53 protein-coding genes, 1 tRNA gene, 1 pseudogene and 1 other annotated feature (1 of these 56 running past the window's edge) are annotated in these 57,671 nt (G+C 38.3%); of the genes and pseudogenes, 10 read left to right on the top strand and 45 right to left on the bottom strand.

Going from position 1 to position 57,671, the window contains the following annotated elements; all coding sequences use genetic code 11:
- From tpiA to rpoN, 5 genes are all read right to left on the bottom strand, one after another.
- On the bottom strand, positions 1 to 200 hold the 5' portion of the coding sequence (tpiA, locus tag A5849_RS05380) for a triose-phosphate isomerase (RefSeq protein WP_002292815.1). 556 nt of this gene lie to the left of the window's left edge; 200 of the gene's 756 nt are visible here — the first part of the coding sequence; its start codon is at positions 198 to 200; its stop codon lies beyond the left edge, outside the window.
- Positions 201 to 303: 103 nt separating this feature from the next.
- Positions 304 to 1,494, bottom strand: coding sequence for a phosphoglycerate kinase (gene pgk / locus A5849_RS05375; RefSeq protein ID WP_002292817.1), 1,191 nt, complete (start codon positions 1,492 to 1,494; stop codon positions 304 to 306).
- A gap of 109 nt (positions 1,495 to 1,603) precedes the next feature.
- Positions 1,604 to 2,605: a type I glyceraldehyde-3-phosphate dehydrogenase gene (gap, locus tag A5849_RS05370; protein WP_002292818.1), complete on the bottom strand. Its 1,002-nt coding sequence runs from the start codon at positions 2,603 to 2,605 to the stop codon at positions 1,604 to 1,606.
- A 40-nt stretch (positions 2,606 to 2,645) separates the two neighbouring features.
- Positions 2,646 to 3,737 (bottom strand): sugar-binding transcriptional regulator, encoded by a 1,092-nt coding sequence (locus tag A5849_RS05365; RefSeq protein ID WP_002316430.1) that lies wholly within the window; start codon positions 3,735 to 3,737, stop codon positions 2,646 to 2,648.
- 149 nt (positions 3,738 to 3,886) lie between these two features.
- Positions 3,887 to 5,218, bottom strand: coding sequence for an RNA polymerase factor sigma-54 (rpoN, locus tag A5849_RS05360; RefSeq protein WP_002346069.1), 1,332 nt, complete (start codon positions 5,216 to 5,218; stop codon positions 3,887 to 3,889).
- A gap of 59 nt (positions 5,219 to 5,277) precedes the next feature.
- Here rpoN and A5849_RS05355 point away from each other — a divergent pair.
- From A5849_RS05355 to A5849_RS15045, 4 genes and pseudogenes are all read left to right on the top strand, one after another.
- Positions 5,278 to 5,349: transfer RNA gene (locus tag A5849_RS05355), tRNA-Arg, on the top strand.
- Between the two features lie 708 nt (positions 5,350 to 6,057).
- Complete coding sequence (locus A5849_RS05345) at positions 6,058 to 6,984, top strand: ABC transporter ATP-binding protein (RefSeq protein WP_002347791.1); 927 nt, start codon at positions 6,058 to 6,060, stop codon at positions 6,982 to 6,984.
- Positions 6,974 to 7,747 (top strand): annotated as a pseudogene (locus tag A5849_RS05340) (ABC transporter permease). Before A5849_RS05345 ends, A5849_RS05340 begins: the two are co-directional and overlap by 11 nt.
- 5 nt (positions 7,748 to 7,752) lie before the next feature.
- On the top strand, positions 7,753 to 7,956 hold the full coding sequence (locus A5849_RS15045; protein WP_230309694.1) for a hypothetical protein: 204 nt from the start codon (positions 7,753 to 7,755) through the stop codon (positions 7,954 to 7,956).
- 159 nt (positions 7,957 to 8,115) lie between these two features.
- Here the strand turns inward: A5849_RS15045 and A5849_RS15150 are convergent, their stop codons facing one another.
- From A5849_RS15150 to A5849_RS05295, 8 genes are all read right to left on the bottom strand, one after another.
- Positions 8,116 to 8,742: a sensor histidine kinase gene (locus tag A5849_RS15150; RefSeq protein WP_230309693.1), complete on the bottom strand. Its 627-nt coding sequence runs from the start codon at positions 8,740 to 8,742 to the stop codon at positions 8,116 to 8,118.
- Positions 8,743 to 9,288: 546 nt separating this feature from the next.
- Positions 9,289 to 9,498: a LytTR family transcriptional regulator DNA-binding domain-containing protein gene (locus A5849_RS15145; protein WP_230078816.1), complete on the bottom strand. Its 210-nt coding sequence runs from the start codon at positions 9,496 to 9,498 to the stop codon at positions 9,289 to 9,291.
- Positions 9,499 to 9,564: 66 nt separating this feature from the next.
- Complete coding sequence (locus A5849_RS15140; RefSeq protein WP_002347787.1) at positions 9,565 to 9,987, bottom strand: LytTR family DNA-binding domain-containing protein; 423 nt, start codon at positions 9,985 to 9,987, stop codon at positions 9,565 to 9,567.
- A 188-nt stretch (positions 9,988 to 10,175) separates the two neighbouring features.
- A complete protein-coding gene (locus tag A5849_RS05320) occupies positions 10,176 to 11,066 on the bottom strand; it encodes a polysaccharide deacetylase family protein (RefSeq protein ID WP_025478027.1) in 891 nt (296 codons plus the stop codon).
- Positions 11,067 to 11,148: 82 nt separating this feature from the next.
- Entirely contained in the window at positions 11,149 to 12,048 is a 900-nt protein-coding gene (locus tag A5849_RS05315) for an RsiV family protein (protein ID WP_002308550.1), read from the bottom strand.
- Between the two features lie 16 nt (positions 12,049 to 12,064).
- Positions 12,065 to 12,571, bottom strand: a complete 507-nt coding sequence (locus A5849_RS05310) for an RNA polymerase sigma factor (protein ID WP_002292824.1) — start codon at positions 12,569 to 12,571, stop codon at positions 12,065 to 12,067.
- Between the two features lie 265 nt (positions 12,572 to 12,836).
- Positions 12,837 to 13,451, bottom strand: coding sequence for a DNA-directed RNA polymerase subunit delta (gene rpoE, locus A5849_RS05300; RefSeq protein WP_002347785.1), 615 nt, complete (start codon positions 13,449 to 13,451; stop codon positions 12,837 to 12,839).
- Positions 13,452 to 13,526: 75 nt separating this feature from the next.
- Positions 13,527 to 13,964, bottom strand: a complete 438-nt coding sequence (locus A5849_RS05295; protein ID WP_002292826.1) for a DUF1934 domain-containing protein — start codon at positions 13,962 to 13,964, stop codon at positions 13,527 to 13,529.
- Positions 13,965 to 14,126: 162 nt separating this feature from the next.
- On the opposite strand from A5849_RS05295, the gene A5849_RS05290 reads away from it, so the two are divergent.
- From A5849_RS05290 to yidA, 3 genes are read left to right on the top strand one after another with little or no spacing between them, the layout of a single operon-like run.
- The gene (locus A5849_RS05290) at positions 14,127 to 14,957 is read left to right on the top strand and encodes a lipoate--protein ligase family protein (protein WP_002313475.1); all 831 of its coding nucleotides are present in this window, start codon (positions 14,127 to 14,129) and stop codon (positions 14,955 to 14,957) included.
- The gene (locus A5849_RS05285; protein ID WP_002308544.1) at positions 14,941 to 16,308 is read left to right on the top strand and encodes an HD domain-containing protein; all 1,368 of its coding nucleotides are present in this window, start codon (positions 14,941 to 14,943) and stop codon (positions 16,306 to 16,308) included. The genes A5849_RS05290 and A5849_RS05285 overlap by 17 nt, the downstream gene beginning before the upstream one ends.
- 18 nt (positions 16,309 to 16,326) lie before the next feature.
- Entirely contained in the window at positions 16,327 to 17,136 is an 810-nt protein-coding gene (yidA, locus tag A5849_RS05280) for a sugar-phosphatase (protein WP_002292832.1), read from the top strand.
- Between the two features lie 48 nt (positions 17,137 to 17,184).
- Here the strand turns inward: yidA and A5849_RS05275 are convergent, their stop codons facing one another.
- Positions 17,185 to 17,628 carry an NUDIX hydrolase gene (locus tag A5849_RS05275; protein WP_002308540.1) on the bottom strand — a complete coding sequence of 148 codons (444 nt, stop codon included), beginning with the start codon at positions 17,626 to 17,628 and terminating at the stop codon, positions 17,185 to 17,187.
- Between the two features lie 133 nt (positions 17,629 to 17,761).
- Between A5849_RS05275 and A5849_RS05270 the strand changes: the two genes are divergently transcribed.
- Entirely contained in the window at positions 17,762 to 18,133 is a 372-nt protein-coding gene (locus tag A5849_RS05270; protein WP_002308538.1) for a VOC family protein, read from the top strand.
- 188 nt (positions 18,134 to 18,321) lie between these two features.
- On the opposite strand, the gene A5849_RS05265 is transcribed toward A5849_RS05270, so the two are convergent.
- Genes A5849_RS05265 through A5849_RS05220 form a run of 10 tightly spaced genes read right to left on the bottom strand, consistent with a single transcriptional unit; the run spans position 18,322 to position 28,239 of the window.
- Complete coding sequence (locus A5849_RS05265) at positions 18,322 to 19,677, bottom strand: TrkH family potassium uptake protein (protein ID WP_002308536.1); 1,356 nt, start codon at positions 19,675 to 19,677, stop codon at positions 18,322 to 18,324.
- Positions 19,678 to 19,706: 29 nt separating this feature from the next.
- A complete protein-coding gene (locus A5849_RS05260) occupies positions 19,707 to 20,342 on the bottom strand; it encodes a V-type ATP synthase subunit D (protein WP_002308534.1) in 636 nt (211 codons plus the stop codon).
- 6 nt (positions 20,343 to 20,348) lie between these two features.
- The gene (locus A5849_RS05255) at positions 20,349 to 21,725 is read right to left on the bottom strand and encodes a V-type ATP synthase subunit B (protein WP_002308533.1); all 1,377 of its coding nucleotides are present in this window, start codon (positions 21,723 to 21,725) and stop codon (positions 20,349 to 20,351) included.
- Positions 21,718 to 23,499 carry a V-type ATP synthase subunit A gene (locus tag A5849_RS05250; protein ID WP_002313472.1) on the bottom strand — a complete coding sequence of 594 codons (1,782 nt, stop codon included), beginning with the start codon at positions 23,497 to 23,499 and terminating at the stop codon, positions 21,718 to 21,720. Before A5849_RS05250 ends, A5849_RS05255 begins: the two co-directional genes overlap by 8 nt.
- A 21-nt stretch (positions 23,500 to 23,520) precedes the next feature.
- Positions 23,521 to 23,832, bottom strand: coding sequence for a V-type ATP synthase subunit F (locus tag A5849_RS05245; protein WP_002292844.1), 312 nt, complete (start codon positions 23,830 to 23,832; stop codon positions 23,521 to 23,523).
- On the bottom strand, positions 23,822 to 24,808 hold the full coding sequence (locus A5849_RS05240) for a V-type ATPase subunit (RefSeq protein ID WP_002308529.1): 987 nt from the start codon (positions 24,806 to 24,808) through the stop codon (positions 23,822 to 23,824). Before A5849_RS05240 ends, A5849_RS05245 begins: the two co-directional genes overlap by 11 nt.
- 14 nt (positions 24,809 to 24,822) lie before the next feature.
- Positions 24,823 to 25,407: a V-type ATP synthase subunit E gene (locus A5849_RS05235; protein WP_002308528.1), complete on the bottom strand. Its 585-nt coding sequence runs from the start codon at positions 25,405 to 25,407 to the stop codon at positions 24,823 to 24,825.
- 20 nt (positions 25,408 to 25,427) lie between these two features.
- The gene (locus tag A5849_RS05230; RefSeq protein ID WP_002292848.1) at positions 25,428 to 25,898 is read right to left on the bottom strand and encodes a V-type ATP synthase subunit K; all 471 of its coding nucleotides are present in this window, start codon (positions 25,896 to 25,898) and stop codon (positions 25,428 to 25,430) included.
- An 18-nt stretch (positions 25,899 to 25,916) separates the two neighbouring features.
- Positions 25,917 to 27,920, bottom strand: coding sequence for a V-type ATP synthase subunit I (locus A5849_RS05225; RefSeq protein ID WP_002347782.1), 2,004 nt, complete (start codon positions 27,918 to 27,920; stop codon positions 25,917 to 25,919).
- Positions 27,907 to 28,239: a hypothetical protein gene (locus A5849_RS05220; RefSeq protein WP_002312205.1), complete on the bottom strand. Its 333-nt coding sequence runs from the start codon at positions 28,237 to 28,239 to the stop codon at positions 27,907 to 27,909. Before A5849_RS05220 ends, A5849_RS05225 begins: the two co-directional genes overlap by 14 nt.
- Before the next feature lie 99 nt (positions 28,240 to 28,338).
- Positions 28,339 to 28,386, bottom strand: a sequence feature (sodium ion sensor (DUF1646 type); this cis-regulatory element may regulate processes involved in with the transportation of sodium ions).
- Between the two features lie 189 nt (positions 28,387 to 28,575).
- Between A5849_RS05220 and A5849_RS05215 the strand changes: the two genes are divergently transcribed.
- Positions 28,576 to 29,295 carry a gamma-glutamyl-gamma-aminobutyrate hydrolase family protein gene (locus A5849_RS05215; protein WP_002308521.1) on the top strand — a complete coding sequence of 240 codons (720 nt, stop codon included), beginning with the start codon at positions 28,576 to 28,578 and terminating at the stop codon, positions 29,293 to 29,295.
- 298 nt (positions 29,296 to 29,593) lie between these two features.
- On the opposite strand, the gene A5849_RS05210 is transcribed toward A5849_RS05215, so the two are convergent.
- The 8 genes from A5849_RS05210 to zapA form a co-directional block, all read right to left on the bottom strand.
- Positions 29,594 to 31,492 carry a fructose-bisphosphatase class III gene (locus A5849_RS05210; RefSeq protein ID WP_002316434.1) on the bottom strand — a complete coding sequence of 633 codons (1,899 nt, stop codon included), beginning with the start codon at positions 31,490 to 31,492 and terminating at the stop codon, positions 29,594 to 29,596.
- A 160-nt stretch (positions 31,493 to 31,652) separates the two neighbouring features.
- Entirely contained in the window at positions 31,653 to 32,915 is a 1,263-nt protein-coding gene (locus A5849_RS05205; protein WP_002308517.1) for an ABC transporter permease, read from the bottom strand.
- On the bottom strand, positions 32,908 to 33,807 hold the full coding sequence (locus tag A5849_RS05200) for an ABC transporter ATP-binding protein (protein WP_002347781.1): 900 nt from the start codon (positions 33,805 to 33,807) through the stop codon (positions 32,908 to 32,910). The genes A5849_RS05205 and A5849_RS05200 overlap by 8 nt, the downstream gene beginning before the upstream one ends.
- A gap of 143 nt (positions 33,808 to 33,950) precedes the next feature.
- Positions 33,951 to 35,729 carry an excinuclease ABC subunit UvrC gene (gene uvrC, locus A5849_RS05195; protein ID WP_002313469.1) on the bottom strand — a complete coding sequence of 593 codons (1,779 nt, stop codon included), beginning with the start codon at positions 35,727 to 35,729 and terminating at the stop codon, positions 33,951 to 33,953.
- A gap of 181 nt (positions 35,730 to 35,910) precedes the next feature.
- On the bottom strand, positions 35,911 to 36,225 hold the full coding sequence (gene trxA / locus A5849_RS05190; protein ID WP_002290803.1) for a thioredoxin: 315 nt from the start codon (positions 36,223 to 36,225) through the stop codon (positions 35,911 to 35,913).
- 86 nt (positions 36,226 to 36,311) lie between these two features.
- Complete coding sequence (locus A5849_RS05185; protein WP_002316435.1) at positions 36,312 to 38,672, bottom strand: endonuclease MutS2; 2,361 nt, start codon at positions 38,670 to 38,672, stop codon at positions 36,312 to 36,314.
- Positions 38,673 to 38,815: 143 nt separating this feature from the next.
- Positions 38,816 to 39,364 (bottom strand): CvpA family protein, encoded by a 549-nt coding sequence (locus tag A5849_RS05180; RefSeq protein ID WP_002313467.1) that lies wholly within the window; start codon positions 39,362 to 39,364, stop codon positions 38,816 to 38,818.
- 57 nt (positions 39,365 to 39,421) lie between these two features.
- Positions 39,422 to 39,859 (bottom strand): cell division protein ZapA, encoded by a 438-nt coding sequence (gene zapA, locus A5849_RS05175; RefSeq protein ID WP_002290800.1) that lies wholly within the window; start codon positions 39,857 to 39,859, stop codon positions 39,422 to 39,424.
- A gap of 201 nt (positions 39,860 to 40,060) precedes the next feature.
- Between zapA and rnhC the strand changes: the two genes are divergently transcribed.
- Positions 40,061 to 40,978 carry a ribonuclease HIII gene (rnhC, locus tag A5849_RS05170; protein ID WP_002308512.1) on the top strand — a complete coding sequence of 306 codons (918 nt, stop codon included), beginning with the start codon at positions 40,061 to 40,063 and terminating at the stop codon, positions 40,976 to 40,978.
- A gap of 375 nt (positions 40,979 to 41,353) precedes the next feature.
- On the opposite strand, the gene A5849_RS05160 is transcribed toward rnhC, so the two are convergent.
- From A5849_RS05160 to A5849_RS05095, 13 genes are all read right to left on the bottom strand, one after another.
- The gene (locus A5849_RS05160) at positions 41,354 to 42,268 is read right to left on the bottom strand and encodes an N-acetylmuramoyl-L-alanine amidase (RefSeq protein WP_002312200.1); all 915 of its coding nucleotides are present in this window, start codon (positions 42,266 to 42,268) and stop codon (positions 41,354 to 41,356) included.
- A gap of 122 nt (positions 42,269 to 42,390) precedes the next feature.
- The gene (locus A5849_RS05155; protein WP_002347779.1) at positions 42,391 to 44,682 is read right to left on the bottom strand and encodes a glycosyl hydrolase family 18 protein; all 2,292 of its coding nucleotides are present in this window, start codon (positions 44,680 to 44,682) and stop codon (positions 42,391 to 42,393) included.
- 432 nt (positions 44,683 to 45,114) lie between these two features.
- Positions 45,115 to 45,693: a TetR/AcrR family transcriptional regulator gene (locus A5849_RS05150; RefSeq protein ID WP_002347778.1), complete on the bottom strand. Its 579-nt coding sequence runs from the start codon at positions 45,691 to 45,693 to the stop codon at positions 45,115 to 45,117.
- Between the two features lie 19 nt (positions 45,694 to 45,712).
- Positions 45,713 to 46,381: an ABC transporter ATP-binding protein gene (locus A5849_RS05145; protein WP_002308499.1), complete on the bottom strand. Its 669-nt coding sequence runs from the start codon at positions 46,379 to 46,381 to the stop codon at positions 45,713 to 45,715.
- Between the two features lie 14 nt (positions 46,382 to 46,395).
- Positions 46,396 to 47,466 (bottom strand): ABC transporter permease, encoded by a 1,071-nt coding sequence (locus A5849_RS05140; protein WP_002308498.1) that lies wholly within the window; start codon positions 47,464 to 47,466, stop codon positions 46,396 to 46,398.
- Positions 47,467 to 47,662: 196 nt separating this feature from the next.
- On the bottom strand, positions 47,663 to 49,027 hold the full coding sequence (locus tag A5849_RS05135; RefSeq protein ID WP_002313464.1) for an NAD(P)/FAD-dependent oxidoreductase: 1,365 nt from the start codon (positions 49,025 to 49,027) through the stop codon (positions 47,663 to 47,665).
- The gene (locus tag A5849_RS05130) at positions 49,024 to 50,583 is read right to left on the bottom strand and encodes a helix-turn-helix domain-containing protein (protein WP_002308495.1); all 1,560 of its coding nucleotides are present in this window, start codon (positions 50,581 to 50,583) and stop codon (positions 49,024 to 49,026) included. The genes A5849_RS05135 and A5849_RS05130 overlap by 4 nt, the downstream gene beginning before the upstream one ends.
- A gap of 55 nt (positions 50,584 to 50,638) precedes the next feature.
- Positions 50,639 to 53,119: a WxL domain-containing protein gene (locus A5849_RS05125; protein ID WP_002308493.1), complete on the bottom strand. Its 2,481-nt coding sequence runs from the start codon at positions 53,117 to 53,119 to the stop codon at positions 50,639 to 50,641.
- A complete protein-coding gene (locus A5849_RS05120) occupies positions 53,103 to 53,438 on the bottom strand; it encodes a hypothetical protein (protein ID WP_002308491.1) in 336 nt (111 codons plus the stop codon). The genes A5849_RS05125 and A5849_RS05120 overlap by 17 nt, the downstream gene beginning before the upstream one ends.
- Before the next feature lie 10 nt (positions 53,439 to 53,448).
- A complete protein-coding gene (locus A5849_RS05115) occupies positions 53,449 to 54,486 on the bottom strand; it encodes a DUF916 and DUF3324 domain-containing protein (protein ID WP_002345284.1) in 1,038 nt (345 codons plus the stop codon).
- Between the two features lie 90 nt (positions 54,487 to 54,576).
- Positions 54,577 to 55,257 (bottom strand): WxL domain-containing protein, encoded by a 681-nt coding sequence (locus A5849_RS05110; protein WP_002347775.1) that lies wholly within the window; start codon positions 55,255 to 55,257, stop codon positions 54,577 to 54,579.
- A 283-nt stretch (positions 55,258 to 55,540) separates the two neighbouring features.
- Positions 55,541 to 56,644, bottom strand: coding sequence for an alpha-hydroxy-acid oxidizing protein (locus tag A5849_RS05100; RefSeq protein WP_002308487.1), 1,104 nt, complete (start codon positions 56,642 to 56,644; stop codon positions 55,541 to 55,543).
- A gap of 220 nt (positions 56,645 to 56,864) precedes the next feature.
- Positions 56,865 to 57,335 (bottom strand): DUF4809 family protein, encoded by a 471-nt coding sequence (locus A5849_RS05095; protein WP_002308485.1) that lies wholly within the window; start codon positions 57,333 to 57,335, stop codon positions 56,865 to 56,867.
- Positions 57,336 to 57,671 lie beyond the last annotated feature (336 nt).

Here is a 57,671-nt window from a genome sequence, read left to right as displayed (position 1 = left end):
TAGCAGTTTTGTGCTGAGATTTTTAGTTCTGTACCTTCAGCTGATGTCATTAATTCTTGTAAGAATAATGCAGGAGATCCGATGACTGAATCAACCTTGTCATTTGAAGGGATTTTGTTTTTTACTGCTTCAGCAAATTCTTTTGCTTCGGATGCAGTTTTGTTCATTTTCCAGTTACCTGCGATAATAGGTTTACGCATTGAGGAACACACTCCTTAATTTATTGAAAAATGGCTAGGGAGTCATGAAAACTCCCTTCACCTTTTGATCGATTACTCGTCAGAATAGAGCAAAATTGGCTGTTTATTTATCGTTGATTGCTGCTAGTCCTGGTAATTCTTTACCTTCAAGCAATTCCAAGCTTGCGCCGCCACCTGTTGAGATGTGTGTGAATTTGTCAGCAAAACCTAATTGTTCTGCTGCTGCAGCTGAGTCTCCTCCGCCGATGATTGTTGTTGCGCCTTCTAAGTTAGCGATTGCTTCACAAACACCGATTGTACCTTTAGCAAAGTTACTCATTTCAAATACACCCATAGGTCCGTTCCAAACAACTGTTTTTGCACCTTGTAATGTATCAGCAAATAATTTTACTGATGCTGGGCCGATGTCTAAAGCCATCAAACCGTCAGGAATGTCTCCTTCGATTACTTGTGTTTCTACATCATTTGAAAATTCTGGTGCACAGACATTGTCGATTGGCAAGACAAGTTTGTCGCCTGCTTTTTCGATCAATTCTTTTGCTAGTTCTACTTTGTCAGCTTCTACTAGAGAGTTACCGATCTTGATTCCTTTTGCTTCGTAGAATGTGTAAGTCATTCCGCCACCAATCAAGATTTTGTCTGCTTTAGGAATCAAGTTTTCGATTACGCCGATTTTATCAGAAACTTTTGCGCCACCAAGGATTGCGATCATTGGGCGTTTTGGTTCTTCTACTGCTTCACCGATGAACTTGATTTCTTTTTCCATCAAGAATCCAGCAACTGTTGGGATACCAGTTGAAGCGATACCTACGTTAGAAGCATGCGCACGGTGAGCTGTGCCGAAAGCATCGTTAACAAATACATCACCTAATGAAGCCCAGTATTTACCTAGCTCTGTATCGTTTTTGCTTTCTTTTTTACCATCAACATCTTCAAAACGTGTGTTTTCAAATACGACAACGTCGCCATCTTTCATGTTGCGGATTGCTTCTTCTAATTGTTCTCCGCGAGTTTCAGGTACGAATGTTACTTCTTTACCTAATAATTCGCCTAGACGTTTTGCAACTGGAGCTAAAGATTTTCCTTCTTTATCTTCTTCTGTTTTTACACGTCCAAGGTGAGAGAAAAGGATTGCTTTTCCGCCTTGTTCTAAAACGTAGTTGATTGTTGGCAATGCTGCTTTGATACGAGTGTCGTCAGTGATCACGCCGTCTTTCAAAGGAACATTGAAGTCAACACGGACAAGAACTTTTTTGTCTTTTAAATCGATATCTTTCACTGTTTTCTTAGCCATTTTATTTCCTCCTGAATAAACTTATTATCAAAAAAAGCGGAAGAAGCGCGATTGCTTCCCCGCTTTTAAATGTACATGTCTATCATTTACACTTGTACGTTTGTCTATCTTATAAGTTAGCGAAGTATTCTAAAGTACGTACTAATTGTGCAGTGTATGACATTTCGTTGTCGTACCAAGCAACAGTTTTAACTAATTGTTTGTCGCCAACTGTCATTACTTTAGTTTGTGTAGCATCAAATAATGAACCGTAAGTCATACCAACGATATCTGAAGAAACGATTTCGTCTGTGTTGTATCCGTAAGATTCGTTTGAAGCTTCTTTCATTGCTGCGTTGATTTCGTCAACAGTTACTTCTTTTTCAAGAACTGTTACTAATTCTGTTAATGAACCTGTTGGTACAGGAACACGTTGAGCAGCTCCGTCTAATTTACCGTTCAATTCAGGGATTACTAAACCGATAGCTTTAGCAGCACCTGTTGAGTTAGGAACGATGTTTGCAGCAGCAGCGCGTGCACGGCGGAAGTCACCTTTAGGATGAGGTCCGTCTAGAGTCATTTGGTCACCTGTGTAAGCGTGGATAGTTGTCATTAATCCTTCAACAACACCAAATTTGTCGTTCAATGTTTTAGCCATAGGAGCTAAACAGTTAGTTGTACATGAAGCACCTGAGATAACTGTTTCTTTACCAGTTAATGTTTCGTGGTTTGTGTTATAAACGATTGTTGGAACATCGTTTCCGCCAGGAGCAGAGATAACAACGCGTTTAGCACCAGCTGTCAAATGTTTTTCAGCTGCTGATTTAGAAGTGAAGAAACCAGTACATTCTAGAACGATATCTACGCCTAGTTCGCCCCATGGTAATTCTTCTGGGTTGCGGTTAGCTAATACTTTAACTTCTTTTCCGTTTACGTTGAATGAACCTTCATGAACTTCAACTGTTCCGTTGAAACGTCCTTGAGTTGTGTCGTATTTTAACAAGTGTGCCAACATTTTAGCATCTGTCAAGTCGTTGATTGCTACTACTTCGATTCCATCTACATCTTGGATACGACGGAATGCTAGACGTCCAATACGTCCAAAACCATTAATACCTACTTTAACTGTCATTTAAGATTTCCTCCTTATGAAAATCAAAAAAATATTTATTTTAAAGGGTTACCCCTTTTAAAATCTCGTTTGCAGCAGCTTCATCAGTGATGAGCCACGTTTGTTTTGGTGCATTTTTCATATAAGCTCGAATTGCTTTGGCTTTTGATTTTCCGCCCGCTATCGCCATGATGATTGGGACTTTCGCCAAATCTTGCAATTCTATGCCGATCCTAGGGACCTTATAAACAACTTCGCCTTTTTCATTGAAAAAGTAGCCAAAGGATTCCGCTACAGCATTTGCTTGTTTCAGCATGACTAATTCTTTTTCAGTCATCTTTCGACGTGCTGCCATGTGTAATGCACGCCCAATACTATGAATAACACAATTCGCCTCACTAATCAAGTTTAAGACTTCTTGGATAGATGGCTCATTGAGTAAAGAATTGTAAGTTGCCAGACTTAATTGCTCCGGAACATAAAGTGCACGGTGGTTTCCGTTTGCTTTGGCAGCCATTCTTGCACTGACAGAATTTGCCTGTACAGTTATCGCTTCACCGATCCCGCCTCTTGCAGGGACAAATAGGTTATGCCGTTTTTTATTTTCCAGATTAGACAACTGTTCTGCTACAACTGCCATGGTGGTTCCTCCCATCACAGCGATGATATTCTCGCCTTCCGGAAGCAGTCGGTCTAAGGCTTCACTCAGCGCTTCGCCGAATGCATCAGCCACTTTGGTTTGCTCTTCGCTGTTTCCTGAAACAACGATACAGCGCTGATTACCAAAATATTCTGCCAACTGTTGTTCGGTTTGATGCGTACCTAAAAGCTGATCCATGAAGTTTTCAAGACTTTGATAAACTTCTTCACCCTTAGTTGTCAGCGTCATACCGCTTTTTGAGGTATCGATCAAATTCAGATTTTTCAAAAGGTCTGTTTCTGTTCGCAATACTCGTTCTGTTATCCCCATACTTTCTGATAAACTTCGACGTCCAATCGGCTGCATCCAATAGATATTTCGTAAAATTTTATAGCGTTCTTGCAACACTTCGATAATATCTGGTGCAACAGATTCAATCATTTTTATTTCATCTAGCATAGCGATCTCCTTAGTTGGACACTTTGCGTCCAATGTAGACTTAAAACGACCCATATACGATAAAAAAAAGAAATTAACTTTTCGAATTTCACATCAATAAAGGGAAATCTCAACCTCACGACTGTTAGTCTAACAGTTTTGCTTTCGTTTTTCAACTAAAAAGATCAGAAAAAGTAAAATACTTTTTCTGATCTTTTGGATGATTAATTATCATAACGTTTTCTTTTTGATGAACTCGGGATTCCTAATAAATCACGGTATTTTGCTACTGTCCGTCTTGAGATCGCTATCTCATCTTTTTTCAGCAATTCAACCAATTTCTGGTCCGACAACGGCTTGCTTTTGTCTTCTTGATCAACTAATTCCTGCAACTTTTTCTTCGCAGTATCTGCCGAAAGATCTTCTGTCTGTTCTGCACCGTTAGTAGGGATTCTTGCAGTGAAAAATTTCTTTAACTCAAATACACCGAAATCTGTTTCCAAATATTTCCCGTTGACTGCTCGACTGACCGTAGATTCATGCACATTTATCTCGGTCGCAACTTCCTTTAACGTAAGAGGTTTGATGGGCCGCTCCTTGTCGATAAAGAAAGCTTTTTGCCGAGAAACAATGACTTGAGCAACCCGCAAAATTGTATCCCCGCGTTGGAGGATCGTTTTCTTCAACCATTCGAATTCCTGTTTCCGTTCTTTTAAATAATTTTCAGTTTCTTTATCTGCTTGTTGTGACATTTGCTTGAAGTAGGTCTCTTGAAATCGGATATTCGGCTGGTTTTTTCGGTTTGAGATGACTTGTACATTTCCATCGTCCACTAATACCCGGACATCAGGAATAATGTACAATTCGCTACTACGGTCGAAAATTCGTCCTGGACTTGGGCTCAATGTTTGCAAATAGTCGAATATTTGCTGAACAGCGTGTAAATCAACAGAAAAACGCTGCGCAATCTCTTTCCATTTTCGCTCCACCAATTGCTCAAAACATTCTTCTAGCACGATGTAGGCTAGTTCCGGCGCATAATCATCCCGTTCCGTTTGAAGCATGAGACATTCTTGCAAACTACGTGCACCTACTCCAGCTGGTTCTAATTGCTGGATTAGTGTCAACGCATCGAGCATTTGGATAGGCGTCGCTCCGATCTCTTTTCCAGCTTCCTCTAAACTAATCGTCAAAAATCCGTTCAAATCGATGTATTCTACAAGATAAAGAACGATTTTCCTTAAAAAAGTATCTCGGTAATTCAAGTGGACTTGTTCGATCAATGAATCAAATAAAGACCCTTTTGTATCAGGAATCTGATTTAGGTAATTTGTCTCTTCTCCTTCATAAGAAGATGAAGAAGCTTTTATGTAATCTGGCTGCCATTCCGGCTCAACAACTTCCACCAATGGGTTTTCCATTGCTTGGTTCTCAACGAATGCCAACAGCTCTTCACTGTTATATTGTAAAACTTGGATGGACTGCTGCAACTGTTGCGTCATGGCTAGTTTCTGTGTCTGCTGCTGTTTTTGTGAAAAATTTTGCTCAAATTTCATTTTTTTGTCCAATCCCCTTGTAATTTTTTATCTGTTTAGTTACAATTATCCCAGTGCTTGCGTCCTTAGTGTAGTGGATATCACGTAAGATTCCGGTTCTTGAGACGGGGGTTCGATTCCCTCAGGACGCGTTCTATTTTTTTATAGTAGGATTCACGACACTTTCTACCAGAGACGGAAAGTGTCTTTTTTTTGCTTTTCCTAAAATTTGCCTACCCATTAATTCCTACCCTCAACGTTACGCAAGTCACTTTTATTTTTGAAATGCTGATGTTTGAATGTCTTCCATAGCAACATGCTAAAGTAGATACGCACTTATTATACCTGTTCATCTAACCACTTATCAATCACATTTCGACTAAATCACCAGAATCTATTCACTCCAACATAAAATGTACATATAATTGACTTTTATCCCTTTTGTTTATGGACATATTCTAACACTTCTAATTTTTTATTGATTCATCTCTTTTGTATGAATAACTTTATTTTCAAGTTAAATCATCTTGTTTATACACTAAAGTTTGAATAAGGTTAAATATTACAGCTACTTGGTTAATTGTATCATTTAGATTGTTGAACGTATTTTTGTTTTATTATTAATTTATCGAATTTGATGATAAAACATTGATTCGGCGATCTTAATGCTTGGCAATTTCGAGTCTACAGTATAACTGACATACGTTTAACTTTAAACATGATTAGGGATGATCCTTTTTTGTTTGATAACAAGACTTGCCATTCGAAATTAATCCTTGCTCTAGGAATGGGTGCAGATATATTCATTCTTTTAGTGTGGTTAATACCAACAATCAACTACTTTAGGACGTGATTTTACTATGAACAATCATTTAAGTATCCATTCTCTTTCAAAAAAATATAAGAATAGTAGTAATTTTGCCAATAAAAATATAACTATCGTTTTTTCCCCTGGAGAAATTGTTGCTGTAACTGGACACAACGGTGCAGGAAAAACAACTTTCTTAAATCAAATCATAGGCGGAACAAAACCTACTTCCGGTAGTATTACTTTTCAAGGCCACTCTTTAGATAAAAACTGGAAAATGGCTAGGCAATTTGCAGCAATGATGCCCCAATTTCATGCACCATTAGATGGGGTTACCATGCAACAGTCTATTGAAGCTATTTTAAGGATACGAGGATTGAATAAATCTGATACCCAGACTCACGTTATAGAGATTATGCAAGAACTTAAAATTTCGAAATGGGCACATGTACAAGGGCAGAAACTATCAGGCGGATTGCAAAGGCTTACTTCATTTGCCATGTCTATTGTTGCCCCTCCACCAATCTTACTGCTTGATGAACCTACAAATAATGTTGATCCGATAAGAAGAAAAATCATTTGGAATTCCTTAAGAAAATTAGCTCAAAAAGGACACATTGTAATTGTGGTAACTCACAATTTACTCGAAGTAGATCAATATGCAGATAGATATCTACTCTTTGATAAGGGAACTTTAATTAAAGATGCGTATGTTCGCGAATCGTTAGAAAAAACGTTGATCCAAATGCACCTTGTACTATTCTCTGATAAGGAATTTGAAATGCAAGAATTACCTAGAAATATTGGCTGTATCTTACAAAAGGGTGAGTTACGTTACGATGTCACTTTGTCACAAGAACAAGTAGTTGATGCAATGATATGGATTAATGAAAAGATTTCATCAAGAGAAGTAACGAACTATAGCTTATCACCTCAAACATTAGAAAACACATACGGAGGATTAACGAATGAAAAATAAGCAAAGCTACGATTCCTATTCACGCCCTTCCGATAGTTGATTATTTCAATTATACGCTTTACTTAGATGGAGTCTAGTAAGATACAAGGTACTTTTGCCAGTCTTTACAGTGGCCCAACTGCTACTATCATTAGCAATTGTTTACGGACTCACTTTTTTAATTCCTACAATGGATGATACAACCGCTGTCTATTTATCCTCTGGTGCAATAGTACTTGGGATTATTGCTGTTGGGGGCGTCTTATCGGCACAGATAGTAAGCACTGCTAAGCAAAATGGGATCGTTTCTTATCAAAGAACACTGCCCGTTTCCCGATTCAATCTCCTATTGGCTGATTTTATTATCTGGGGATTCGCTTCTTTACCAGGAATCCTGATGTCTTTTCTTGCTTCATCCCTAAAATTTGGTCTAGCGATTCATTTTTCTGTCCTGTCTGTCGCTTTATTGATTTTAGCTCAAATGTCGATGATTTCTATCGGATTTTGTATTGCTTACTGGCTGCCCGCTAACGGAGTGTCTTTAATGACACAAATCATCATGATTGGCGGGTTACTTTTTTCACCGATTACTTATCCGGCCGATAGACTGCCTGAATGGACAAAAATAATATATGATTTCTTACCTTTTGTCCCAACAGCCAATTTGATTCGTACTTCTTTTTTTGGCTCTGGATTTATTCAACTAAAAAATATCCTAACAGTTAGTATTTGGTTAATCATCACCGGCGCATTGTCATTAAGAGCACTATCACGGAGGAATTGAAGATTTTGAGAAGAATTGAAATAGCTGAATTATATAAAACCACCTCTATCACTGCTGTTATAAACATTATAGGTGTTTCAAATATTGTCGTTTTAGGTGTATTGAATTACACAATATTAATATTTATACTGTCAGTTTTTATCGCTCTGATTATTGGAATGACACTAATCACCTTTACACAACGCATAGAAAAAACAGAAATACTTTAAATTCCAATAATGGAAAACTAGACAGACTAACTTTTAAATTCTGTAGTCTCTATTCATAAACGTCAAACAATACGATGCTTGCAAAGTATCTATCAGCTTCAGTCCAAGTATGATAGATTCCACCATTTTTCTCGACTAAAGATCTTATACTTTTTGTACCTATACCAGCACTCTGTCTTCCTTTCTTGTATATCTCTCATTGACTAAATAAGCATTATTTATCTCTATGAAAAGATCACTTTTAAACTGCTTAATAATCACGGTGATATCTTTGCCTTTTCCGTTATTTCGAGTGCATGCTTCGATTGCATTATCCATTAGGTTTCCCACAATGATTGCTATAATATCATAATCAATTTTTACATTTTCTGATATAAAAATCGATGTATTGACCTGAATTTCCGATTGTTCTGCTATAGTCAGTTTTTCATTTAAAATATAATTCAAGATAGGATCCGAAGTATAAAAGTCAGTAATCATTTCTTGTTGTTTCATCGTCTTCCTCAGATATTTCTTAGCTGAAGAAATATCTTCATTTTCTAACAGCCCCGATAGAACTAAAAAATGATTTCGCAAATCGTGTCTAATTTGTTTCAGATTCTCTTGGCTCTTTTTAATTTCCTCCACATATTTTATTTCTGATTCAAGCGCCTTCTTCTCTAGAGAGATTTGATTGATATGTGCTTGATGAAAAGAAATACTGTGATAAAGGTATAAAACACAAATATTCATGATTACAATTCCCATCGTTATAAAAATATCTATTATCCTTCTATTGATGGCCATGTTTACTTCTGACATAAGAAACCCGAAAGGTATGATACTTGAATAATCGGAATTAAACTCATTGTTAAGAGAGATATAGTATTAATTTGATTATGTAGCGTTTCTTTTCGTGAAAGGAATAGTCGCATGCCAAAGAAAAATAAAATTTCGATAAGTAACGTGAGACTAGTGCTAAATAGGATCGAATAATGAGTAATTGTATTTTCTACCTGATTCAAAATTATTAACTGAATCAACTTGACGGAAACCGATTCGCAGATGAAATTAACTGCTAGTAGAAACAACATCCAAAAGAAAATCTCACTATCTGATAAAAAATATTTCTTCGCAATACTCGCAATTACAAAAAGACTCAAGAAAATATTAATATAAGGTAAATATTCAAACGGTAAAAAAAGATTCGAAAGGAAATTGAATAAAATAATCGTACAAATAATTAAATTTATCAAGAAAGTCTTACTTTTTTTACTGCCACTCCAGAGAAAAAATAATCGAGCAAAAAAACGTACATTATTAGACTAATATTTCGAAGTAACTCATCTTCCATTAGAATAAATCTCTCTTTCGCATAAGTATCTTTGTTAGAGCGTCTGTTTTAAACTTTCTGCTTATAGGCAATTCAATGATATTTTCGCAATTGCTTAATCGAACATAGTTTTTTCCTATTTCTCTTATATGCTCCATGTTTATAATAAATGAAGTATGTGTTTGAACAAATGTTGATGTCAACTTAGCAATGATCTCCAAAGTTGACATATTTGTTTTGAGATGTCATATTGATGAATACTTGACGTCTATTTTTTTCAAAAAACAAAATGTCATTTAACGCGATTCGATAATCCGTTTTTCTATAGGAAAACTCAATTTATTATTTAAAACTCCTAAATGTTTGATAGCCCTTTCAATCACTTGAAAAAAATAGTTCTGTTCCAACGGTTTCAGAATATAATCAAACGTATGTAATTTAAAGACTTTTTCCATATATTCTCGATAACTCGTTAAAAAAATAATCGGAACATTGAAATCATTTTGCCGAATAAAATCTGCTACCTCCATTCCATTCTTTCCTGGAAATTCAATATCTAAAATATACATATCAAAATTTAATTGATCCATTTGTTTAATCAACTTTGACGGATCATAATATACATAAGGTTCAAATAAAACTGGGTCATAATTTTGCAACAAATTACCTACATAGTTAGTAATGCCAAGTTCATCATCGCAGATAGCAACCTTCAACATAATATCACTCCTATTGTATGCTGACATACCTTGAATGTGTACAACTATTAGGGTTCGATTCCCTCAGGACGCGTTCTATTGCCATTTTAGCATAACTTCCGAATGTTTGCTTCTTTACTTTTCAAGTGAAAACTGTCCACCAAAAAAATTAGCGGACAGTTTTTTTATTATAGTATACTTGTTTTCACTTACTGGACTGGCCGATGATCGTTTCTGCCATAATAATTCTCGACAGTCGTTGGATGTCCTAATAAATCCCCCACTGTCGTAATGCGGTACCCTTGCTCTTGCAGATAATCGATCACTTGAGGGACGGCACGAATCGTTTCAGGATAAATATCATGGAATAAAATAATTGCACCATCGTATACTGTTGCTTGGATCTTCTGCAAAATCAAATCAGGATTTCTTGTCTTCCAATCTTCTGAATCGACCGACCATTCGATGATTGGCCGCTGGATAACACTTGCTCCTACACTTGTGATCGAACCATAAGGCGGACGAACGAAAGTGGGGGTTTTACCAGTGGCTTTTTTTATCCCAGTGTCTGTTTTTGCCACTTCTTCTGTGATCGACTGGGCAGAAAGCACCTCCAGATCCTGATGATCATACGTGTGATTGCCGATCTCGTGTCCTGCTTCAGCTGTCTGCTTCACAATTTCAGGATGTTGCGCCGTATTTTCTCCTAAAACAAAAAAAGTGGCGTGTACGTTTTTTTCTTTAAGTATTTGCAACAGCTGTGGTGTCGTGGTCGCTCCTGGTCCATCATCAAAACTGATGGCAATACTTTTGACAGTTGGATCTTGGACAGCTTCTGTACTTTCTTGTGTTGGTTCTGGTTCAGTTGATTGACTTTGTGTTGATTTCACTGATTCTTGAGTGGATTCATTGACGCTAGCTGTTTCAGTCGACTTGTTTTTATTCGTTGATTGTTCTGATTGTTTGAAAGATTGTGATGAGCGTTCCGATGAAGTTACTTTTCCTTTCTCTTCGCTGATCAATGATGCGACCGAAGTGACTTCGAAAAATAAAAGCACGGATAAAGCAATGATACTGATAACTAAGTAATTTCTTTTCACTATATCTCTTCTTTCTCTTCTTAATTACTTACTTGAAAATAACTGTAAAAATTTGAAACTGCTAGTCGCAACTACTTCTCGCCTAATGATCCAAATAATTTTCCGATGCCAAAATCGTTTTTGTCACGGACTTGGGAATGACGAATTCTGGTGTTCCCATATAACCAGGAGCAATTTCATATTGAGAAAAAGTCAGAACTAATTGATGCTCTTTATTCAAATAAAAACTTCGTGTTGGTGTAACAAGTGTTGGTTTTTCTATCGTTCCTTCTTGAATATCTTGTTCAGTCCAATAGTACTTAGACGGATCTTCCTTGACTTGTTCGGCCATTTGCCGCTTGACTTCTTTTGTCAAAACAGATAGATAGGTGTCATCTTTGAATAACAGCGGAAGTGAGAGCTGGACACTGTTTTTCTTGTCGATCGTGTCGTATCTTTTTTCAACGTGGCTATCCGCTGCTGTTTGGGTAATCTGTCTTTCGATCACAAGAAACCGGTCATCGTCTACGATTTTCTGATAATCACCCAGAACTTGGTAATGATCCGTTTCAAGATTTCCATATTCTTTTTCAGCTTTTTTAAAATCTGCTTGTCCTTCGTGAAAGTATTTTTGGTTTAATCCATGAATCGTTTTGTTTTCTTTCTCATTTTGAGTATGGATCTTCGGTACTTGAATATCTATTTTTTCAGATTGATCAGTAAAACGTTCACCTAAGATCAATTCAATGACTGATCCTAAAATTGGCAAGTCTTCTGCAAAGCTTCGAACTTGACTATTAAAAAGGAGACTACTTGTTGTAATCATCACGATAGCCAAAGATACTACGAACCCTTGGAGGCGTCTTTTTCTCCGTCTTGCTTTTATGAATGATTGCTCTTCGATAAGAAAACGCTGGCGGATCTCCTCTTGAAGCCCTCTTGGAATTTCTTGTTCTTTATAAGTTTTCTTTAGTTTTTTTAACTTTTCTTTTTGAGAATACATAGCGGTCTTCTCTCCTTCATTCTAGGATTTGACGTAAAACATTCAGTGAACGATACATTTTTGTTTTAACTGTGTTTTCGTTCATATCTAAGATAGTCGCAATTTCTTTCAAACGAAATCCTTCAAAAAAGTAAAGGATCAGAATCTCTTTTTCCGGACTGTCTATTTTATCTAAAATCATATGAAGTTCTGCAACGGAAGTTTCTAAAGGTAATTGCTGCGGGATATCTTGAATTTCAAATAAGTCAACAGGTGTCCTTTTTTGTCTGCGCCAACTATCTAATGCCGTGCGGATCAATATCCGGTAAAACCATGCACTAAAATGCTCGATTTCTTTTTCTTTTTCAAAATACTTCAGTGCTTTATGGAAACTATCTTGCATCACATCTAAGGCCTCTTCTTTATCATGTACGTAATTCATCGTGATACGGAACATTTTTTGATAATCAGTTTCGATGAGTCCATTCAGCAGGTGACGGTATTTTTCAATCTGCCGTTTTTTCTTATATCCAGTAAAAATCATTCTCCACTCCTTTCCGCCTCACTTAATATGACGTACAAGGTACGCTAAAAGTTTCAATTATTTTATTTTTTATGTATTTACTTTGAATTTTTATATACAAAAAAGAAGGTGTGACAAAAATCATGTCACACCTTCTTATTCTGATAGCTTCAACGTCTCTGTTGCAACCTCTGATACACGGTGTTCTAGAAGTAGCTTCTTCGGAAATAAGTGGAAATTTCTTGAAGTTGACCACTTCCGTCACAGCCTCTACAGTAAATGATGTTTATTCTTTTTCAGAGTCAGAAAATTCTTCCTCTTCATAGTCTTCATCATCATCGTCTTCGTCTATGATACTTAAATCTTCTTCGATATTCCCAGGCAAGTCTTCTTCATCATCTGTTGGGTCATCTGCTCCAATTTCTTGCAAGTCAGAATTATAAGCAGCGATTTCTTCATCATCATCGTCATCAAACAGATCATCGTCGTCTTCTTCTGTCAGATCTGTATCTTCTGGGTCATCGTCATTGTAATCGATCGCGTCTTCATCATCATTGATAAAGGCGTTGACTTTCTTGCGTTTACGGCGACGCGGAGTATCTTCATCCTCTTCGTCCATTCCATGGTTTACTTCTTCATCGATCGAATCGATAGCATACCATGAACGCAAGCCCCAACGATTATCCCCTAATGAGATAAAGCTGCCGTCAATATTCAAGTCAGTATAAAATTGTGCGAGTGAATCACGAATTTCACTGTCTGATTTACCAAGATAGTTTTGGATTTGGTTGGCTAAATCAGAAAAATCCATGACATCGCCACGTTGTTCTAAGATCGCGTGTGCTACTTCGATCATTGATAATTCGCTTTTGTTTGCACCTTCAAATACACTAATTTCCAATCAGGACACGTCCTTTCACAGTCTACTCCTTATCATACAAAATCAGACACAAAAAATCAAACTTTTCTTTTATATTTACGCTGTAAAATCCAATGTCAAATAATATTCGCCGATTTTTTCTAGTCCCATGAACAAATCATAATCGATCCGAACCTTTCCTGCTGTGGGACGGTCTTTCAAACTTACATGCAGTTCTTTCGTAAAGGTAGCAATCTGAATCATACCGTATGGTGTTCGGTAGGCTGTTTCTAACCGTTCTTTATAACCAAATTTCAAACGCATTCGCATTTCTCCTGCACGAATCAGCTGTACATGACCATCTGGAACTAATTTGATCGTTACAGGGATTTCATCGCCTGTTTCCTCTTGCATCTCTTTATACCGTATGTACAGCGTATCGCCAATCGTCACCATTTGCCCTTTCAAATCAAAATAAAAATCTTGCACTTCCCCTTGTTGTTTCACTTTTGTACGCAATTTGATCGAAATCGGTGTTCCTTGTGATAATTCCATTCTTCATTCTCCTTTACTTCTCATAGCTACATTGTTCCTAGTTTCTTTTGTTTTGTCAACCAACTTGTCCATTTTTACAGAAAACCTTTTTTCCAAAACAACTCCTTGAATTTAGAGTATAATATTGTAGAAAATATGAATTTATAAAAAGGAGCCGGTTGAATGAACCCTGCGATTCGACTAGATCAGCACATTTATCAAAAAAACGACTTTTCCCCTTTCGCATTAACAGATATATTAACGGAATATTCCAAAGAACACCAGCAGATCTTTTTGCATTTCTGGCAATATGACTGCACCGTCATCTTAGGTATGAAAGATGTTCGGACACCTTTTCTTAGAGACGGGATCCAAACACTGAAAGATGCAGGTTATGCTCCGATAATCAGAAACTCAGGTGGATTAGGAATCGTATCAGACGAAGGGATTTTGAATATTTCTTTGATTTTCCCCCAGAATGACAAAAAAAAAATAACCATCGATGAAGCTTACGAGCAAATGCTTCGATTGACTAAATACGCCTTTCCTAAGGCACCGATTCAAGCATTCGAAATCACCCATTCTTATTGTCCTGGAACTTATGATTTAAGCATCCATGGCAAAAAATTTGCCGGCATCGCTCAGCGTCGCATCAAAAATGGGATTTCTGTTATGATGTACTTAAGTGTCAACGGTAATCAGGAAAAGCGCGGGCAAGTCATGAAACGATTTTATCAATCTGCTTTAAAAGAAGGCTTTGGTACAAATGGCTATCCTGCAGTTGATCCTGCCACAATGGCAACACTTGAAGAACTGCTTGACCATCCCCTTCTCGTAGAAGAAGTCAAAGAAGCATTTGCAAAAGCTTTTGAAAAGCTGTATTCTGCAAGTGATTTACTGGATTCTACCGACTGGCTAAAAAAAGAAATCCAGCTGGAGCAATGGAACAACCAAATCCAGAGAATGGAACAACGCAATAACATAAAGGAGCTACAATATGACAACCCCTTATAAATATCAAATGCTGCCTATGGAGAAAGTTTTTCGTGACCCAGTCCATAACTATATCCATGTCCAGCATCAAGTAATCTTAGATTTGATCAACTCGAAAGAAGTCCAACGTCTGCGACGAATCAAACAATTAGGCACTGCTTCTTTCACTTTTCACGGAGCAGAACATAGCCGTTTTACCCATTCATTAGGTGTTTATGAGATTTCAAGACGAATTTGCGATATCTTTTCTCGAAATTTTCCAAAAGAAAAGATAGGCAACGGAGGCTGGGATGATCAGGAACGGCTGGTAACTTTATGTGCGGCACTATTGCATGATGTCGGTCACGGTCCTTACTCTCATACATTCGAGCACATCTTCCATACGAATCACGAGGCTATCACTGTAGAGATCATCACTTCTCCAGAAACAGAGGTGTATCAGATCCTTAACCGAGTAGAAGAAGGTTTTCCTGAAAAAGTAGCGAGCGTGATCCAAAAAACCTACTCTAATCCGCAAGTTGTCCAAATGATTTCTAGCCAGATCGATGCAGATCGAATGGACTATTTGCTTCGGGATGCTTATTTCACCGGAACGGAGTATGGAACATTCGACCTTACCCGAATATTACGTGTGATTCGTCCATATGAAGGCGGGATCGCCTTTTCCATGAGCGGCATGCATGCAGTGGAAGATTATATCGTTAGCCGATATCAAATGTATGTGCAAGTGTACTTCCATCCTGTTTCCCGTGGTATGGAAGTGATCTTGGAGCATCTGCTTCATCGCGCGCACGAGTTGTATCAAGAAGATGCCAGCAGTTTTGAACTACACTCTCAACTACTCTTGCCATTTCTTGACGGAAGCTTTACTTTAGAAGAATACCTCAAACTTGATGATGGGGTCTTGGGTACTTACTTTACTCAATGGTCTGAATCTGCTGATCCTATTTTAAATGATTTAGCTAAACGTTTTTTGAATCGTAAACCACTGAAATCCGCCACTTTTTCTGGCAACCGAGATTCAAATTTGATTCAAAAACTCACTTTGTTAGTAGAAAAGGTCGGCTATAACCCTGTTTATTACACTGCTGTCAACTCTAGCTACGATCTGCCTTATGATTTTTATCGCCCAGAACAAGGCAGACATCGTACGCAAATCGAGATTTTGCGAAATGACGGAACTTTGATAGAATTATCACAGGTTAGTCAGCTTGTTGCCGCTTTAGCGGGACAAGAACAAGGAGATGAGCGATTTTTCTTTCCAAAAGAAATGGTTGACCCATCCTTGCGTGATCATTATGATTTATTTGATGAAACTTATCAAGAATTTGCCAGCCATATCCGTAATGGCGCATTGATTGAAATAAACTAAAATATATTGGAGGAAATTATGGCTATCAAACTAGTCGCTATCGACATCGATGGTACTTTATTAAATGAGAAAAGAGAAGTAACAAAAGAAGTAAAAGAAGCGATTGCCGCTGCTGTTGCAAAAGGGGTCTCAATCGTTTTATGTACTGGTCGCCCCTTACCAGGTGTCCAAGAACAGTTAAACGAGCTGGACCTTTTTCAAGATAATGATTACGTTATTACTTATAATGGGGCACTCGTACAACAAACAAAATCAGGTAAAATCATCGCCCGTCACGGTCTGACTCATGAAGATTTTCTAGAAATCGAAGTGATGGCACGCCGTGTTGGCAGTCATCTCCATTCGATTGATGACAAAGCAATCTACACACCTAATCGAGATATCAGCGCTTATACGATACACGAAGCAAGCTTAGTCAAGATGCCGCTAAAATATCGAACACCTGAAGAAATGACACCAGACATGAACATCGTCAAAATGATGATGATCGACGAACCAGAAATTTTAGACGCAGCAATTGCACGTTTACCGCAAACTTTCCGTGATAAATACACAACGGTCAAAAGTGCACCCTATTACTTCGAAGTACTAAATAAAGAAGCAAGTAAAGGTGCGGCAGTTGCGAATCTTGGACAACATCTTGGTATTGACCAAGATGAAATCATGGCTATAGGGGATAACGAGAACGACTTATCCATGATTGAATATGCTGGTCTAGGAGTAGCTATGGGAAATGCCGTTTCTCTTGTCAAAGAAGCAGCAAATGTCATCACTTCATCGAACGACGAACACGGTGTAGCTGAAGCAATCAAAAAATACGTTCTGTAATAAATAAAAAACTGAGAGAAAGCTGGTCTACTCGCTTTCTTTCAGTTTTTATTTATTATTTTTTTCGATCCATCTCTCGACTGCCCATCGATGGCTGCCACGTTTCAATTTATCAAGTGCTTCTCGAGGACTGACCCACCAGATTTTATTGGTCTTTTCTGTGGGTTCTCCTATACGCTTCCAAGAATCAGCAGCAAAGAAATATCCTGGATTATAGTAATAAGTTGCACGATAATTCGAGTAAAAGTACTCATCTGCTTCTCCCAGATAGAAAGCAATTTCTGCCGCAATCCCCATTTCTTCTATTAGCTCACGAACGATTGCTTCTTCTTTCGTCTCATCTCCTTCAATTTCCCCGCCAGGAAGAAAAAAAGCACCATTTGGAGCCTCGATTACTGCAATCTGCTGATCTTTTTCTATGACGATATATGCTGCATAACGGGTTTGATAATCAGCAAATTGCTTTTTTTCACCAAAAATTGGTTTATCCATGAATAGTTTCCACCTTAACAGTTTTATTTTCTATCCATTTTACATGAGAAATTTCTCATGAACAAGCACAAATCAACTATTTCCTTACTTCTTTTTGTTATGATTAAATAAAAGGAAAGGGAGAGATGAATCTATGAAAATGGCTCACACATGTGTTCGAGTGAAAGATCTTGAAGCATCAATCGAATTTTATCAAAAGGCATTTGGTTTTGAAGAAAGCCGCCGCCGTGATTTTCCAGAAAACAAATTTACACTTGTTTATTTGACACTTCCTGGGGATGACTATGAATTAGAGTTGACTTATAACTACGATCATGGTGCCTATGATTTAGGAAATGGTTATGGTCATATAGCTATTGCAGCTGATGATTTAGAAAAATTACATGAACAGCATAAAGCTGCAGGTCTTGAAATTACTGACTTAAAAGGATTACCTGGCACTGCGCCTTCTTACTACTTTGTCATTGACCCTGATGGTTATAAAATCGAAGTCATCCGAGGCTAATAAAAAGAAACTGTGACAAAAATCTTGTCACAGTTTCTTTTTTTCGAATAAACGATGTTCCAGAAGTAGCTTCTTCGGAAATAAGCCGAAATTTCACAAAAATTTGAGAAGTAATTTCCGTAAATTCCTTCTTATTTCTTGAAGCTGCCTCCTTCTGTCACAACCTCTATTTATGTTATCCGCATACTTTATCCAATCATGACACTTTCTTCTGGATACTTGTATTTTGATTGAGTTCTTTGTGCTTTTGTCATCAGAGAGAAGACCACAGTCAATACCCCAACTCGTCCAATGTACATAAGCGCTATAATGATCAATTTCCCTATTGCAGTCAAGTCTGGCGTCAATCCCATCGTAAGTCCTACTGTTCCAAATGCAGAAAAGACCTCAAAAGCAATATATTCGATGCCAGAAGTTTTAGGTATCGTTTCAGTCACTGATAAAATCATGATGGCGACTACACACAGAGTCAACGTGATAAAAAACAACGTGAGTGCTCGCAACACTGCGCCTTGACGGATTGTACGGCCAAATGCTTCCGCTCTCGTACGTCCTTTAAGCATCGAACGCATCTGGATCAGCAACACACCTAACGTAGTTGTTTTCAATCCGCCGGCAGTCGACCCAGATGTTCCGCCAATGTACATCAAAAACATCGTTAAGATCAGACCGGCATGACTCATATGGAGGTAATCAACTGAATAATATCCAGCCGTTCTAGGTGTTACACTCATAAAAAAAGTATTTGCCAATCGTTGAAACATATTCCCTTCCACTAACGTTGCCCCATTGTGTTCTGTGAAAAAGAACACAACGAAACCGCCTAATAAAAGGGTACCTGTAACGGTTAATGCGATTTTTGAATGAATCGTCATCTTCTTTTTCTGATGATATTCCAATAAGTCACGCCAAACGATAAAGCCTAATCCGCCAGAAATGATCAAAGCTGATACCACCATGATCAAATAGACATTTTGCTGGTGATTGGCTAAACTGTCTCCTAACAAATCAAACCCTGCATTACAAAAACTAGAGATTGCGTGAAACAAACTGTACCAGATCCCTTTCAGCCAGCCAAATTCAGGCACAAATACAAAAGATAAAGCAACCGTACCAATCAATTGAATCACAAAGGCCAATTTCAGGATGTAAAGCATGAGCTTCATCACACCTGATACTTCTTCTAGATTTAGCGCTTCTTTTAATATAATACGTGTGCTGAGACTGACTTTTTTCTTTATCAATGCAAAGCATAGAATCGGAACCATCATAAAACCAAGACCGCCGATCTCAATCAAAAGCATGATCAAAAACTGACCAGCACTGTTCCAATGTTCTGCTGTATTCAATGTCGTCAATCCCGTCACGCAGACGGCAGAAGTTGCAGTGAAAAGCGCATCGATAAAATTTGTCCCATGCCCACTATTACTAAAAAATGGCAGGGTAAGTAGGCCGCCGCCAACTAAAATCAGGAGAAAAAATCCTAATGCGAGAAGCTGAACGGCCGGCAAGCGTTTCTTTAATTGTTTGTTTTGTTTAATCATCGTTTTCCTCTTTTAAAAAAGGATACCACTTAGTCAGTGGTACCCATATTTTTTACTTTGATCAACCTTGTTACTTCTGCGCGCTCGTTTTCTTCTAGCTTCATACGAATATAATAGATCGTTTCTTCTAATTGAGGAATCGTCATATATTCTAATGCATTGACTCGTCGACGTGTCTTTTCGATTTCACTCGCCATCAGCTGACAAGTTTTTTCGATTTCTGTCAGTTCCAAAAGTTTTGGAAGCAAGGTAGTAAAGCGATCGATTGACCGATCCAGTTCGGCACTGGAATTCAAATACCCGTATTCCAAAGGGGAGTCTGTCAGCTGTTCATCATATTCAAAATTCATCACAGGTACTTTTACACTCATGATATTTTTGTCTACAATAGATAAAGCAACGTTTTCCGCCGGCAAAGCAAACAATTCTTCGATGAAAGGTTCCGTGATCGAAGCATTTGCCAATACAAAATCAGACATTGCTTCTGTCATAGACTCTTCCATTTCTTGACGCAGTTGGTTGTTCTTTCGAATCAACAGGATGAATTGACGCATCAGTTCATCTTGCTTATCTTTTAATAATTTATGCCCTCTTGTGGCAGTTGTCAACTGTTTTTTCAATCGGGTCAATTCCATGCGAGTCGGATTCACATTCAATCGTGCCATCAGAACTCACTTCCCTTCTGGCAGATATTTGTCCAGCATGTCGTCTTTGATTCGTTTTAATTCGGTTCTTGGCAACATCGATAGCAGTTCCCACCCTAGATCAAGTGTTTCAGTAATCGAACGGTTCGTGTGGAATCCTTGATTGACATATTCTTTTTCAAACCGCTCAGCAAACTTCGCATAGATCTTATCTACATCAGATAAAGCAGATTCTCCTAAAACTACGGCTAATTCTTTTGCCTGTTTTCCTTGTGCATAGGCTGCAAAAAGCTGATTCATCGTAGCCGCATGGTCTTCTCTTGTCTTTCCGGGTCCAGTTCCTTTATCTTTTAACCGCGAAAGAGACGGAAGTACATCAATTGGTGGTTGAATCCCACTCTTGTAAAGCTCTCTAGTCAAGATGATCTGACCTTCTGTAATATAACCGGTCAAGTCAGGGATCGGATGGGTCTTATCGTCTTCTGGCATTGTTAAAATCGGAATTTGAGTAACTGATCCTTTTAGTCCGCGGATCCTTCCTGCTCGTTCGAACAAAGTAGCTAAGTTCGTGTAAAGATACCCAGGATAGCCTCTTCTTCCTGGAACTTCTCGCCGTGCTGCAGAAATCTCTCGCAATGCCTCTGCATAGTTGGTCATGTCTGTCATGATAACCAATACATGCATTCCTTTTTCATAAGCAAGATATTCTGCAGCAGTCAAAGCCATACGAGGAGTAGCAATACGTTCGATTGCAGGGTCGTTTGCTAAATTCATGAACATGACAGAACGGTCGATTGCACCAGTTTGTCGAAAATCTTCCATGAAAAATTCTGCTTCTTCAAAAGTAATTCCAATAGCAGCAAAGACTACGGCGAAATCATCTGATGAATCAAGTACCGTTGCTTGTCGCGCAATCTGAGCAGCTAATTCTTTGTGAGGAAGACCAGAACCAGAAAATACTGGTAATTTTTGTCCACGAACTAATGTGTTCAAATGATCGATTGCAGAAATCCCTGTTTGGATAAACTCATCTGGGTAATCCCGAGCTACTGGATTGATTACTTCTCCGTTAATATCCAAATACTTTTCGGGCAGGATTTCTGGCCCGTTATCTTTTGGACGTCCCAAGCCATCGAATACTCGACCGATCATGTCTTCCGATACACCTAGTTCTAAAGGATGGCCTAAAAATCGTACAGAAGAGTCACGTAAATTGATACCACTTGTTCCTTCAAATATTTGGACCATTGCTTTATCTTCTTGGACTTCCAATACTTGTCCACGACGAATCTCGCCGTTTTGCATACGGACTTCGATTAATTCTTCATATTTGACACCAGCAACTTTTTCAACCGCCATCAATGGACCGACGACTTCACCGATCGTACGATATTCTTTAATCATTGCTCATGCCTCCTTCTGAAACGATTGTTTGCATCGTTTGCTTGATTTCACCGATAATTTGATCTAGTTTTTCTAATTCTGTTTCCGGGATATACTTGCTTCGTCCGATCCTTTCACGAATCGATACGGTACCGTCCATGATCTCACTTAAATAAGCACCTAAGGACAACGCACGCCGTCCTTCTTCACCAAAGGTCAAGATCATCTTCAACATTTTGAATTGTTTCTCTCTTGAAGTGAATGTATCGACATCATCAAAAGCATTTTGCTGCAAATAATCTTCACGAATGGATTTTGCCACTTCTAATGTCAGACGGTCATTATCTGAAAGGGAATCAATCCCTACCAAACGCACGATTTCATTCAGCTGCTGTTCTTCCTGCAAAATACGCATGCCCTCAGTGACCATGGATGCCCAGTCAGCTTGAAGGATATGATCCATGTACTTCCCTACTTCTGTTGAATAAAGAGAATAACTTTGGATCCAATCGATTGAAGGAAAATGTCTTTTTTGGGCTAAAGTCGAATCAAGTCCCCAGAATACTTTTACGACCCGCAATGTATTTTGTGTGACTGGTTCCGAAATATCCCCTCCAGAAGGCGATACAGCACTGATTGCGGTTATACTTCCTTCGCGACCTTCTGATCCTAAAGCAATGACTCTTCCAGATCGTTCATAGTATTCCGCAAGACGGGAACCAAGATAAGCTGGATAACCTTCATCACCAGGCATTTCTTCCAAACGTCCGCTCATCTCACGAAGTGCTTCTGCCCATCGTGAAGTGGAGTCAGCCATGATAGCAACGTCATAACCCATGTCACGGAAATATTCCGCAATCGTGATTCCCGTATAGATAGAAGCTTCTCGAGCCGCTACTGGCATGTTAGATGTATTGGCAATCAATACCGTACGTTCCATCAACGATTCTCCTGTATTAGGGTCAATCAATTCAGGGAATTCATTTAAAACATCCGTCATCTCATTTCCGCGTTCACCGCATCCCACATAAACGACCAGGTCCACATCGGCCCATTTTGCGATTTGATGCTGAACGACTGTTTTTCCTGCGCCAAATGGACCAGGAACAGCTGCTGCTCCCCCCTTTGTCACTGGGAAGAACGTATCGATCACTCGCTGTCCGGTGATCATCGGTGCATCAGGGTTTAATTTTTCTTTGATTGGCCGACTACGTCTGACTGGCCATTTTTGGAGCATCGTCAAGTTTTTGTCACCATTTTCAGTTTCAACGACACATACGGTTTCATCAATAGTGAACGATCCTTTTTCGATTGTTTTGATCGTACCTTTTATCCCATTTGGCACCATGATTTTGTGTTTGATAACTTTTGTTTCTTCTACGATTCCAATCACATCGCCAGCACTAACCGTTTCTCCGGCTTCTAATGTGGGTTCGAACCACCATTTTTTCTCATGATCCAATGCAGGCAATTGGACTCCCCGTCCTAAGAAATTACTTTGTGTGATTTCCATAAAGGTATCTAATGGCCGTTGGATTCCGTCAAACATTTGTGAAATGATCCCTGGTCCTAATTCAACAGATAAAGCTTCACCAGTAGAGCGAACCGGTTCGCCTGGACCAATTCCAGAAGTCTCTTCATATACTTGAATAGACGCCACATCGCCACGCATCTCAATAATTTCTCCGATAACTCCTAGATCTCCCACTAAACACATGTCCTGGATACTGGCATCAGACATGTTTTCAGCCATTACAAGAGGTCCGGAGACTTTTATGATTTTTCCAATTTGCAAAATTTCTATCTCCTTTTCATACTATAAGATATTTTGACCTACTGCTTTTTCTACGTTCTTTTGAATTTCTTCCAGCCCAATCCCTAATGATCCTTGATGGTTGGGAATCAATACGATAGCAGGTATCATTTGTTCCTTGTAACGTTCGATCGTTTCTGGGCTCAATGCTGCACATTGCTCTGTGACATAAATCACGCCATATTCATTCTTTGCCATTTCTTCAATTGCCTGGCGAACGGTCTGCTTGGTTGTACCGTAACGAACATCGAAGCCAAACAATTTGAATGGCAAAACAGAATCTTTGTCGCCAACTACACCGATCTTATGCGTCATAGACTTGTCTCACCCGCTTTCTGATTGTTTCTGGTTCGAAATGGCTTCTTTTGCCGATAACCAGTAAACGAAGGTTTTTGCTTTCTACCTCTTTTGCGTTCAAAAAGGCTAGTAGTGGCAGTGGTCCGAAAGCCTGGGTTTGTGCTTCTTGATACAATGAACTTAGATAATCATCTTTCAACTGTTCAAGCTTTACGAGATCAAGATTTCCCTCACGGATGACAGGACGCAGAAACTCAGCATAATCTGTCTCTAATAGAAAGTTCGTGTAAGCTTCCATGTCTTTATCTACAAAGTTCAAAAATACTTCTTTTTCGATACTTCCCGAACTGGAAAGCACCGTCGTCATGAACCCATATGTTCTTTTCTGCAATATTCCTCGAGCCATCGTTGTGATATTGGTCAAGTCAATAAAAGTAATGACTTCTGTCAGTAATTCTTGATATCCTAGCTTATCGGCAAGCCGTCGCTGTTCAGTCATAAACTGCCGATCATAGATCACATCGATTCCCTGAAGAATGGTAGACTCTTCAAAATAATCGCGGACTTCTCGTATACTATCCATAATACTTTCAGGGAGTTCATTTGAAACTTGCGTATGAATGGCATCCTTCAAGGTTTCTAATGAATAAAACCCATCGTCGATATACAAATGGTCCAGATTTTGATTTGTCATCTCAGCCTTTGTTAAAGCTTTCAGATTATGGAAAGTATAACGCATCGTATAGATCCAAACGATTTCAGGCTCCGGTGCTGATTCCTTTAACCAGCGAAATAGACGGCTCTGCTCCTTTAAAAGATTCTGTTCAAAGTCATATTCATATCCGTCATAGATATATGGACTGTAAATCGTGGATTTCAATATCTCACCAAGTGCTTCGACAGAATTGGTTTGAATCATCCGTTCAAATGTCTCATTGGACAAAAGTTCAAGCTCTCTTCCGCGAATCAAGGGATTTAGTTCGTGGTATTCCATACACTGATCCCTCCTTATTCGAATAATTGATTGGCAATCTCAAAACTCATCGTTCCTTGGATATCTTGTACAAGGCTGCTGAAAAGAAAATTATACTGAACTCCTTGATCGTTTATCAGAAACCCAGCTTGACCAGCAACAGATTCATCGCTTAAAACCATCGTAAATGGAAGTTCATTGTTCCATTCATCCAACAATGTCTGAGAAAGATAAGCTGCTGATTTTTCTCCAGCAATGAATGTTACTTTGCCTGTCAAAGGTAATGAATACAATGAATTTTTGATAAACTGGATTTGTTCAGATTCATCCCAATTCTCCATTTCAGCTATTGCATCTGCAAACAATCGACGTAAAAATTCCTGCTTCGCGTTCAAATTTTCTTGTCGCACTTCTACTTGTTGGCGATTCCTAAGCTGACGGTATTTTTTTTCAAGTAATTCGATTTGTTTTTCTTTTTGTTTTTGATGTTCTGTTTCGATTTGCGTACGTTTTTGTTCAAAGTTTTGATCGATCTTCATTCGCTCTTCTTGCTCTAACGCCGCTCTTTCTTGCTCTGCTGCTTCATTCATCTGAGAGATGATTTTTTCAATGGCGTTCATCTGGTTTTCCTCCTTTATGCTTAGGCATTCAATACTAATAGGAAGGAAATAACGAAACCTAAAATCGCATATGTTTCAACCATCGCAGCAAAAATGATTCCTTTTGTAGCATGTTCAGGTTTTTTCGCTAAAATTTGGATACCTGCTGCTGCAACTTTCCCTTGGGCGATACCTGAAAACAAGCCTGTAAAAGCAATCGGCAGAGAAGCGCCTAAAAAGTTCAAACCTTGTACAACTGACATATCATTTCCTAAGTTGATAAAAATCAAAAAGGCGATAACGAATCCATACAACCCTTGCGTACCCGGAAGCAATTGCAGAATCAGAGCCTGTCCGAATTTTTCGGGTTGACTTGTTGTTAACGCTGCTGCTGCCTCACCTGTCATTCCAACACCTTTAGCTGAACCGATCCCTGAAAAAATCGTCGCTGTTGCCATCGCTAATACTGCAAATACCATTCCACCATTTTGACTAATTAAGTAATCCATCATTGTATAAAAATCCTCCAATTATTTATTGTTTTTTTTCTTATGATTGATGTTGACGTATTTTTCCGCCGTTTTCAGCGGGTCAAAGGCACGTCCGCCTCCTGTATAAAATTTTCCAAAAAATTCGACATACTGCAATCGTGCGCCATGGACATAGGCACTCAACAGTGTCAAAAACATATTCAGTGCGTGTAAAGCGATGATCAAAAGGATCCCTATACTGAATCGAGCGGCTGGCGGCATGAAAGCAACTAGCATATTGAATGCCGCGCCAATACTTCCGCCTGAAATACCTAGTGCCATCAAACGTGTATAACTGACTAAATCACCGATATAACCAGTCAATCCGTAAAGATTATACGCTCCTTTAGCAGCACCCTTGACTTTAGACGGCGATTGGATAATCGGCACGATTAAGATACATAAAGCAGCAATGATTGATAGCCCCGCGCCAAGATAAACAAATGCTGTATTTTTTATCAACATGGCACCAATCAATGCAATAACGATTCCAATTAGGATTCCTTGCCAGGCAAATCCATCACTGACAGCACTCAAGTAATCTTTTCTCCTGATATTTTCCTTTGCTGCCACAAATAATCCAACCAAGATCTGTATTAGACCGAAAATCACGGATAAAATCAAAATCGTATTGACGTCATCCGTCGTAGATAGGATTGGGAAAGGCAAGCGAATGCCAAACAGTTCTTTTGGTAATGCCTGTCCGAAAAATGAACTGTAGATCAATCCCCAGATGATCGATGGTACCGAGAGAATCTCAAAGAATTTTACGAAACGTTTCATCCCACGTGGTAAAACAAGTAGTTTTTGAGCTAGTATTGTCCCAATGAGCATCAGCAATCCGTAACCAACATCTGCGACCATCATCCCGAAGAAGACAAGATAAAATGGTGTCATCCAAGGTGTTGGATCTACTTCTTCATATTTTGGCAGACTGTACATTTCAGTCAGCAATTCAAAAGGTTCGATAAGCGGATGATTTTTCAATTTAGTAGGGACTTCCTGCTGAATCTCTTCTGAGTTTGGTGTTTCGAAACTAACATATATATCTTCTTCTGATACAGTTTCGTTTAACAGATGCATCAAATTCTGTTTTTCTTCTGCATCTACCCAACCTTGCAAAACGATCAGATAAGTGGCATGGATAAACCGTTCTTTTACTTTTTCCCGTTCTGCAACGGCAAGTGTGACTTCTTCTACCCATTCAAATTCTTGGATATAGCCGCTGCACTGACCTAACGCTGTTATTATCTTCTTTTGGTGCTCGTGAACAATGGATAATTGCTGTTTGGTTTCTTGCAGTTTTTCTTTAGGATTTTGTTCATAAGGATACGTTTCTTTATTGAACCCGTATTTCCCAGCAATTTCTTCTATAGCAGCAGCTGATTTGTTTAAAGCAACATACGAAAGATAAACTTGTTTTGGCGTATAATCTATTTCTTCCATATAAACGTCATCAAGTTTACTCAGTTCTTCCTTGAAACTTTCAAAATTTGCTGCACTCACAGTCCCCATCTCAAAAAGGGTCGTCTTACTTGCATACATACTTGGAGCAATATCCAGCTGTTGCCAATGAAGAAGCCATTCTTCCTCTTCTTCTAAACAATCGCGTTTTTCAGTTAGCTGTTCCCACTTTTCTTTTAAATCAAGGACTTCTTCTAATTTATTCATGAAATTTTCTTCGGAATAATTTGCTTCCAAGTCTTGTAAGGAAAGTTCTTGACGTTTCAAATGGAGTTTCTTTTGACGGCTATCGCCGTGGTGTTGTATGAATTGGATAGCTTCTTGGATGTCTTTCAGTCGATTGCCTAAAGCGCTTAATTTTGCTTCTTTATCAATAATCGTGGTATCTGGAAAATATTTTTCTACCCACTGGTTATTTGTTCTATTTTGATACAGATCCCGGATTTCAACATTTTGGATTCCTTGTACTGCTTGTAAAATCCTCTCCTGATTTCTTTTATCTGAAATGAGGGTCACTTTTTCCATCTTAGTGACGGCCATAAGTTTCTTTCACCCTTTCAATGATTGCACCGATTGCTTGACTCTGATGCTTTTGATATTGGTCTTTCAAAGTAGCTTGCACCTTGTCTGCTTCTGCTTTCAATTTCATTTTTTCTTTTTCTAATTCTTGCTTTTCGAATTGTTCTTTTTCTTCTACCAACTGTTTCAGCTGTTGCCGATTGTTTATTTGGATTATCTCCAATTCTTGCTCTTTTTCTTCTGCATAGGTCTTCAACTGCTGCCGTAGGGTTCGGGCACGCTTCTCATTTTCTTCTTCTGCTTTTCGGATTTGTTCCAATGCTTCTAACACTTGCTTCACTTCCTTTCGATTTAAAAAAGAGGTACATGCTTTCTTTTTTCATTGAAAGTATGTACCTCTAAAGATAACTTAGTATAGGCAGGCCCCTTCAATAAAATGTCCTTCTCACCCCTTGAAGAACTAGATCCTTGAAGCTTACGCCCAACCTTTTTATTTCTGCTTACTTTTTATTATAACAAATTAAGCAATATTTTCAACTATCGTCATGAATTTCACACGAAAATTCTCTTTACAGATAGTAACACAGCAAGAACAGATAAGTATAGGGGCAAGTCTTACATAGTTTAAATTTTTTTAAATCCTTGTTACAATTAGTCTACTTTAGGGGGAATAAAAATGAAACCAATCATCGGCATTGCCGGGAATCAACTGATTCGAGCAACAGATATTTTCCAAGGAAATCAAGTAAGCTACACACCGCAGGGATTTGTGGATGCAGTTTTAGATGCTCAAGGATTGCCTCTTATTCTGCCAGTCATGTCTCCAGATTCAGCGCCTCAACTAATTGAGAAAATCGACAAACTTATTCTTGCAGGCGGTCAGGATGTTAGTCCGCAACTTTACATGGAAGACCCTCATCCAAAACTGACGGAAACAAATATTCAACGAGACCAATTCGAACAGGCATTGATTTTGGAAGCATTGAAACAAAGAAAACCGATTTTTGCAGTCTGCCGAGGACTTCAACTATTGAATGTCGTGTTGGAAGGAACACTTTATCAAGATCTTTCATTATATCCAAAATGGTCCGTAAAACACGAACAACAGCCCACTGCCCCGCAGTTTGCGACTCACGAAGTCAAAATCGTTTCGGACAGTTTATTAAGTGACCTTCTCCCTGATTCATACTTTGTGAATTCCTATCATCATCAGGCAGTCAAAGATCTTTCTCCTTTGTTAAAAGCCATCGCCTTTTCCAACGATGGACTCATTGAAGCAGTCCAAAGTAAAGATAATATGCACAAAATCCTTGGTGTCCAATGGCATCCGGAACTTTCTCATCGTGTAGATTCATCTGAACAGCGTTTATTCGATTTCTTTGTGAATGAATTTTAACCGTTTTTCTGAGGAAGTTGTGAAAAAGCTGTCCTGCATCAAGTAATAAGAACAGTCAAACAAAAATAGCTTCTCATATTTTTCGTTTGGCTGGGCTTATTACCGCAGATGCAAGCTTTTGAACACCGTGAATCAGAGGTCGTGAAATCAGCGCCCTGACCTGAGTATTAGAGAAATAAAACGGAAAAATCGCTTCTCATATTTTACCGTTTTTTGAGCTAATACCGAAGGAGACAGTGGCACGCCTTTTGTTGCAGTCGCTTTTTAGTCTATTGAGCAATGTTGGCTAGCATTTTTCTCAATCGTCCTTTCGATAGTCCAACAGCCTTTGGAGCTGAGTAATCTGTTGCTGTAATTCCATTCCTTTTGTCGTATCTCGATTAAGTTTGCGTGGGAGCTGCTGCTCGATCACTTTTTTTACATTCGTTTGATCAGATTTTTTTGCAAATTGTTGTTCAATAGGCAAGAACGGATAATGTGTCACGATTTGGAAACCGTAAGAATTGCATAGTAGTGAGTAGCCAGCAATCCCGGTTGTTTTTTGATAAGCTTTGGATAGACCTCCGTCAATAACAAATGCTTTTCCGTTTGCTTTGATCGGTGACTCCCCTTTTTTTACTTTTACTGGTGTGTGTCCATTGATGATTGCTGAACCTTCTTCTTTTGCATCGAATTCTGCCAAAATTTTTTCACTGAACCACTCTTCATCTCGCAAGTGATAATAGGGATTGCTTTTTTCGACGTGCGTATGAGGCTCTGTGAGAAAATAGCGCTCAAAAGTTGCCATTTTACTCTTGCCGAATAAAGGCGAAAATGGCCCGCTCCACGCATACCAAATCAAATCGGTCGCCAAATCTTCTTTTGCAGTCAAATCTTTTGCGCTTTCAGTTATCTGTTTTTCAAAAAATCCCAGTAATTCTTTTCCGCGATAAGATTGGTCTAATTCAAATGCTAAGAGCTGCCCCTTTTCATCTACAGGTATACAGCCATGAAACAGTACATGCTGATTATTCGTGAGATACATTCCCCCTTTTTCGATCAAAAACGTCATGTGTTTTTGCATTCTTAACGAGTGCTGGAATGAATACATCAAACTATCGATCACTTTTTGTTCCTCTTCCAAGAACTTTTTAGGATCATCTGGCTGGATCGTTTGAAAACAAGTCCCTTTCAACTCATAGAGCTGACCTTCTAAATCGATTGTTGATTCCTCGTAGTTGATTTTTTCCAACAATTTACGATCGTCCATTTTAAATTCAGGTCGTCGATCCAACAACTGATGTTCTGATTTGAATTGGAGGATAGAAAGTGCTTGATGGATCTTTTCTAATTCTTCTTGTTCTCTTTCAGATAGATCTTTCCCGTTTTTAGGTGTAAATACAGGATTCTTCTGGTAAGTTTGATGGGCAAAAGAAAATAATGGACGTAAATTTAATCCATATTCTTTCTCTAATTCAAATAAATAGTTGTAGCGTGCGGCAATCCGTAAAAGCGTCAATAAACATGCCTCAGAGCCGCAATACGCACCAATCCACAAAATATCATGATTCCCCCACTGGATATCTACAGAGGAAAAATCCATGATTCGATCCATCACTTTGGCTGCTTGAGTTCCCCGATCAAAAATATCACCCACGATATGCAAATGATCGATGACAGATTTTTGGATCGTCTGCGCAAGTTTTGTTAAAAATTTTTCTTCTTCCTTCATCAAGACAAGCTGTTCAATGATTTTTTTTACATAGTCTTTTTTCCCGTTGATACGATCATCGATATACAAGAGTTCCTCAATGATATAGCTATATTCTTTCGGCAATCCTTTTCGAACTTTTGATCGAGTGTATTTGACTGTCGTAAACCGTAAAAGATCGATCAAACGATGGATCAGCTGGGATTTATCTTGTTTTTTGTACCACTCAGTCGTCAATGCATATTCTGGATAAGCCGTAAAAATAGTGAATTGGCTAATCTCTGTTTCCGTCATTTGTTCAGAGAAAAGGTCTTTGATCTTTTCTTTAAGATTTCCTGAACCGATACGCAGAATATGATCAAAAGCAGGAAATTCGCCATGTATATCGCTCAAAAATAACTCTGTTCCTTTTGGAAGCTGTAAAATTGCTTCGAGATTGATGATTTCCGTGATGACATCTTCCGTTGTGGGGAATTTCTCTGAAAGTAAATCTAAATAGCGGTCCATTAAAACGCCTCCAAAAATTGGTATACTCAATATTATAAAGTTGTTATACACTATTTTCAATGGATATATATCAAATATAATAAAAAAATAGAAATAGGTCTATACAAAAAAGGAGCTGAGAACAATAAATGTCCAGCTTCCTTCTATATTTTTTTATATTTTATGCTTTTTTTCGTTCATTTCTCATAATTGAAATCGATTGTTTCAATGAACTCCATAATCCGCCTTCGCTATACACGAGTACATTCGATTTGTACATGTTTGCAGACAAAATCATCAATAAGAATGTCACGGCTACAAGTACCAACAAGGAAATCAATGCTCCACCCATACCGACTGTCTCATTTGCCAAGCGAACCGGCATAATATAGGAAGATAAAAATGGAATATACGAAGTGATTCGAATAACGATATTATTTGGATCTGACGCACCTAATATCAACCCAAGCATGTATCCGCCTAAAGATAAATAAGTCACTGGCAAGATTGCTTTTGCTGTATCTTCTGCTTTGTTGACCAAAGAGCCACATAAAGCTGCCAAAACAGAAAAAATCAAAATGCCAAAGATCATAAATAGAAGAGAATACCACAAGAATGGTCCAATCAAATTATCTAATGAGATACCATCCAATATATTCTTGACCATTTCCATATCTTTGAATTGATTGTATCCTACACCAAAAATAATGCCGTATAATGCCATTTGCGTTAATGCAACAAGCAAAACACCAGTTAGTTTCCCGTAAAAATGCTTTTGTGCAGTCGTACTGGACAGGATCACTTCCATGATCCGCGTGCCTTTTTCAGAAGCAATCTCTTGTGCAATGATTTGTGCATAAGTCAGAATGATAATGAACAAGACAATCGTCGCCACATAGCTGACAACATATTGGACTGTCGAATTATCTTCTCCTACCGACATTTTTCCTTTTGAATCAAAGTTGACTTTTTGTCGAGTCAAACTTGCCTGTTGGCTCAAACTTGCTACTTCTTCTGGAGAAATACCTAATTCGCTTGCTCGAAGCATCGATTGCAAGCCTGTCAATTGTTGTTGTATCAGCAGTTGTGTACTTTGTCCCAATGAATTTTCACTATAAAGCGTCCCATTTACTTTATCTTTATCAGTTGAGACTACTAAATAAGCATCAATTTTTTCTTCCGAAAGGTCTTTTTGTGCGTTTTCTTCAGAATCCACTGCTTTGAACTCAAAATCATCTGTTTTGACTTGGCTCATTTGCTGACTGATTTGCTCATTATCAGCCAATACGCCGATTTTATTGACATCACTATTTTGCTGGGCAAAGTTTCCTGCTACATAAATAATACCTAGCATGATGAAAGGGACTAATATCATAATCAAGAAAGAAATCGACTTGACATTTTTTAAATAGACATCTTTGGTAATAATCCAAAACTTACGCATCGATTTCACCTGCTTTCAATTTGAAAATCTCTTCCAAAGTTGGCGGCTGCTGGTTGAACATAGGAATATAGCCGAATTGAGTCGCACGAGTAAAGATTTCTTTCCCTGCTTCAGGATCTTCTAATGTAATCTCTAACGTATTATCCTCACGAAGGATCACTTTTTTCACGCCTTCGATTTCTTCTACTTCCTGTTGGCTTAACCCAGATTCCAAGAATAACTTCGTACGGCCAAATGATTCACGGATCTCATGGACTTTTCCATTCAAAACCATTTTTCCGTTTCGCAGCATGATCAAATGATCACAGATTTTTTCTACATTATCCATATTATGGCTAGAAAAAATGACACACGAACCATGTTTCTTCAATTCCAATATTCCATCTTTCAGTAATTCCGCGTTTACCGGATCTAACCCGCTAAATGGTTCATCCAAAATGATCAATTTAGGTTCATGAATCAATGTGGCGATGAGCTGGACTTTTTGCTGATTCCCTTTAGACAAAGATTTTACTTTATCCGTCTTTTTCCCTTTTACCTGAAATTTTTCCATCCAAAAATCGATTTTTGGTTCAATTTCTTTTCTTGATTTCCCTCTAAGTTCTGCAAAATAAAGCAGTTGGTCTTGAATCGTTACTTTTGGATAAAGTCCTCGTTCTTCTGGAAGATAACCGATGATATCATAATCTTTCTCCCCAAGATGATGACCATTCCATAACACTTCTCCTTGGTCTTGTGTCAAAAAATCCAAGATCAAACGAAAAGTCGTTGTCTTCCCAGAACCGTTTTGACCAATCAGCCCCATGATTTTTCCGTCTGGGATTTGGAAAGAGACATGATCGACAGCTGTGTAGTTCCCAAAAGTTTTAACAAGATTCTTGACTTCTAACATTTCTTCACTCCTTCTTCAATAAATCCATATATCCTAAAACACCAGATGTAAGCGATTTATTATTTACCAACAAAACGTATACTCTCTTGTTGTTGTAAATAAAATGATAGGACACTTTACTTTCTTTGTAAAGTGCCCTTTTCTCATTCCTGATGTAATTTATCAAATACGTTTTGTGCGACATTTTTCGGTAGTCCGATTTCTTGTAATTCTTCTATCGTAGCTGCTGTGATATTTTTCAATGATTTGAACTCTTTAAGCAACATTTTTTTTCGTTTCGGTCCTAGCCCTTCGATTTCATCTAATCGGGAAGCAAAACTGTTTTTACTACGCAGCTGCCGATGGAAAGTAATCGCGAATCGATGGACTTCATCTTGGACCCTCTGGAGCAAGAAAAACTCAGGTGAATTTCGCTCAAGTGGTACTACAGCCAAATCTGTACCGAATAGCAACTCATTTGTTTTATGTTTATCGTTTTTTGCCATACCAGCAATAGGAATATCGATTCCTAATTGATTTTCTAAGACATCTTTTGCTACATCGACTTGTCCTTTTCCTCCATCAATCAAGATTAAATCAGGTAAAGGCAACCCTTCACGAATCACTCGTGAATATCTGCGATAGACGACTTCTCTCATCGATGCATAATCATCCGGTCCGTTGACTGTTTTTATTTTATATTTCCGATATTCTTTTCTTGCTGGTTTTCCATCAATGAATACGACCATCGCAGCCACAGGATTCGTCCCCATGATATTGGAGTTATCAAAAGATTCGATGCGTATTGGAGTCGGGATATTCATTGCGTTTCCTAAACGTTCAACTGCTCCGATCGTCCGCTCCTGCTTTCTAGCAATCAAATCAAATCGTTCATTCAAAGCAACTGAGGCATTCTTATTCGCCAATTCCACTAATTTTTTCTTTTCGCCTCGTTTTGGTTGTAGAACTTTCGTATCCAACAAAGCTTCTACACTTGGTTTGTCGATCGTATCAGGAATCAAGACTTCTTTAGGAATGAAATGTTCATTTTCCTGATAAAACTGGCCAATATAAGTCAAAAAATCTTCTTCTGCTTCGTTATAGAAAGGAAACATTGAAACATCTCGTTCAATTAACTTTCCTTGTCTTACAAAAAACACTTGGACACACATCCAGCCTTTATCAATCGCATAACCAAATACATCTCGATCCAATAAATCAGTATTTGTCATTTTTTGGCGAGTCATGATTGTTTCGATAGCACGGATCTGGTCTCGGTATTCTGCAGCTTTTTCGAATTCCATGTTTTCAGCAGCTTTTTCCATTTTCTGATGGATCTCTGACTCGATTTTTTCGTGTCCTCCGTTTAAAAAGTTTTTCACTTCATCAACGATTTTCGTATAGACTTTCGGATCTACGTCGAAATAATAAGGACACAGACATTGCCCCAAATGATAGTAAAGACAAGGCTCCTTTGTCTGACTAGGTTTGCATTTTCTCAGAGGAAATAATCGGTCGAGAATCTTCTTTGTCTCATTCGCCGCACCGACATCAGGATATGGTCCAAAATACAGTGCTTTGTCTTTTAGTACTTTGCGAGTAATCACCAAACGGGGATATTTTTCATTCGTTATCTTAAGGAAAGGATAGGTTTTATCATCCTTTAACATAATATTGTATTTAGGATCATTTTTCTTTATCAGATTGATTTCTAAGAGCAATGCTTCGATATTCGATTCTGTAACGATGTATTCAAAGTCTTCAATTTCACTAACAAGCCGTTCCGTTTTCGTATTATGGCTGCCAGTAAAATATGAGCGGACGCGATTTTTCAATATTTTGGCTTTTCCGACATAAATGATCGTTCCATTTTTATCTTTCATCAAGTAACAGCCGGGCTGATCAGGAAGTAAAGCTAGTTTGTTTTTGATTCGTTCGTTCATCTGGTACTCCCCTTCATATTCAATTAAAGTTATTATAGCATGTCTGTCAAAAAAACAATCCAGCCTGACAACGTAATTATACTCAAAAAATGTTAATTTGAATAACCTTAACTCAACCGCAAAAAAACCGAGGACGGAACTGAATTCAGTCCCATCCTCAGCTTATTTTTGCTTTAAGCTTTTATAAATATTGATCGATCATTTGACGTAGTTGTTCTTTTGAATGAACACCAACAGCTTTTTCTACTACTTGACCATCTTTTTTCAACATTAATGTTGGAATACTCATGATTCCGAATTGTTGAGGAGTTTCTGGGTTTTCATCCACATCCATTTTAGCAATTCTGAATTCTTCTTCATCATATTCTTGTTCCAATTGATCCAAAATCGGTGCTTGCATACGACATGGACCACACCAAGTTGCCCAAAAATCAATTAATACAAGTCCTTTGTCTGTTTCTTCGTTAAATGTCTTATCTGTAATTACTTGTGACATATCAAAGACCTCCATTTTTAAAATCTATGACCAGTATAGCATTTCTATCCTTGGATAGCGAACCATCTGCTTACCTTTAGTAAGTTTTACTTAAATTTAACAATTGTCGCACCATTTCCGCCTTGATTTGCCGGTGCAAACTCAAAGCTTTTGACGCTCCGATGGTTTTTAAGATAATCAGTAATTCCCTTGCGAAGTGCGCCTGTTCCTTTTCCGTGGACAATAGTCACTTGAGGATAACCTGCTAGGATAGCAGAATCCAAATACTGATCTACTTCACTTAGCGCTTCCTCATAACGTTTTCCTCGAAGGTCCAATTGATTCGGCACATGACTGCTAGATTCAGAACGTACAGCATGGACAACTCGTTGTGTCGGCTCTTTTTGAGGAGCAACAGGCGTCAGTTCGTCTTCGGACACATTCATTTTTAGTATGCCGATTTCTACTTGCCACTGATTCCCATTTTTACGTAAAAGCGTCCCTCTTTGGCCGTAAGTCGTAACCAACACTTCGTCTCCCGGTTTCAATATTTTTTGTTCTTTCGCCTTCTTCAATACTTTATTTTTCTTCAAAGTTTCTTCTTGATGTAGATTTGCTAATTGGGTCTTTGCATCGATCAACTGATGCTCTTTCACATTTCCTTGCCCGATCTGCTGTTGCATTTTACGAATATCAGCAATGATTTTTTCTGCTTTTTCTTCCGCCTCTGACACGACTTCATTTGCTTTTTTCTTTGCTTTCTCTATTTCTTTTTCACGTTCTTCAAAGAAATAGCTGTAAGCTTCTTTCAAATCATGATGAAGTTCTTGTGCCTCAGAAACAAAATGTCGCATTTCCAGATATTCGGTCTCTGCCATTTTCCGGCGATTCTCTAAATCTGTGATCATTTCATTTAAATCTTGGCTCTCATCATTCATCAACTGCTTTGCTTCATTAATAACATCTGTATCAAGGCCTAATCGACTGGAGATTTCAAATGCATTGCTTCGTCCAGGCACACCAATCAGTAAACGATACGTTGGACTTAGTGTATCCACATCGAACTCCATGCTGGCATTAATCGTATTTGCCCGATTGTATCCATAAACTTTCAATTCAGGATAGTGCGTAGTTGCCATCACATAAGCAGACTTTTTACCAAGATCATCTAAGATTGCGATGGCTAGAGCAGCACCTTCTTGTGGATCTGTTCCTGCACCAAGCTCGTCAAATAGTACCAGACTTTTTTCATTGACTTTTGATAAAATATCTACAGTGTTCGTCATATGAGAAGAAAAGGTCGATAGACTTTGCTCAATCGATTGTTCGTCACCTATATCCGCAAATACTTCTTCAAAAATACCGATTTGGCTTTCTTCTCCTACAGGAATCGGCAACCCTGCTTGCCCCATCAGCTGTAACAGACCTAAAGTCTTCAACGTGATCGTTTTCCCACCTGTATTAGGTCCTGTAATGACGATGGCTTGATAGTCTTTTCCAATTGCGATGTCATTAGGAACTACTTTTTCCTGATCAATCAGCGGATGTCTTGCTTGTTTCAAGACGACATGATTGTCTTCACTGATTCCCGGCACGATGGCTTTTACTTCTTTACCAAATCGTGCTTTTGCATTCATCAGATCCATTTTACCAATCACATAAGCATTGTGGATGATTTCTTGACGATGTGGAACAAGTTCTGCAGAAAGTTCACTTAAAATACGTTGAATCTCATTTCGTTCAGCGATTTGGTATTGACGCAAACGATTATTCAAATCCACCACTTGTTTTGGTTCAATAAATAAAGTCTGTCCTGAAGCACTTTGATCGTGAACTACACCGCCAAATACACCGCGGTATTCTTGTTTGACTGGGATAACGTAGCGGTCATTTCGCATGGTGATGATTGCATCGCTCAAATATTTTGCGTTCTTCCCACGGACGATTCCGTCTAACTGTTCACGAACAGCTTGTTCACTTCGACGAATGTTCTGTCTTATGATTTTTAGCTCAGGAGAAGCATCGTCGGTCACGCGTCCGTCTTCATCAATTGCTTCCTTTAAACGACGACTTAAAACAGGAATCGTGACTAGCTGATCTGCCCACATATACAAACGCGCAAATTCGATTTCACTGTCAGAAAGATCATCAATGAACCGATGCAATTCACTTGTCGTAGATAACACTCTGGAAACTTGTGCAAGCTCCACTCCATTCAAATCTGCCCCGATTTCGATCCGTTTCATATGAGGGCGGATATTTTCAAGTTTTGGTATAGGAACCCCGCCTCGCAGACGTTGTACTTTCAACCCATCCTCAGTTTCTTGAAGCCATTCTGTGATCGTTTGTTTCTCGCTCACTGGTACCAATTCTGCCAGTTCTTCTTTTCCTTGTGCAGTCACTACAAATTGTTTGACCATCTGTTTGACTTTTTCAAATTCCAATGTTTCAAGGATTCGGTTATTCATTTTATCACCTTATCTTTCACTATGAAAAAAGGGCTGTGCCGGACATACGTTGCGCAGCCTTCTTAAATAAACTACTGTGTACAAAAAACAAAACATTCTTGTAAAAGTTTTTCTAAAAAAATATTTTTCTAGCCCTATTTTCCTTAATTCAAAATATTCGTTACCCAAAGCTCATACATCTTGTTGGTAAGAAAGGGCGTTCTCTCAACGATAAGACGAGCGAAACTATGCTCGCCGAATTGGTTTTGGACCACATCTAATGGAACAAAGGCAAGTAACTGCAAAATCAAAAATATAGTAACGTAAGCCATGATTAGTGACAGGATACCTCCTGCAATCCAGTCTACCTGTTTCAAGATTGGCACATATGTCAATCCATGGACAAAGACCCCCACAAATCGGGTGATCAGCCAGCCAATCAGCAAAATGATCAGAAAAGCCGTTCCTGCATAAAAAGCTTCATCTAGGTGAAAGGCAAATACTTGATCAAAAAATGCTAACTTTGATGTCGGGGTGACAGCTGGGTATGGAATGTATAATTCCAAATGACTTGCTAATGGTTTGTAAAAATGCTGGGCAGCAATAAATGACAACACATATCCGATTGCGAATATGACTTGTAAAGCAAACCCGCGACGTGCTCCAGAAAAAAACGCAATTAGCAATAAAAATAAAATCAGCAAACTCAGCATGCTACGTTCCTTTCTCTTCTAACTTTTTTAAATTTTTCTTATTTTAATAAAAGGATCTTAATTAGAAGATTTTTGTTTGATTTGTCCTTTTCGTTTTTCATTTAAAATCTGTTGTGCTTCCACATGATTTTTAATAGTATAATCTGCTTGTCCATTTTCTTTCAGTACTTCTCGAGCTTCATTCTCGATTGCTTCCATGCGTTTTACGCGATTTTCAAGCTCTGTAAATTTGATCATTTTTTTCTTTAATTCTGCTGTTTCTTCTTCTAGTTCCAAGATTCTTTCTTGTTTCTTCAATTGATCCGAAAGCGCATTGACAGCCATCAAGATCGCTGCTTGTTCATTATCCATTTGTGGTGATAATTGTTTCAATTCTGCTAACTGCTCATTAATCAGCTTCGTTACGATATCCATATGATGCTTGGTTTCCCGTCCGATAATAGTATATGTTTGGTTGGCAATCACTGCTTTGTAGCGTGTTTTTTCGTGCGCCATACGAATCATTTCCTCCTATTTGATGAAAGTTTTATTTAGTGTACCATGAAGTTGGTTCTTTCACCGTTCTCCACAAATATTTTTCACATACTTAATTATTATATGATAAACTTAAAAAAAATGCTATGTCTCGCAACCTCTTAGAAAACGAAAAGTCAGGAGTTGCGGTATAGATTTATGTATAAAAACGAGGAGAATTTTATGAGCAACGTCATTATCAAAGCAACGAACGACCAACTTAGTCAAATGAAAGCATACTATCGCTCTTATTTGTTAAATAAACAGATTCCTTATACTATCTTTGCTGCAAAAAAAGACGGGACGACCATCACTGCTTACACATCAGGAAAAGTGATGTTCCAAGGGGCAAACGCAGAAACGGAAGCTCAGCGCTGGGGACAGGCACAGGATAAACAGGCCAAACCAGCAAGAACGGTCTCTTCTTTGCCAAAAAATATCAGTCAATTATCCGTTTTAGGCAGCGATGAAGTCGGAAATGGTAGCTATTTCGGTCCACTAACAGTATGTGCTGCTTATGTGAAACGTGATCAGCTTGCAGAATTACGTAAACTTGGTGTTCGAGATTCAAAAGAGTTAAAAGATAGCCAAATCATCCAACTTGCTGATATCTTAAAAGAAACTATCCCTTACAAACTACTTGTCTTGCCCCCAGAAAAATACAATGAGATCCAGCCAAAATACAATGCCGTTCGGATGAAAGTCGCTTTGCATAATCAAGCAATCCATTTGCTGCTAAAAAAAATCGCACCAGAAAAACCAGAAGCGATTTTGATCGATCAGTTTACGCCAGAAGCAAATTTTAAAAAATATGCGCGTTTAGAAAAAAATCACTTGCAAGAAAAACTGTACTTCGTTACTAAAGGTGAACAATATCATTTAGCTGTTGCTGCTGCTTCTATCATCAGTCGTGCTAGCTTTTTAGAAGAGTTAGACAAAGCATCAGCTGAAGCTGGAATCACCCTTCCCTCAGGAGCTGGAACGAAATCTGATCAAATAGCGGCAAAACTATTAGAAAAAGGCGGCATGCCTATGCTTGAAAAATATGCCAAACTTCACTTTGCCAATACAGAAAAAGCGTTGAATCTACTAAAAAAATAAATGGTGTTCAAAAACTTGCATCTGCGGTAATAAGTCCAACCAAACGAAAAATAGGAGGAGCTATTTTTGTTTGGCTGTTCTTATTACTTGATGCAGGACAGCTTTTTCATAACCTCTTTCCTTAAACGGTGTTCTCCTGCCAACTCCTCGGTCACAAGTCACAATATTCATCAAACATGAGAAGCTGTTTTTTGAAATTGCTCCTTGTGACACGGAGCTGAACGGCAGGCTCACAACCTCTTTCCTTAAACGGTGTTCCAGAAGTAGCTTCTTCGAAAAATAAGCCGAAATTTCACAAAAATTTGAGAAGCAAATTTCGTCAATTCCTTCTTATTTCTTGAAGCTGACCACTTCTGTCACAACCTCTTTCCTTATTTATTGCTGAAAATAGGTGGTCAATGCTTGTGTCAAACTTGCAGCGATTTGCTGCTGATAACTGTCTGTTACTAATTCCTCTAAATCACTATCATTATTCATATAACCCATCTCGATTAAAATAGAAGGTTGAAGATTTTCTCGAAGAACTTGATAGTTCCCAGTGGAGATTCCTCTTGAATCCAGAGGCAGATCAGTGAAGGAATCAGCGATTGTTTGTGCTAATGTTTCCTCTTGTCCATAGTAATAATATGTCGTGATCCCAGTTGCTTCATTCGCATATTCCGTAGAGTCTGCGTGTAAACTGATAAAGACATCTGCCTTTTTTTCTTCACTGTAGTCGCATATATCTCCAAGCTGTACTAATTCATCTGTAGTGTGGGTCAAATAAACCGTTGCTCCAGCATCCTCTAGCGCCTTTTTTACTTTTATGGCTGTACTTAATGTTATATCCTTTTCTTCTGTTTGTTCATCATTGCTTAATGCCCCAGTATCATTTCCGCCATGCCCAGGATCTAATACAATCACTGCATCAGATAACTCTTTCGGTTTTGTTTGTATATTCTTTGTGACTTTGGTTCCATCTACGAGGGCTAAATATCCAGTATAGCCATCATTAGTCTTAATCTGATAAGCATTTTTTGTTTCGGAAAGAAACTCCGTCAGTTCTCCGCCGTTTATAGTTGCTAATGGGGTCGTTAGCGAGTCATCTGTATATAGTGTACGGTCATTTTTTCCGATTTTGACTAATGTCTCTTGTTCTGTGTCATCAGATGATTCCTTTGTCTTTGTAACCGTGCTGTTCGTACTGTTGACCGTTTGTTCAACTATCTTTTTTTGACCAAAAACATCTATTCGAAAACAGATAATAATGATAATGATTGCACATACAAAAGCTCCAATTATTTTTTTCATGTTTGACTCTCACCTCGTAGATTCAGACTAAGGGGCAAAACTTAAAATCAGCTTAAGTACGCAAAAAAGGAGCTGCGACAAACATTTTGTCACAGCCCCGTGTTTTCAAATAAACAGCAAATTTAACCAATCAGTTCCCATGCGCCCCACTCATTAGAACCTGGTTCTTCCCCTTGATTCCACCACTTTGCCTGATAAACTTTCCCTTTATAAGTGACGATGTCTCCCTTGACATAAGCTTTTTCTGGGTTCCATTCTTCGTATCCTGGAGCAGGGTCTTCGCTTTTCGTTGTGATCGTTATCGGCAAGCTTTTCTCAGATACATTTCCAGAAGCGTCAAATGCACTGACTGTATAAGTGTACGGTGTATTTGTCTCCAAACCTGTATCTGTATATCGAGTATGAGCTGTTTGTGCTACACGCTGACCATCACGATAGATGTAATAACCTGCCACCTGATTATTGTCTGTTGATTCTTCCCAACTCAAAGTAACTTGTGTTCCTTGAATATCTGAAACAGCTAGATTTTCGGGTACAGATGGGGGTTGCGTATCGGATGGATCCGGTATCAGTTCTTTTCCATAGATGACTTGCCGATTGATTTCCGCTCCTTCATCTCCGATTCTTTGGACTAACGCAATATGGCCAATTCGATCGACTGTTGGATTTTCATCACTTGATCTTAATCTAAATTCATAAGAAGCATCTGGCTCGATATGTTTACCGTCATATACAGAAGCTAAATCAATCACGACATACCCATTTTCTATCGTTACTGTTCCAGCTTTGTAATCTCCGGCACTTAGACTTTCAGCTGAGTGGATTGGAATATACAGTTTAGGGAATTTGATTGTTTCTTGGGCTAATTCCACTGCACTCAATACACTAGAAGTTTCGTTAAGCTGCTCGTTGTTCTTGATAGTGATGTTATAACCATTCGCACCATATTCACTATAAGTAGAAATATCCACATCAATCGCTAACGGGGAGGAAACTATTTCTTGTTCTGACAGTTTTTCGTCACCGAATAATCCTTGTTTGATCGCATTAGTCAGCTCGTCTCTCTTACTACTGTTGGTTTCCTTATCTTGTGATTGCATCCAGGAGATTACTCCACCTAATTCATTTTCTTTTACATATTCTGCTTTGTAGCTGACAGATTTGACATTGTCATAAGTAAAGAATTCTCCTGTTGTTTTACTGTACATATAAGGTGCTTTCGCTACATCATCCCAATATTCTTTTAAGTCTGCTGTTTGATCAATCAAATCAGCGATATTCCGATAAGGCCAGACGCCGCCAGCTCTACCACCATTTCCTGAAACGAGATCGTTTTTGTTTTTGGCACCGTAAGAAGGTGTTTGATCGGCATCTTGGTTACTTGCTTTTGCTGATTGGAACAAACCAGGTAGCTCTTTGTTATCCCCGCTTTCTACCTCATGCCAGCCGCGTGTATAAAAAGCTGCACCAATCACGATTTTGTCGGAAGGAGCTCCTTCTTTTTGTAAAAATTTGACTGTCTGATCGACAGAAAGACCTTCTTCATAATTAGGATCAGCTGGATTGCCATATAGTGCCGTATGGTGAGCACTGTTGGGACTCCATGCCCCATTCAAATCATAGGTCATGATATTGGCAAAATCGACCACAGAGAATAATTTAGGAATGTCAATCCCATCATTTAATTTTTCTCTGGAAGAAGGAAGCGCTACAGATAATTCATATGTTTTCCCTAACTTTTCTCCTTGTTGATCAATTGACTCGCGAATCTCTTTTAAAAGCGTGATGTAATTCTCTTTGTCTTCCGGTTTGGCATGTGGTGTTCCTTCATCGTTTACATTATCTACTAGATCTGGCTGACGGACATCAGCTGGATATTCCCAATCGACATCGACAAAATCCATATTGGTATACTTAATAAATTTCGTGATATTTTCTACTAGATTTTTACGTTTTACTGGATCAGCTGCCACTTCTGAAAAGTCTCCTGATTTTGACCATCCGCCTAAAGATACGCCTATTTTTAGATTTTTATTTTTGCCGCGTAAATCTTGGATTGCATTCAAAATCCCAGAACTTGGTGTGTTCCATCCTACGCCAGGTTGTTCTAAAGATGCACCTACAGTAGCATCTGCATCTGTAAATGTCAAATTCCCCTCGCTATCAAAATCTAAAAAGGCAAAGTTCAAATGTGTTAGCTGATCCGCTGGAATATCTTGAGGAAGAAATTTCCCTTCACCATCCCAGATGGACCAATCTCCATAATACATGACATTCCGGTATTCTTTTGCTTGAACAACTTGAGCTGTTTCTTCGGCATAGACAGAGTCTTTTTGTCCTAATAACGGAGATGTGACAGACATCACCGATGAAAATAACATTACGGCTAAACTGATTTTTTTCATTTTTGACATATTTTGAAACCTCCTTTTGTCTATTCGTTATGATTCATCCACCAAATAAATAGTTTCTTTCATTCTACAAATAATTAATTATTTGTGTTATTAAATAAAAACACCTCCTAGATCACCGACAGAACAAACGCACCAGAAACATTGACTTTATAATCACAACTAAATAGTAACATTCTAAAATTACGTTTGCAATCGTTTTCTTTTATGTTTCATACGTTATTTATAAGCAAACAAAAACTACTTTTTAGTTAAATCTCTTTTGATAACGATTCAATTAGAATGAAATAATAAATAAAATATCCCTTGATAATTATGAGAGAATAACAAAGTTTTATACATGAAAACCTAGCCGTATAAAAAAGAAACAAGATACAACGATTTTCGTCATATCTTGTTTCTTTACCTAACTATTTTTCTCCACATATAACAGCTTTATGTTTGTCCTAATACACCATTCAAATATAAATCAATCAATTGTGCCACATTCAACGGTTCTTCTACAGGTCTTTTTGATCGAGTGATGTACGGTGCCAACACTAAGAAAAAATGCCTTGCTGCAATTTCTTGGGAAATCCCACTTCTTAACACGGATTGGTTTGTTGAAAAAATTTCTTCAAATGGTTCACGATAATTTTTCTTCCATAGAAAGAAAAGATGATCTCTCGTTTCATTGGAAAGATTGCTCTCAAGGTCGTGAAGCATCAGAAATAAATCAACAAGATGCGTCTCAATCAAAAATTGAGCCATTTTTGTCAACATCACTTGAAATGTCGTTTCGCTTGTTTGGACGATTTCTCTCAACGCTTTCCCAACATCTTCTAAGTGCTTTTCTAATACTGCTGTATATAACTTTTCTTTATCACTAAAATAGTGATAAAGATTGGGCTGGGTGATCCCAACTTTTTGTGCGATCTCTCTTGTCGAAGTACCAAGATAGCCCTTGGACATGAACAAGTCAGTCGCTTCTTTTAAAATTTTTTGTTGCGTGTCTTTATTGTATCGATGGACCATTTTTCCACCTACTTTTTGGTTATTCTTTTTCTTTCAATACACCATCTTCCATCATAAATATTCTATCGCATTTGTCAATCAACCGTGTGTCGTGCGTCACCATGATTGTTGCTTTATTTTTTTCTTTTGATTCTTTTGCCAAAATATCGACTACTTCTCTTGCCTTTTCTGAATCCAAACTGGCAGTTGGTTCATCTGCTAGAATAATAGACGGATCATTGTACAATGCACGAGCAATTGCCACCCTTTGTCTTTCACCACCAGATAGTTCTTCTGGATACTTGTTGATTAGCTTATCCACGCCAAGCTGCTCAAATAATTCTTTTGCTTCTTTTTGCCGACGTTCATGTTTGATTTTATCTACTAATAATAACTGCTTTTTTACTGTCAGAAAAGGAACCAGATTTGATGCTTGCAAGATAAAACCAATTTCTTTGAAGCGGAGTTTAACACGTTCGCTTTCTTTTTGATTACTGAATTCCTGATCATTGATAAATACAGATCCGCTGCTAGGTGTCTGCAATCCACCTGCTAAAGTCAAAAAGGTACTTTTTCCTGATCCCGAAGGACCGATGATTGCAACAAATTCCCCCTTATCGATACTCATTGTTGTTTCTTTCAATGCTTTTACTACTTGGTCGCCATCTTGGAAACTTTTTTCTACTTCTTTAAATTCTATTGCTTTCATGTTCTTCCTCCTTCTTATCCAATGGCCTTCAGCGGATCGATTTTCACGATCGTCCGAACAGAAAATAGTGCGCCTAACACAGCCACTACCAACATCAACAAGCTAATGACGCCAAAAAATAGCCAATTGCTTTGGAATGGAACCGCATCAGGTAGAACAAGAGATGTTCCCACTGTTCCCACTAGACCAAGAAGAATACCAACAAAGGATAAAATGAATGTTTGTGCCACTACAGAGCGTGCAATAAATCCTCCCGTGATTCCTTGGGCTTTCATTACACCAAAGATATTGATTTTTTGCATCGTCAGTACATAAATAAAAATCCCGATCACGATAGCCGCAATAACAATCAAAAAGCCAATCATAAACCCAAAAGTCAATACTTGTGCATTGTATCCAGGTAATTCATTGATGAATTTAGAAATTTTGATCTGTTCCAAGTCTTCAGGTAAATCGTTGATTTTTCCTCTGACAACTATTGCATTGATCCGTGCATTCTCACTTGTGTCTTCTTTTTCGAAGCGGATTTGTTGGTAAGCATTGATGGTCGTATAAAGAACCGGTGAAACATTAAACTTGGCATGATCCGTAAAACCAGTTAGTTTAAACGTCTTATCACTACCAGATAACTTAACCGTATCTCCTACGGCTAGACCATATTCTTCCTTCAGGCTAATATCGCCTATTGCCTCATCATCGTTATTAAAAGCTTTTCCTTCAACAAGATTCGGCATGATGAACTGATCTTTATCGATACCAAAGAAGCTAACATTGATTTTTCCTTCTTCTGTACTGTCTTTACTAGTCACGACTCCTGGAGTTTGGGCAAGATAGGCCACTTTTCCACCTTCGACTTCTTCTGCGGTCTTCTTAGTAATCATGGACATCCCTAGATTTGAATTTGCATCTTTCGATAGAACGATCGAATCTGCCTCCCACTTGTCAACCGCCGTTCGATTGTCTTGAGCTAAGCCATAAGCTAACCCGGTCAAAAAAAATACCAAGTAGGCGATTAAAAACATCACCCCTGCAACTAATGCGTAACGTAACTTTGAATGCATAATTTCATTTAATGCTAAAAACATTTAATTCCTCCTCTTGAAATAATTATTTTATACAATAATTTTATCACTTGATAAATTTTTGGCGAATATTATGCTCAAAATACATTTTCGCTTTTTTATTATCTCTCCTTATGATGTCTAAACGCTTTTTAGTTAGTATTTTCAGTTTTTTTATTATAAAAATAGCATTTCACATAATAAAAGACCGTGATGTTTCTCACGGTCTTTTTTCTACTCTATTGCGATTGGCTCTCTTAGCTAGTACTTTAAAAGCTAACTCATTGAGATAGTGAAAACGTGGGGTATATTCAGCCAAAAATCCAAAGTTTTCAACTGCTAACTGTGGAATCGTGTTTTTTTGTTTCACGATATCAGCAAGCAAGTTCAAATCTGATAATAAAAATTCTTTGCTTATCAGCTGTCCACCAATGATTTCTAATGTATCTGGATGATAGATCAGCTTTGCATTTACTGTTTTATTTTCTTCATAGTATTGTGGAAATAGGTCAAACTCTCCTGAACAAGAACAGGCACTTTGTTCCAAAAATGGTGCTTCGTCTTCTGTCAACCCAACAGTTCCTAAAAAGTGGTCGGTAATGACCGTTGCTGTTATTTTTTGTTTGAGATCATAAGCAGTCGGCTGCTCGCACAAAGTCAACGCTACCGCTCTCGCCATATGTACAGCTCGAGTAACTAAGGGCAAAAAGAGATGCCGTTCTTTTTTGTCAAAACTGACTGGAACGATATCGCCAATCGCATAGATATCCGAATCACTTGTCTGCAGGTATTCATTGACCATCACAGTGTCGTCCTCATACAATGCCACTTTGTCTTTTAACAATGACGTATTTGGACAAGTTTGAGCAGAAAAAATGACGATATCTGCCTTCAGTGTTTGAGACAAAAGTTGTACGGATACTACTTCTTCTCCTGATTTTTTCCAATCAATCAAAAATTCATTTGGATGAAAGTTGATTTGCTTGGTTTTCAGCTGATTTTGAAAACTGCCAATCATATCTTTATCGAAATATCTTGATAAAACATTCGGCATGTAATCAACTAAATGAATCATATGTCCCTTATTTCTCAAAGCATCTGCTAATTCTAACCCAATATAACCAGCACCAAAAATCACTACTTCTTTTGCTTCTTTCAAAGCGGCAAGTACTTGTTTAGATTGCACTAGATTTTTATAGGTGTAGACATTTTCAGCTTCAATTTGTTTATATAAAGTGGCAAGAGATGAACCTGTTGCCACGATTAGTTTATCATAGGTTAGGGTTTCTTTTTTTCCTTCCTCAGAAGTGAGGATGAGCTGATGCTTGTCTGGATCAAGTTCAGTTACTCTCCATTCGGTGATCAGTTTTGCACCACTTGCTTGAAGAGTCCGCTCGTTGTTTGCAGCTTCAGCTAAACTATGTATCTTTCCTTTTAAATAAAGATTGATCCCATTTGAAACATAGCCTAATCCATCTTTGTGATTTTCATCGATCAACAGAACTTCTGCCTCCGGTTGAAGTTTGCGTATATTTAGGGCAGCGGTGATGCCTGCATGGGAAGCACCAATGATCACGATTTTCATGTTTTATTCATCCTTAAATTCAATTTTTCTAAATAGCATTCTTTTAAAAATTGGTTCAAATAGGGAAAATCATAGTTAAATTCATTACTCGTAAATACAAAAACTTTAGCGGACTTCTGTGACGGGTATTCTTTCAATTGGCTAGTCAAAATAACATCATATTGCTTGTCTTTCTCGTATTCGACTAAATCATATTTGATCGTATTCAACAACTGTTCTTGAATGATTTCTTTCACGATATCCGCCATTAGCCTTTCGTACGGAAGATCATAAGCAATTTGCAAACGCAATTCCAATTGCTTGATTAGCGTTCGTAAAATAGATGCATAGCGAGCAAATAATTCAAAACGGGCATTTTCCTCGTCTGCTTCAGTAAAATCCACAATAGCAAATGTTTGTCTGACCAGCCTTTCACATAAAACAAGGAATTGTTTATCTTCTACTTCAGTTAACCGTTGTTTCAATCCTTCTTGACCAAAAATATTCATCCATCCTCTAAAATAGGCAAAATGAGCGTGATTTTGCATCACTGTTAACGCAATCTTTTGCGAAATCTCTTCTGGAAAAACATAGAAAGAAAAATATTCTTCTATCGATTGTTTAAACGTTCGATTCAATTGAGCCACTACGTCATCTTTGTATTTTTCGCTTATCAAAAATTCCTGAACATGTGAATTATGTGTATCTAATGTAAAGTTACTGATCATGAAAAGATAAAAAACCAACGTTTCGTTTTGGTCCCAAGGAAAAGCATATTGAAAGAAATAACGGGTCAAAAATGTATGAAGCTCCAATAAAAATTGTGTCGTTTGAAACAATCCAACAGGAAGATTACTATAATCTGGTTTGGCTTTTTTCGTACAGCGCATCCGTTTCTTCATAATGGAAAGCCATATTTCAAATTTCAGTCGTCCTTCTTCTGTAATGGCGAAACTGAACTCTTTTTGTAGCAGATCTAAAAAAGTGTTTCCTGATAAATCGCTGTATTCTTTTTTATTTTCAAGGTAGGGGCGACCAAACCAAAATAATTGAAAATAGAAATAGCGGATTTGATTTTCTGGGCCAGTCAAACGCCCGCTTTTTATTTTCAAATGAAACTCTTTTAAAGAATCATTTAATTCCTTCACTCTACGCGACAAAGTAGCCGAACTGATATTAAGTTCCATAACAAGTTTCTGCCGATCAAATGAGCCATATTCTAACAGATAAAGAAGGATTTGATATTTTGTAGAATAGCGCAAATAGCAATGATAATAAACATCGATAGCTGCTATATTGCCATGTCTGATCAATAAAATGTATCCTTCTTGGATAACGATTTCCAGTTGTTCGATGTTTTCTAAACTAGCTTGTAAATAAAATAAATCTTCTTTCAAGGTAGACCGATCGATTGATAAGCGGGCTAGTACGTTATTAACAGAGATCTCTCCTTTTTCCTCTAATAAAAGTTGAAAAAGTTTGATTTGCCGTTGTTCATTTTTTTCAAGCAAACTGAAAAGTTCCAAGTCCACTCCTCCAAGCATTTCTGATTTTAACAGCAGAAGTTTCCTTCTCATCCTTGAAAAAGAGGATCTGCGACAGTTGTCACAGATCCATACAAATTCTGATCACTTAGCTGATTGGCCCAGCTGACAGTTCCCATGTGATCGTGCCTTGATACCTTACGCCAGGTTGAGCGTTCGTACTGCTATTTACCTCTAAGAGTAAACCATCGGTATCGGGAAAGTCAACGAGAACCTCTCCTTTAGCTGTGCCATCACTTTGATAAATCATCGTGTTTTGTCCTTGTTGGATCAATTGCTTTGATCCAGCATGATTAAAGTACAATTTTGTTCCGCTTAATTCTTGACCTTGATCATTCTTAAATGAAGAAGTCAATGTACCTGTCAGTTGCCAAGGAGACGTGCTTGGAAGCCGAGTATCCCGTACATCAAAAGAAAAATCGCCTTTTGCTTCATAATAACTTGTCTTCAACGGTTTGGGGAGATCGTTGCCAAATGTAAAATCATCTGGTACATCAACTAATGTCAATTCTTGTTTGGGGACAAGAATTGTTTTGGAAGATGTTTGGACAACTGGATTAGGAAGCTTAACACCATCTGCTAATGTAATATTGCTAGAAAGTACAGCTGCCTTTGTCGGTATGCTGACAGATTGCACAGAAGTATCTACAGTATTTAATTGATAGTTGTAAGTAAGATGAATAGTATCGCCGACTTTGCTCAATAAATCTGCTGGGACAGATACTCCTTGTTGAACGCCGGTATCTGCGACAGTTGTACCATTTAATTTTAAGGTACCATTGATATAAGTAGTATTTTCTGGAAGTGAGATCGTGATTTTTTTGTCGGTGATCGCATCCCCAGATTTTGTCAACGTGAATGTCACATTTTCTTGTATCGTATCCCCTGATAGTGCAAATAATGGGGATCCTTCATCCGGTTGTCTGCTAAGATTTTTTAGCTGGCTGTTTGCACTCACTGATGGAAAATTAGCCACTGTTATTTGGGGTAGAGTGGTGATTCCCGCTTGCTCAGACTGCCATTTGTACGCAAAAGAAGGATACAGGTTAGTAAGCACATCGTCCACCAAGCGATAATCAAAATAATATTGCCCTGAAGCCAATGCAGGTAGTGTAGAAGTAGCTGTAGTTGTGCCGCCATTATTTGATGAGATTGTTTGGAAAAGTTGATCTGTCCATCCTGCCGCTAGTTTTTGGGTCCCTTTCGAATAAAGCTTGTAATGGATCGACCCCGTTTTTAATTCAGTTGCTGACCAATTGGCCGTGACTTGGTACGGCGCAGGAGAAAGGAGCTTTCCCCACTGACTATCGGCTGTTAAGTTTGTTGGTAAAACCGTACCGTCTAGCTTGTACTGCTCCAATACCTTTAAAGCAACGGGAGAAAGCAATCCACCTTGCGCATCTTTCCCACTATATACAATATTGGTTGACTGATTCAATCCACTTGTGCTTGCTGGAGTATGAGTCAGCGCTGCTCCTTGTGTGACGTTTTTTCCTGTAAAATAATTGACTACACGATCAAAGCGAGTAGATGGTAGTTGATCAAAACGTCCTTCAGTCAACCCCATCGTTAGTGTTCGATTATTGGTTGAGCCTGGAAGGTTCTGGTTATTCCCATCCACGTATTCTGTAGTATCAGCAAATGTATTATATTTTCCTGTTGAATCACTTGGTGAAATGTAACTATTCCACGTATTTATCTCTGCACTTGCAGAAAATGCATACGCTCCTGGATTCAATTTTCCACCAGTTAATTTAGGATAAAATCTACCTGCAGCTGGAGCTAAGATCGAATTGAACATACGATCTTGGATAATATTATTCGAGTCATAAAAATCAACAGAAAAAATAGCTTTTTTAGATATAGAAGGTTGTAATTTACCCTTGGTCAAAATTTTGTTTGGACTCGTATCATATTTATCTCCGTTTTCTGTCATCTTCGCGACATTAGCTGTAATATCAAATTGAAGCGGGACATCGTCAACATTGAACTCGCCTCGCGTAATAATAGCGATGATATCTGGCAGGAGAGTATTTGTATCCCACGAACCCATCCCGAAACGTAAGGTATGGCTTCCTGCTGATAATAAACTCCCGCTAGTAACCTTGATGGGGGCACCGGCAATATACAAGTAGGCGTTGTTCCAGTCAATTGCTTTTAATACATCACTGCTTGATACATGTTCCGGTAAATTGATGATTGCAACGAAGGCAAACCCTTGTGCAGTGATATTCACCAAATCAAGTACATTTGTTAGTTTCACATGACTTTCCCAATGAAAACGGACCGTGCCACCTTTCCAAGGATCATTTGAACCATCGTTTAAATAAGTAGCAGTCAATTTAGGCAACTGGTTAGCCCCAGTTAGTTGGACAAGCTTCCCGCCATTCACTGCACTACGTCCACCATTTGGAGGTACGATGTTTTCGTATGTGGACGGATCATAAGAAATGGTAGGAGGCGTTGCTCCAACAGCTTCTGCCGAAGGTGAAAAGATAAATATACTTAAAACAAAAAGCGAAGTAAAAAAGAAGGAGCGAAAAAATGTAAATTTATTTTGTAACAACATGTTCATCCTCCTTTTCCTTTCTTCTCCATAACAACAACCACGCAAGAAGCCATAATTCTATACCAATAATCAAATAAAGAACACGGATCCTTTGTTCATTCGTCTCTGGGAATACGCCATGTTGATTAGCTTCTTTATAAATCGATGGCTGTGTCTGTTGTTTTGAGGCGCCATTGACTGAACCACTTGGATGAGGAACTGGACTTAGATCATAAAATGTAATCGTGCCTGAACTTTTGGTATCTGCTTGGACTGGCTCTTGCCAGCTGAAGAACAGCAAACTTGCAATAATCCCTCCTAATAAGATTGATGTTTTCAACGAAATCACCTCATCGTATTGTTTCTCCTTTTTTCTTTTTCTTGTGGAACCACAAAAACAGCAAAATCAACAGTAACACTAGAACTGCAACAACCAATCCTACATAAAGCCATGGGAAAGATTGTTCTTGTACTTCAAAAACGGAATTTTCATTTACTTTCTGTGCTTTTTCTTTTTTGATCGTAAAGTTTTGTGTAAATCGCCATTCATTACTGTCACCTGATTTTGCTATGATTTCTGCGCGGTAATCACCGGCTTTTGCTTTATCACCAGCTAAATCAAGATTCAAGTGAAAATTCGAATTTGGTGCAACTAAAAATGCATTAGACGTATTTTCAATATAAAGCTGATTTTCATAATAGATCTTGCTCGTAAATATCAAATTACTGATAATCGTAGGCTGAGGATTTTGGAAACGAAGCTGGACAGTGGGCTTTGCATTGACCTCGTTCAAATCTCCTGATAAAAGTTTCAGATCCGGTTCTATCGTCTCTTGACTTTCTTGTAAAACGACTGCGAGATTATAAGCAATACGATTTTTGATTTGTGCTCCTTCTGTAGCATTTTCTGCTTCAGCTTCTTCTTTAGGTGAAACATGAATACCCGCTAATACACGTCCCTTAAAGCTTTTAGCTGGGATTTTTACTTCTACAGGTACAGTTGTTTCAGCATGCGCTGGTACATTGACTTCCTTTTTCGCAACGATCAAAACGTCACGGACATCAAACGGCAAAGTCCCATCTAGCGTTGGATTTTTTTGACTATAATCGATCGTTCCACCATCACTCGTTACCGCCGGATTAACAGAGACCTCAAATGTTCGTTCTTGATCTGAAGAATTGCTGATAATTACTTCCAGTGTCTGATTTTGTTCCGGTGCCACTAATAAATCAAAATAACCGATTGCTTTATCTATTTGATTCTCTGGAAATACCGGTTTGATCCCAAAGTCTCCTGCTGAATCCTCTGCTTGACTGATTGACGGAAAAATGAAAAATAGACTTAAAATAGAAAAAAACGAAACAAACAGTCGTTTACTTTGATTCATTGTCCACCACATCCTTTCAACAACAACTGCGGTAAAAAGATTCTTCATCCATAGTATTTTCACCGCAGTTTGTTGAATTTATTTCATATTCTATGCTACTGGGCCAACCACGAGGTTCCAAGTCAAATCAGCCGTGAATGTTCCAGCTGCTGCTTTAGGCACTTTCAGCGTGATATTTGCTGGATCATAAACAGAAAGCCATGTTCCCAGACCTTGGTCTTTTGCTGCTGTAAATATTGGTGTCGCTGCACTTGCTTTACTTAATCCAGTCACAGCTTGACTAGTTGGTGCAGTGGCTTCGTTATCTGAGGTACTTTTCACAGTGGATGTCCCAAAATCCAATTCAGCCCCTTGCAAAACTTGTGAATCGTTTACAAAATCTGAAACCGAAACTGTCACGTTCCATCCTTGCGCTTGCCCGTCTGCACCTACACCTCGACGATCTGATACTTGAAGATAAGGTGTATCATTTTTTGAAGCGTCTATTTGATATGTTTTTGTTCCGCTTTCAATCTCGTGTGTACCAAACGGCAATTCGGGCACTACATCCAGTGTTAAAGGACCTGTCTGGCCAGTTCCTGGATTTTCCGGATCTGCCGGCTCTACTGGTTTAGAAGGATCAGTAGGATCAAGGGGTACGACAGTATTTGTTGGCTCAGTAAAGGTAATATCTCCTTTTGAAGTTGCTTGACCTTCAGCAAAAGCTGGGGTTGCCAAGCCGCCTAGAAGAAGTGTTGAAAGTAATAATGTCCCAATCATGTTCTTTTTCATAATAAATCACTCCTTTTTCTTAGTGACCTAAGTATAGTAGAGACAGCATGCAAAAAATCCTCATGAATTCATCCGCTTACTTGAAATTCTGACCCTTTTTGTATAAAAGAGAAAAAAGCAATAAAATCGTTTACATGAATATTCTTATTTTTTTATTAAGTATGAAAAAACATTTCAATTTTCTTTTTTTCATTTCAACTTATTCTATTAATGCTTCTCTGGCCCATATAAATAGGAGTACGGCATCAACTGCCGCACTCCTATTGTTTTCGTCATTTGTATCTTAAATAAAACGATTCTCACGCAATTTTATTTTTTTGATATCTTCTACTGTTTGCGTTCCAGCTAATTGCATGACCATTTCCAATTCTGTTTTAAAGAAATCAAACACTTGACGGACTCCTGTGCTTCCTCCTAAAGACAATCCATAAATAACGGGTCTGCCAATAGCAACAAGATCTGCACCTGATGCGATTGCTTTGAAAACATGCTGTCCGCGTCGTACACCGCTGTCAAACACGATTGGTACACGTTTATCTACTGCTTCTGCCACATATTGCAACGAATCAAACGCTGCAGGACCACCATCTAGTTGACGGCCACCATGATTAGATACCCAGATTCCGCCAGCACCAGATTCTAATGAACGATAGACATCTTCTTCTGACTGGACACCTTTCACATAGACTGGCAAATCAGAATGAGCAGCAATAAATTCTACATCTTTTGGACTAAGCTTCTGTTTAGAAGATTTGTACACAGCATCCATCGTTTGGCCTACTCCTGATTGATAAGCCTGAACGATCGGCATTGGCAGTGGGAAGGTAAACCCATTTCTGCGGTCTGTTTCACGGTTTCCGCCAACTGTTGCATCCGCTGTCAATACGATTGCTTTTGCTCCATTGCGTTTGGCCACTTCAAGAATATCCAAATTGATTCCATCATCTTTACTCATATAAAATTGAAACCATTGCGGTGCTTTCTCCCCGCCTGCTTCTCTTATTTCTTCTAAAGTACAAGAAGCGTAAGAACTTGCTGTATAGATCGTCCCAAAATCTGCTACACCTTTTGCAGAAGCTTTCTCCGCCTTCACATGAGCTAAGCCATGAGCAGCAACTGGTGCCATGATGATTGGTGCAGTCAGCGTTTCTTCGTCAAAATGTGTAGTTGTATCGGGTAATTCTACATCTCTTAATATATGAGGAATAATCAGCTGATGATTGAATGCCCGTTCATTTTCTTGATAAGTAAATAAGTCGCCAGCACCACTGCTGATGTAACCATAACCACCAGCCGGAATCACTTGTGAAGCCGCTATTTCTAAATCTTCCATATTGATAAAATCCACTATTCCTTCATTTGTACCTGCTTGATACGTTTTTTCCATTTCAATGCCTTCCCTCTATAAAAAATTGAATGAACAATATGATAGCGTTTACACATTTTATATTACTCTTCCGTATTGATACAGGCAAATAATCTGTTTACATTTCAATCATTCCAGTTGTACTACTCTGAAAGAAATGTTTAGAACACAAATAGATAAAAAACGATGGGACTTTGACAAAAGTCGTGTCAAAGTCCCTTTTACGAAATACTGTGGATGCCTATTGAAATAAGTGCGGGTTGTTTCTTTGTGTTTCAATCGTTTCTTGCCATTCTTCGTTTAATTTTGGATTACCGTTTTCTTCCTTGAACGCATAAGGTCCCAATCCAAAAAGCTCAGTTAGTATTTGATTCACGATTTCATATAGCTCGGTGTGATTGGACACATGATTATTGAAAATCATCTCATTATCACCACGTTTAAATCTCACATTCGGGCTCTCATGATGAACCTCTATGCAGTTTTCCCCTTTTTTTAACTGACGGACTTCTGAAAACATCTCATAAATATCTTCTCCAATAAAACCTTCAGCAAGCGCCAGACTGTCCACAAGACCGCCTACTGTCAACTCAGAGATTATCGCTTTGTTGGAACCAAGCTTTAATGTATAGCTTGTTGCTTCTACTACGCCGCATGCATTGCAACCGCCTTCTGATAGTTCACTTTTTCTGATCAATTGAACTTCTTTCATTTTCTGTTCCTCCTCTTAGTTTTCTACTTATGTATTTTTTATCACCTGACGTAAGTGAACTTTATCGTCACGATCACGTGATTTATTCTTCAGAGATTCTATTTATCTATCTAACATATCTTTTAATCTTCTACTTTTCTTTCTTTAGCATATAAGAGATACGCATAGTAATCAAGCAAGGATTGTTGATATAAAAAGAACAAATACCGCTATTTTAATTTCTTTTGACTCTATTACTCCTGTCTCTTATACACATCTAGATGTGTATAAGAGACAGGTTTTTGTATAAAAGAGAAAAAAGCAATAAAATCGTTTACATGAATATTCTTATTTTTT

The organism is Enterococcus sp. 10F3_DIV0382 (assembly GCF_002140245.1).
Classification (GTDB): Bacteria; Bacillota; Bacilli; order Lactobacillales; family Enterococcaceae; genus Enterococcus_B; species Enterococcus_B lactis.
Note: the sequence above shows the minus strand (reverse complement) of the source record. Positions and strands in the feature narration are given on the sequence as shown.

What these genes read in the sequence shown, in the direction of transcription:
- pgk (WP_002292817.1), bottom strand. Translation starts at nt 1,494, where the DNA reads ATGGCTAAGAAAACAGTGAAAGATATCGATTTAAAAGACAAAAAAGTT.
- gap (WP_002292818.1), bottom strand. Translation starts at nt 2,605, where the DNA reads ATGACAGTTAAAGTAGGTATTAATGGTTTTGGACGTATTGGACGTCTA.
- A5849_RS05365 (WP_002316430.1), bottom strand. Translation starts at nt 3,737, where the DNA reads ATGGGTCGTTTTAAGTCTACATTGGACGCAAAGTGTCCAACTAAGGAG.
- rpoN (WP_002346069.1), bottom strand. Translation starts at nt 5,218, where the DNA reads ATGAAATTTGAGCAAAATTTTTCACAAAAACAGCAGCAGACACAGAAA.
- A5849_RS05345 (WP_002347791.1), top strand. Translation starts at nt 6,058, where the DNA reads ATGAACAATCATTTAAGTATCCATTCTCTTTCAAAAAAATATAAGAAT.
- A5849_RS15150 (WP_230309693.1), bottom strand. Translation starts at nt 8,742, where the DNA reads ATGGCCATCAATAGAAGGATAATAGATATTTTTATAACGATGGGAATT.
- A5849_RS15145 (WP_230078816.1), bottom strand. Translation starts at nt 9,498, where the DNA reads ATGTCAACTTTGGAGATCATTGCTAAGTTGACATCAACATTTGTTCAA.
- A5849_RS15140 (WP_002347787.1), bottom strand. Translation starts at nt 9,987, where the DNA reads ATGTTGAAGGTTGCTATCTGCGATGATGAACTTGGCATTACTAACTAT.
- A5849_RS05315 (WP_002308550.1), bottom strand. Translation starts at nt 12,048, where the DNA reads ATGTATTCTCAAAAAGAAAAGTTAAAAAAACTAAAGAAAACTTATAAA.
- A5849_RS05310 (WP_002292824.1), bottom strand. Translation starts at nt 12,571, where the DNA reads ATGATTTTTACTGGATATAAGAAAAAACGGCAGATTGAAAAATACCGT.
- A5849_RS05295 (WP_002292826.1), bottom strand. Translation starts at nt 13,964, where the DNA reads ATGGAATTATCACAAGGAACACCGATTTCGATCAAATTGCGTACAAAA.
- A5849_RS05290 (WP_002313475.1), top strand. Translation starts at nt 14,127, where the DNA reads ATGAACCCTGCGATTCGACTAGATCAGCACATTTATCAAAAAAACGAC.
- A5849_RS05285 (WP_002308544.1), top strand. Translation starts at nt 14,941, where the DNA reads ATGACAACCCCTTATAAATATCAAATGCTGCCTATGGAGAAAGTTTTT.
- yidA (WP_002292832.1), top strand. Translation starts at nt 16,327, where the DNA reads ATGGCTATCAAACTAGTCGCTATCGACATCGATGGTACTTTATTAAAT.
- A5849_RS05275 (WP_002308540.1), bottom strand. Translation starts at nt 17,628, where the DNA reads ATGGATAAACCAATTTTTGGTGAAAAAAAGCAATTTGCTGATTATCAA.
- A5849_RS05270 (WP_002308538.1), top strand. Translation starts at nt 17,762, where the DNA reads ATGAAAATGGCTCACACATGTGTTCGAGTGAAAGATCTTGAAGCATCA.
- A5849_RS05265 (WP_002308536.1), bottom strand. Translation starts at nt 19,677, where the DNA reads ATGATTAAACAAAACAAACAATTAAAGAAACGCTTGCCGGCCGTTCAG.
- A5849_RS05260 (WP_002308534.1), bottom strand. Translation starts at nt 20,342, where the DNA reads ATGGCACGATTGAATGTGAATCCGACTCGCATGGAATTGACCCGATTG.
- A5849_RS05255 (WP_002308533.1), bottom strand. Translation starts at nt 21,725, where the DNA reads ATGATTAAAGAATATCGTACGATCGGTGAAGTCGTCGGTCCATTGATG.
- A5849_RS05245 (WP_002292844.1), bottom strand. Translation starts at nt 23,832, where the DNA reads ATGACGCATAAGATCGGTGTAGTTGGCGACAAAGATTCTGTTTTGCCA.
- A5849_RS05240 (WP_002308529.1), bottom strand. Translation starts at nt 24,808, where the DNA reads ATGGAATACCACGAACTAAATCCCTTGATTCGCGGAAGAGAGCTTGAA.
- A5849_RS05235 (WP_002308528.1), bottom strand. Translation starts at nt 25,407, where the DNA reads ATGAACGCCATTGAAAAAATCATCTCTCAGATGAATGAAGCAGCAGAG.
- A5849_RS05230 (WP_002292848.1), bottom strand. Translation starts at nt 25,898, where the DNA reads ATGATGGATTACTTAATTAGTCAAAATGGTGGAATGGTATTTGCAGTA.
- A5849_RS05225 (WP_002347782.1), bottom strand. Translation starts at nt 27,920, where the DNA reads ATGGCCGTCACTAAGATGGAAAAAGTGACCCTCATTTCAGATAAAAGA.
- A5849_RS05215 (WP_002308521.1), top strand. Translation starts at nt 28,576, where the DNA reads ATGAAACCAATCATCGGCATTGCCGGGAATCAACTGATTCGAGCAACA.
- A5849_RS05210 (WP_002316434.1), bottom strand. Translation starts at nt 31,492, where the DNA reads ATGGACCGCTATTTAGATTTACTTTCAGAGAAATTCCCCACAACGGAA.
- A5849_RS05205 (WP_002308517.1), bottom strand. Translation starts at nt 32,915, where the DNA reads ATGCGTAAGTTTTGGATTATTACCAAAGATGTCTATTTAAAAAATGTC.
- A5849_RS05200 (WP_002347781.1), bottom strand. Translation starts at nt 33,807, where the DNA reads ATGTTAGAAGTCAAGAATCTTGTTAAAACTTTTGGGAACTACACAGCT.
- uvrC (WP_002313469.1), bottom strand. Translation starts at nt 35,729, where the DNA reads ATGAACGAACGAATCAAAAACAAACTAGCTTTACTTCCTGATCAGCCC.
- trxA (WP_002290803.1), bottom strand. Translation starts at nt 36,225, where the DNA reads ATGTCACAAGTAATTACAGATAAGACATTTAACGAAGAAACAGACAAA.
- A5849_RS05185 (WP_002316435.1), bottom strand. Translation starts at nt 38,672, where the DNA reads ATGAATAACCGAATCCTTGAAACATTGGAATTTGAAAAAGTCAAACAG.
- A5849_RS05180 (WP_002313467.1), bottom strand. Translation starts at nt 39,364, where the DNA reads ATGCTGAGTTTGCTGATTTTATTTTTATTGCTAATTGCGTTTTTTTCT.
- zapA (WP_002290800.1), bottom strand. Translation starts at nt 39,859, where the DNA reads ATGGCGCACGAAAAAACACGCTACAAAGCAGTGATTGCCAACCAAACA.
- rnhC (WP_002308512.1), top strand. Translation starts at nt 40,061, where the DNA reads ATGAGCAACGTCATTATCAAAGCAACGAACGACCAACTTAGTCAAATG.
- A5849_RS05160 (WP_002312200.1), bottom strand. Translation starts at nt 42,268, where the DNA reads ATGAAAAAAATAATTGGAGCTTTTGTATGTGCAATCATTATCATTATT.
- A5849_RS05155 (WP_002347779.1), bottom strand. Translation starts at nt 44,682, where the DNA reads ATGTCAAAAATGAAAAAAATCAGTTTAGCCGTAATGTTATTTTCATCG.
- A5849_RS05150 (WP_002347778.1), bottom strand. Translation starts at nt 45,693, where the DNA reads ATGGTCCATCGATACAATAAAGACACGCAACAAAAAATTTTAAAAGAA.
- A5849_RS05145 (WP_002308499.1), bottom strand. Translation starts at nt 46,381, where the DNA reads ATGAAAGCAATAGAATTTAAAGAAGTAGAAAAAAGTTTCCAAGATGGC.
- A5849_RS05140 (WP_002308498.1), bottom strand. Translation starts at nt 47,466, where the DNA reads ATGTTTTTAGCATTAAATGAAATTATGCATTCAAAGTTACGTTACGCA.
- A5849_RS05135 (WP_002313464.1), bottom strand. Translation starts at nt 49,027, where the DNA reads ATGAAAATCGTGATCATTGGTGCTTCCCATGCAGGCATCACCGCTGCC.
- A5849_RS05130 (WP_002308495.1), bottom strand. Translation starts at nt 50,583, where the DNA reads ATGAGAAGGAAACTTCTGCTGTTAAAATCAGAAATGCTTGGAGGAGTG.
- A5849_RS05125 (WP_002308493.1), bottom strand. Translation starts at nt 53,119, where the DNA reads ATGTTGTTACAAAATAAATTTACATTTTTTCGCTCCTTCTTTTTTACT.
- A5849_RS05115 (WP_002345284.1), bottom strand. Translation starts at nt 54,486, where the DNA reads ATGAATCAAAGTAAACGACTGTTTGTTTCGTTTTTTTCTATTTTAAGT.
- A5849_RS05110 (WP_002347775.1), bottom strand. Translation starts at nt 55,257, where the DNA reads ATGAAAAAGAACATGATTGGGACATTATTACTTTCAACACTTCTTCTA.
- A5849_RS05100 (WP_002308487.1), bottom strand. Translation starts at nt 56,644, where the DNA reads ATGGAAAAAACGTATCAAGCAGGTACAAATGAAGGAATAGTGGATTTT.
- A5849_RS05095 (WP_002308485.1), bottom strand. Translation starts at nt 57,335, where the DNA reads ATGAAAGAAGTTCAATTGATCAGAAAAAGTGAACTATCAGAAGGCGGT.